The sequence below is a fragment of the Agathobaculum sp. Marseille-P7918 genome, assembly GCF_900625105.1.
In the GTDB taxonomy this organism is placed as follows: Bacteria; Bacillota; Clostridia; order Oscillospirales; family Butyricicoccaceae; genus Agathobaculum.
This window is the reverse complement of record NZ_UYYD01000002.1, coordinates 397,383-455,053: the sequence shown is the minus strand read 5'-3', so window position 1 is coordinate 455,053 and position 57,671 is coordinate 397,383. Positions and strand designations below refer to the sequence as shown.

The 57,671-nt window shown below is 61.4% G+C and carries 51 protein-coding genes and 3 tRNA genes (2 of these 54 cut by a window edge); 22 read left to right on the top strand and 32 right to left on the bottom strand.

The genetic code is table 11. The features are described from left to right. Window positions 1–871, bottom strand: partial view of a ribonuclease R gene (gene rnr, locus EJL02_RS05695; protein ID WP_125115439.1) — the 5' end (the start) only. It extends 1,382 nt beyond the left edge of the window; 871 of the gene's 2,253 nt are visible here — the first part of the coding sequence; its start codon is at window positions 869–871; its stop codon lies beyond the left edge, outside the window. A 143-nt stretch (window positions 872–1,014) separates the two neighbouring features. Between rnr and EJL02_RS05690 the strand changes: the two genes are divergently transcribed. Together EJL02_RS05690 and EJL02_RS05685 are read left to right on the top strand one after the other, a co-directional pair. Beyond that, window positions 1,015–1,770, top strand: a complete 756-nt coding sequence (locus EJL02_RS05690; RefSeq protein ID WP_125115438.1) for an SDR family NAD(P)-dependent oxidoreductase — start codon at window positions 1,015–1,017, stop codon at window positions 1,768–1,770. Continuing rightward, window positions 1,767–2,570 carry a tRNA lysidine(34) synthetase gene (locus EJL02_RS05685; RefSeq protein WP_125115437.1) on the top strand — a complete coding sequence of 268 codons (804 nt, stop codon included), beginning with the start codon at window positions 1,767–1,769 and terminating at the stop codon, window positions 2,568–2,570. Before EJL02_RS05690 ends, EJL02_RS05685 begins: the two co-directional genes overlap by 4 nt. Before the next feature lie 42 nt (window positions 2,571–2,612). On the opposite strand, the gene EJL02_RS05680 is transcribed toward EJL02_RS05685, so the two are convergent. From EJL02_RS05680 to EJL02_RS05655, 6 genes are all read right to left on the bottom strand, one after another. After that, complete coding sequence (locus tag EJL02_RS05680; protein WP_125115436.1) at window positions 2,613–5,102, bottom strand: heavy metal translocating P-type ATPase; 2,490 nt, start codon at window positions 5,100–5,102, stop codon at window positions 2,613–2,615. 120 nt (window positions 5,103–5,222) lie between these two features. Next, the gene (locus tag EJL02_RS05675) at window positions 5,223–6,167 is read right to left on the bottom strand and encodes a DMT family transporter (RefSeq protein ID WP_125115435.1); all 945 of its coding nucleotides are present in this window, start codon (window positions 6,165–6,167) and stop codon (window positions 5,223–5,225) included. Window positions 6,168–6,203: 36 nt separating this feature from the next. After that, a tRNA-Thr gene (locus EJL02_RS05670) sits at window positions 6,204–6,279 on the bottom strand. A 4-nt stretch (window positions 6,280–6,283) separates the two neighbouring features. Then, a tRNA-Trp gene (locus EJL02_RS05665) sits at window positions 6,284–6,359 on the bottom strand. A 3-nt stretch (window positions 6,360–6,362) separates the two neighbouring features. Continuing rightward, window positions 6,363–6,438, bottom strand: a tRNA-Asn gene (locus EJL02_RS05660). Window positions 6,439–6,617: 179 nt separating this feature from the next. Beyond that, window positions 6,618–7,796: an iron-containing alcohol dehydrogenase gene (locus EJL02_RS05655; protein WP_125115434.1), complete on the bottom strand. Its 1,179-nt coding sequence runs from the start codon at window positions 7,794–7,796 to the stop codon at window positions 6,618–6,620. 141 nt (window positions 7,797–7,937) lie between these two features. On the opposite strand from EJL02_RS05655, the gene EJL02_RS05650 reads away from it, so the two are divergent. The 5 genes from EJL02_RS05650 (at window position 7,938) to cysS (ending at window position 16,353) form a co-directional block, all read left to right on the top strand. Further along, window positions 7,938–8,867, top strand: a complete 930-nt coding sequence (locus EJL02_RS05650; RefSeq protein ID WP_164510304.1) for a putative ABC transporter permease — start codon at window positions 7,938–7,940, stop codon at window positions 8,865–8,867. Window positions 8,868–9,049: 182 nt separating this feature from the next. Beyond that, window positions 9,050–10,288, top strand: coding sequence for a cysteine desulfurase family protein (locus tag EJL02_RS05645; protein WP_125115432.1), 1,239 nt, complete (start codon window positions 9,050–9,052; stop codon window positions 10,286–10,288). A gap of 216 nt (window positions 10,289–10,504) precedes the next feature. After that, window positions 10,505–10,957: a Fe-S cluster assembly scaffold protein NifU gene (nifU, locus tag EJL02_RS05640; RefSeq protein ID WP_125115431.1), complete on the top strand. Its 453-nt coding sequence runs from the start codon at window positions 10,505–10,507 to the stop codon at window positions 10,955–10,957. A gap of 224 nt (window positions 10,958–11,181) precedes the next feature. Then, entirely contained in the window at window positions 11,182–14,643 is a 3,462-nt protein-coding gene (gene mfd, locus EJL02_RS05635; protein WP_125115430.1) for a transcription-repair coupling factor, read from the top strand. 294 nt (window positions 14,644–14,937) lie between these two features. Continuing rightward, window positions 14,938–16,353: a cysteine--tRNA ligase gene (cysS, locus tag EJL02_RS05630; protein WP_125115429.1), complete on the top strand. Its 1,416-nt coding sequence runs from the start codon at window positions 14,938–14,940 to the stop codon at window positions 16,351–16,353. Window positions 16,354–16,484: 131 nt separating this feature from the next. Here the strand turns inward: cysS and EJL02_RS05625 are convergent, their stop codons facing one another. From EJL02_RS05625 to yfmF, 11 genes are all read right to left on the bottom strand, one after another. Continuing rightward, entirely contained in the window at window positions 16,485–18,008 is a 1,524-nt protein-coding gene (locus tag EJL02_RS05625; RefSeq protein ID WP_125115428.1) for a 4Fe-4S dicluster domain-containing protein, read from the bottom strand. A gap of 201 nt (window positions 18,009–18,209) precedes the next feature. Continuing rightward, the gene (obgE, locus tag EJL02_RS05620) at window positions 18,210–19,484 is read right to left on the bottom strand and encodes a GTPase ObgE (RefSeq protein ID WP_125115427.1); all 1,275 of its coding nucleotides are present in this window, start codon (window positions 19,482–19,484) and stop codon (window positions 18,210–18,212) included. 77 nt (window positions 19,485–19,561) lie between these two features. Next, window positions 19,562–19,840 carry a 50S ribosomal protein L27 gene (gene rpmA, locus EJL02_RS05615; RefSeq protein WP_031476960.1) on the bottom strand — a complete coding sequence of 93 codons (279 nt, stop codon included), beginning with the start codon at window positions 19,838–19,840 and terminating at the stop codon, window positions 19,562–19,564. Continuing rightward, window positions 19,827–20,162, bottom strand: a complete 336-nt coding sequence (locus tag EJL02_RS05610) for a ribosomal-processing cysteine protease Prp (protein ID WP_125115426.1) — start codon at window positions 20,160–20,162, stop codon at window positions 19,827–19,829. Before EJL02_RS05610 ends, rpmA begins: the two co-directional genes overlap by 14 nt. A 4-nt stretch (window positions 20,163–20,166) precedes the next feature. Continuing rightward, window positions 20,167–20,478 (bottom strand): 50S ribosomal protein L21, encoded by a 312-nt coding sequence (rplU, locus tag EJL02_RS05605; protein ID WP_125115425.1) that lies wholly within the window; start codon window positions 20,476–20,478, stop codon window positions 20,167–20,169. Window positions 20,479–20,635: 157 nt separating this feature from the next. Continuing rightward, complete coding sequence (locus EJL02_RS05600; RefSeq protein ID WP_125115424.1) at window positions 20,636–21,238, bottom strand: hypothetical protein; 603 nt, start codon at window positions 21,236–21,238, stop codon at window positions 20,636–20,638. A 44-nt stretch (window positions 21,239–21,282) separates the two neighbouring features. Next, complete coding sequence (rpiA, locus tag EJL02_RS05595; RefSeq protein WP_125115423.1) at window positions 21,283–21,960, bottom strand: ribose-5-phosphate isomerase RpiA; 678 nt, start codon at window positions 21,958–21,960, stop codon at window positions 21,283–21,285. A 110-nt stretch (window positions 21,961–22,070) separates the two neighbouring features. Continuing rightward, window positions 22,071–22,922 carry a bifunctional methylenetetrahydrofolate dehydrogenase/methenyltetrahydrofolate cyclohydrolase FolD gene (gene folD, locus EJL02_RS05590; protein ID WP_125115422.1) on the bottom strand — a complete coding sequence of 284 codons (852 nt, stop codon included), beginning with the start codon at window positions 22,920–22,922 and terminating at the stop codon, window positions 22,071–22,073. 14 nt (window positions 22,923–22,936) lie between these two features. Further along, window positions 22,937–23,887 carry a prolipoprotein diacylglyceryl transferase gene (lgt, locus tag EJL02_RS05585; RefSeq protein ID WP_125115421.1) on the bottom strand — a complete coding sequence of 317 codons (951 nt, stop codon included), beginning with the start codon at window positions 23,885–23,887 and terminating at the stop codon, window positions 22,937–22,939. Between the two features lie 30 nt (window positions 23,888–23,917). After that, entirely contained in the window at window positions 23,918–25,180 is a 1,263-nt protein-coding gene (yfmH, locus tag EJL02_RS05580; protein WP_125115420.1) for an EF-P 5-aminopentanol modification-associated protein YfmH, read from the bottom strand. Further along, the gene (yfmF, locus tag EJL02_RS05575) at window positions 25,177–26,460 is read right to left on the bottom strand and encodes an EF-P 5-aminopentanol modification-associated protein YfmF (RefSeq protein ID WP_125115419.1); all 1,284 of its coding nucleotides are present in this window, start codon (window positions 26,458–26,460) and stop codon (window positions 25,177–25,179) included. Before yfmF ends, yfmH begins: the two co-directional genes overlap by 4 nt. A gap of 196 nt (window positions 26,461–26,656) precedes the next feature. Here yfmF and ylxM point away from each other — a divergent pair, with 196 nt between their 5' ends. The 6 genes from ylxM to trmD all read left to right on the top strand — a co-directional run bounded on the left by ylxM (window position 26,657) and on the right by trmD (window position 30,306). Continuing rightward, on the top strand, window positions 26,657–27,028 hold the full coding sequence (ylxM, locus tag EJL02_RS05570) for a YlxM family DNA-binding protein (protein ID WP_125115418.1): 372 nt from the start codon (window positions 26,657–26,659) through the stop codon (window positions 27,026–27,028). A 1-nt stretch (window position 27,029) separates the two neighbouring features. Further along, the gene (gene ffh / locus EJL02_RS05565) at window positions 27,030–28,391 is read left to right on the top strand and encodes a signal recognition particle protein (RefSeq protein WP_125115417.1); all 1,362 of its coding nucleotides are present in this window, start codon (window positions 27,030–27,032) and stop codon (window positions 28,389–28,391) included. 68 nt (window positions 28,392–28,459) lie between these two features. After that, window positions 28,460–28,702 (top strand): 30S ribosomal protein S16, encoded by a 243-nt coding sequence (rpsP, locus tag EJL02_RS05560; protein ID WP_054327417.1) that lies wholly within the window; start codon window positions 28,460–28,462, stop codon window positions 28,700–28,702. Between the two features lie 14 nt (window positions 28,703–28,716). Further along, window positions 28,717–28,947 carry a KH domain-containing protein gene (locus tag EJL02_RS05555; protein ID WP_031476974.1) on the top strand — a complete coding sequence of 77 codons (231 nt, stop codon included), beginning with the start codon at window positions 28,717–28,719 and terminating at the stop codon, window positions 28,945–28,947. Between the two features lie 121 nt (window positions 28,948–29,068). Further along, window positions 29,069–29,575, top strand: a complete 507-nt coding sequence (rimM, locus tag EJL02_RS05550) for a ribosome maturation factor RimM (protein WP_125115416.1) — start codon at window positions 29,069–29,071, stop codon at window positions 29,573–29,575. Beyond that, entirely contained in the window at window positions 29,572–30,306 is a 735-nt protein-coding gene (trmD, locus tag EJL02_RS05545; RefSeq protein ID WP_125115415.1) for a tRNA (guanosine(37)-N1)-methyltransferase TrmD, read from the top strand. The genes rimM and trmD overlap by 4 nt, the downstream gene beginning before the upstream one ends. 28 nt (window positions 30,307–30,334) lie before the next feature. Here the strand turns inward: trmD and EJL02_RS05540 are convergent, their stop codons facing one another. The 11 genes from EJL02_RS05540 to EJL02_RS05490 all read right to left on the bottom strand — a co-directional run bounded on the left by EJL02_RS05540 (window position 30,335) and on the right by EJL02_RS05490 (window position 42,170). Continuing rightward, on the bottom strand, window positions 30,335–31,276 hold the full coding sequence (locus EJL02_RS05540) for a 1-phosphofructokinase family hexose kinase (protein WP_125115414.1): 942 nt from the start codon (window positions 31,274–31,276) through the stop codon (window positions 30,335–30,337). Between the two features lie 111 nt (window positions 31,277–31,387). Further along, window positions 31,388–32,179, bottom strand: a complete 792-nt coding sequence (locus EJL02_RS05535; protein ID WP_125115413.1) for an esterase/lipase family protein — start codon at window positions 32,177–32,179, stop codon at window positions 31,388–31,390. Next, window positions 32,176–32,658 carry a 23S rRNA (pseudouridine(1915)-N(3))-methyltransferase RlmH gene (gene rlmH / locus EJL02_RS05530; RefSeq protein WP_125115412.1) on the bottom strand — a complete coding sequence of 161 codons (483 nt, stop codon included), beginning with the start codon at window positions 32,656–32,658 and terminating at the stop codon, window positions 32,176–32,178. The genes EJL02_RS05535 and rlmH overlap by 4 nt, the downstream gene beginning before the upstream one ends. Continuing rightward, window positions 32,640–33,449 (bottom strand): MBL fold metallo-hydrolase, encoded by an 810-nt coding sequence (locus EJL02_RS05525; RefSeq protein ID WP_164510303.1) that lies wholly within the window; start codon window positions 33,447–33,449, stop codon window positions 32,640–32,642. Before EJL02_RS05525 ends, rlmH begins: the two co-directional genes overlap by 19 nt. Window positions 33,450–33,518: 69 nt before the next feature. Further along, complete coding sequence (locus EJL02_RS05520; RefSeq protein WP_125115410.1) at window positions 33,519–34,814, bottom strand: UDP-N-acetylglucosamine 1-carboxyvinyltransferase; 1,296 nt, start codon at window positions 34,812–34,814, stop codon at window positions 33,519–33,521. 151 nt (window positions 34,815–34,965) lie between these two features. Then, on the bottom strand, window positions 34,966–35,790 hold the full coding sequence (locus tag EJL02_RS05515) for a hypothetical protein (protein WP_125115409.1): 825 nt from the start codon (window positions 35,788–35,790) through the stop codon (window positions 34,966–34,968). A gap of 16 nt (window positions 35,791–35,806) precedes the next feature. Further along, complete coding sequence (locus EJL02_RS05510) at window positions 35,807–37,123, bottom strand: hypothetical protein (RefSeq protein ID WP_125115408.1); 1,317 nt, start codon at window positions 37,121–37,123, stop codon at window positions 35,807–35,809. Beyond that, on the bottom strand, window positions 37,120–38,898 hold the full coding sequence (locus EJL02_RS05505) for an ATP-binding protein (protein ID WP_125115407.1): 1,779 nt from the start codon (window positions 38,896–38,898) through the stop codon (window positions 37,120–37,122). Before EJL02_RS05505 ends, EJL02_RS05510 begins: the two co-directional genes overlap by 4 nt. Window positions 38,899–38,967: 69 nt before the next feature. After that, window positions 38,968–39,660, bottom strand: a complete 693-nt coding sequence (locus EJL02_RS05500; protein WP_125115406.1) for a response regulator — start codon at window positions 39,658–39,660, stop codon at window positions 38,968–38,970. Window positions 39,661–39,704: 44 nt separating this feature from the next. Continuing rightward, window positions 39,705–40,247 carry an NUDIX hydrolase gene (locus tag EJL02_RS05495; RefSeq protein WP_125115405.1) on the bottom strand — a complete coding sequence of 181 codons (543 nt, stop codon included), beginning with the start codon at window positions 40,245–40,247 and terminating at the stop codon, window positions 39,705–39,707. An 18-nt stretch (window positions 40,248–40,265) separates the two neighbouring features. Next, window positions 40,266–42,170 carry a glycoside hydrolase family 13 protein gene (locus EJL02_RS05490; RefSeq protein ID WP_164510302.1) on the bottom strand — a complete coding sequence of 635 codons (1,905 nt, stop codon included), beginning with the start codon at window positions 42,168–42,170 and terminating at the stop codon, window positions 40,266–40,268. Window positions 42,171–42,407: 237 nt separating this feature from the next. Here EJL02_RS05490 and EJL02_RS05485 point away from each other — a divergent pair, with 237 nt between their 5' ends. Beyond that, window positions 42,408–42,677 (top strand): phage holin, encoded by a 270-nt coding sequence (locus EJL02_RS05485; RefSeq protein WP_125115403.1) that lies wholly within the window; start codon window positions 42,408–42,410, stop codon window positions 42,675–42,677. A 58-nt stretch (window positions 42,678–42,735) separates the two neighbouring features. Here the strand turns inward: EJL02_RS05485 and EJL02_RS05480 are convergent, their stop codons facing one another. The 3 genes from EJL02_RS05480 to EJL02_RS05470 all read right to left on the bottom strand — a co-directional run bounded on the left by EJL02_RS05480 (window position 42,736) and on the right by EJL02_RS05470 (window position 45,268). After that, window positions 42,736–43,248 (bottom strand): CarD family transcriptional regulator, encoded by a 513-nt coding sequence (locus tag EJL02_RS05480; protein WP_125115402.1) that lies wholly within the window; start codon window positions 43,246–43,248, stop codon window positions 42,736–42,738. A 115-nt stretch (window positions 43,249–43,363) separates the two neighbouring features. Then, entirely contained in the window at window positions 43,364–43,915 is a 552-nt protein-coding gene (locus EJL02_RS05475) for a GNAT family N-acetyltransferase (protein WP_125115401.1), read from the bottom strand. A 69-nt stretch (window positions 43,916–43,984) separates the two neighbouring features. Next, entirely contained in the window at window positions 43,985–45,268 is a 1,284-nt protein-coding gene (locus EJL02_RS05470; protein WP_125115400.1) for an adenylosuccinate synthase, read from the bottom strand. A gap of 167 nt (window positions 45,269–45,435) precedes the next feature. Between EJL02_RS05470 and EJL02_RS05465 the strand changes: the two genes are divergently transcribed. From EJL02_RS05465 to EJL02_RS05430, 8 genes are all read left to right on the top strand, one after another. Beyond that, on the top strand, window positions 45,436–46,563 hold the full coding sequence (locus tag EJL02_RS05465; RefSeq protein ID WP_125115399.1) for a cysteine desulfurase family protein: 1,128 nt from the start codon (window positions 45,436–45,438) through the stop codon (window positions 46,561–46,563). 21 nt (window positions 46,564–46,584) lie between these two features. Then, window positions 46,585–47,754 (top strand): tRNA uracil 4-sulfurtransferase ThiI, encoded by a 1,170-nt coding sequence (gene thiI / locus EJL02_RS05460; RefSeq protein ID WP_125115398.1) that lies wholly within the window; start codon window positions 46,585–46,587, stop codon window positions 47,752–47,754. Between the two features lie 307 nt (window positions 47,755–48,061). Next, a complete protein-coding gene (locus EJL02_RS05455) occupies window positions 48,062–49,291 on the top strand; it encodes a competence/damage-inducible protein A (RefSeq protein ID WP_125115397.1) in 1,230 nt (409 codons plus the stop codon). A 256-nt stretch (window positions 49,292–49,547) separates the two neighbouring features. Then, entirely contained in the window at window positions 49,548–51,713 is a 2,166-nt protein-coding gene (glgB, locus tag EJL02_RS05450; RefSeq protein ID WP_125115396.1) for a 1,4-alpha-glucan branching protein GlgB, read from the top strand. 60 nt (window positions 51,714–51,773) lie between these two features. Further along, the gene (locus EJL02_RS05445) at window positions 51,774–52,985 is read left to right on the top strand and encodes a glucose-1-phosphate adenylyltransferase (protein ID WP_125115395.1); all 1,212 of its coding nucleotides are present in this window, start codon (window positions 51,774–51,776) and stop codon (window positions 52,983–52,985) included. Window positions 52,986–52,998: 13 nt separating this feature from the next. Then, window positions 52,999–54,126, top strand: a complete 1,128-nt coding sequence (gene glgD, locus EJL02_RS05440; protein WP_164510300.1) for a glucose-1-phosphate adenylyltransferase subunit GlgD — start codon at window positions 52,999–53,001, stop codon at window positions 54,124–54,126. Between the two features lie 179 nt (window positions 54,127–54,305). Further along, entirely contained in the window at window positions 54,306–55,742 is a 1,437-nt protein-coding gene (glgA, locus tag EJL02_RS05435; RefSeq protein WP_125115393.1) for a glycogen synthase GlgA, read from the top strand. A gap of 39 nt (window positions 55,743–55,781) precedes the next feature. Further along, window positions 55,782–57,671: the 5' portion of a glycogen/starch/alpha-glucan phosphorylase gene (locus tag EJL02_RS05430; RefSeq protein WP_125115392.1), read on the top strand. The gene runs 558 nt beyond the window's last position; the window shows 1,890 of its 2,448 coding nt (coding positions 1–1,890); its start codon is at window positions 55,782–55,784; its stop codon lies off the right edge, out of view.

Sequence of the window (57,671 nt, the reverse complement as noted above, 5' to 3'; positions counted from 1 at the left end):
CATAGTGCGACACATCCGCGATGTGCACGCCGAGCAGCAAATGGCCGTTTTCGAGCGGCTCGAGCGAGACCGCGTCGTCAAAGTCCTTCGCGTCGTCGCCGTCGATCGTGAAAATCAGCTTGTCCCGCAGGTCAAGACGGCCGGTCAGCGCCGCAGGATCGATCTCCTGCCCGATCGCGTCCGCTGCTTGCAGCACTTCGTCGGGAAAGACGTCGTACACGCCGTTTTCGTGCAGAATGCCCGCGATGGCGGCTTCCATCGTGCCGTCCTCGCCCAGATCGGCCTCGACCACGCCCTGCGGCGGCAGCGTTTCGTCGCCGTAGCACGAGATGGACACCGCCACGCGGTCGCCGGGCTGGGCGTCGCCCAGATGGTGGCGGTCGATCGCGACTTCGGGGTACTTTTTCGAGGCCGGCTGCACGAAATAGGCGTTGCCGCGCTGCACGAGCGCGCCGGTCACCTCGCGGTCCGCGCGGCGCAGCACGCGGATGACCGTGCCTTCGCGCCGGCCGCGGCCATTCTTGCGTTCGCTCATCTTGACCAGCACGCGGTCGCCGTGCCATGCGCCGCCGTTTGCGCCGGGCGGGATGAACAGATCGTCCGGCTTGGGGCCGTCCTCGGGCGCGTCAGGGGCGACGAAGGCAAAGGCGCGTTCGGTGGCGAGGAACGTGCCCGCCACGCAGCCATAATGCGTCGAGACCGCAAAGCGGTTTTTCTTGTTTTTCATCACCTGACCGTCGGCGATCAGGCGGTCAAGCGCGCCCTTGAGCTCGTTTTTTCCGGTTTCCGGCAGGGCGCGGCGCATTTCATCCATGCGCATGGGCTGTGTCAGCAGGGAAAGCAGTTTGTTTTCCAGCTCGGTTTGTTGCATGCAAAGCCCTCCTTTATGTTCTCAGTATACCATCATCGGGCGCGGATTAAAAGGAAAAATGGCGTAAGCTCCGGTTTGACGGCGCGCGGACGGCATGGTACACTAAAGGTATTCCAACACCCTCCGGAAAGGGGAGAATCCAAATGAAAGCATTGATCACCGGCGCGTCCTCGGGCATCGGGCGCGAGATCGCCCGGCTGCTGTCGGCGCGCGGTTATGACCTGATTTTGTGTGCGCGGCGCGAGGACCGGCTGCGGCAGCTCGCGGCCGAGCTGCCGACCATGTGCCACATCATCGCGGCGGACGTATCGGACGAAAAGGAATGCCGCCTGCTGTACGAGGCGGCGCGCGGGGACGACCTGGAGGTCGTCGTCAACAACGCGGGGTTCGGCCTGTTCGGCACGTTTGCCGAGACCGATCTGGACGACGAGCTGCGCATGATCGACCTGAACATCCGCGCGGTGCACATTCTGACCAAGCTGGCCGTGCAGGATTTTGCAAAGCGCGGGCACGGCTATGTGCTCAACGTCGCGTCCAGCGCGGGCTTTCTGCCGGGGCCGCTCATGGCGACCTATTACGCGACCAAAAACTACGTCCTGCGGCTGACCGAGGCCATCCGCGAGGAGCTGCGGCGCGCGGGCAGCGGGGTCAAGGTGTGCGCGCTGTGTCCTGGGCCGGTGGATACCGAGTTCAACAAAGTCGCGGGCGTAAGTTTTGCGCTCGGTGGCCTGACCGCGCAGCGCGTGGCGCGTGCGGCGGTGGACGGCCTGTTCGCGGGCAAGGGGATTGTTGTGCCGGGCGCTGCGATGAAAGCGATGACGCTGGCGCGGCATTTTGCGCCGGACAGCCTGCTCGCGCGCGTGACCTATCACTTCCAGCATAAGAAGGGCGGCGCATGACCGGGCAGGAGATCCGGCGTACGCTGCAGCGCGAGTTCGTGCGCACGCTGCGTAAACCGTTTGTGGACGCGGTAAAGCAATACCGGCTGGTGCAGCCGGGGGATACCGTCGCGGTTTGCATTTCGGGCGGCAAGGACTCCATGCTGCTGGCGTTGCTGATGCAGGATTTGCAGCGGACGGTGGGTTTTTCGCTCCGCTTTCTGGCGATGGACCCGGGCTATACGCCGGAAGGCCGCGCGCGGCTGGAGGATAACGCCGCGAAGCTTGGTCTGCCGCTCGAAATCTTTGACACCAATGTGCTGCGCGTTGCAGGCAATCACGCGGCCGGGCATCCGTGTTTTCTGTGCGCCAAGATGCGGCGCGGGCATCTGTATACCGAAGCGCAAAAGCGCGGCTGCAACAAGATTGCGCTCGGCCATCACTACGACGACGCGGTTGAGACCGTGCTGATGGGGCTGATTTACGGCGGGCAGGTGCAGGCTATGCTGCCGCGCCTTGCCGCCAAAAACTATGCGGGAATGGAGCTGATCCGTCCGCTCTACCATGTGCGCGAGCGCAATGTGCAGGCGTGGGCGGATTTCTGCGGGCTGGACTTTGCCTCCTGCGACTGCCCGGCAAAGCAGCTCGAGGGCGACACCAAGCGCGCGGCGGTCAAGGCGCTGATCGCGTCGCTTGCGGCGGAAAACCCGCAGATCGAGGCGAATATCTTAAACGCCGTCAAAAATGTGGATACTGGGAAGCTGCTCGGCTGGCGGGATGAAAACGGACGCCACAGCTTCCTCGACCGGCTGGAGAAATAAGAAAAAAGCGGAAAACCCATCGGGTTTTTCGCTTTTTTTGCGTTATTCGGTTTTGATATACAGCATGCGGATCGAGTTGAGCACGCACAGCATCGCGACGCCCGAGTCCGCGAACACCGCCAGCCACATGGACGCAATGCCGGCAAGACCGAGCACCATAACAAGCAGCTTGATGCCCAGCGCGAACGCGATGTTCTGATGCGAGATGCGCCGCGCGCCGCGCGCGATCTGCACGGAAGCCGGGATGGAGGACAGGTCGGCGTTCATGAACACCACGTCGGCGGCTTCGATCGCCGCGTCTGCGCCGCTGCCCATCGCCGCGCCCACATCCGCGCCCGCCAGTACGGGGGCGTCGTTGATGCCGTCGCCGACGAACATCACCGCGCCATGCTTTTCGCGCAGCTCGGTGAGCGCGGTCAGTTTGTCCTCAGGCAGCAGCCGCGCGCGCACTTCGTGGATGCCCAGCTCGTGCGCGACCGCGTCCGCGGTCTCCTGCGCGTCGCCGGTCAGCATGGCGGTGGTCAGACCCTGCGCCTGCATGCGGTCCATGGCCTGTTTGGCGTCCGCCTTGACCGTGTCCGCGATCACGATATGGCCGAGCAGCTGTCCGTCCCGCGCGAGCAGCACTTCGGTGCTGCCGGGCGTGCCGGCAAAGCCTGCCAGGTCGATGCCGTGCCGCTCGAGCAGCTTGCGGTTGCCGCACAGCACGGTTTTGCCGTCGATGACGGCTTCGACGCCCTCGCCCGCCTGTTCGCGGATGCTGTCCGCCGCTGGATAGTCGGTCTGGCAGGCGGCGAGGATGGATTTCGCGATCGGATGGGTGGACGCGGATTCACAGGCTGCCGCAAGCCGCAGCAGCTCGACCGCTTCCAGATTGGCGCCCGCCGCGGGCACGACCTGCTGCACCGCGAAATTGCCGCGGGTGATCGTGCCGGTCTTGTCCATGACGATGGTTTTCACGTCGCTGAGCGCTTCGAGCGACACGCCGCCCTTGAACAGGATGCCGCGCTTGGAACCGGCGCCGATGCCCGCAAAATAGGTCAGCGGCACGCTCAAAACCAGCGCACACGGGCAGGAAATGACAAGAAAGGTCAGCGCGGTGTACACCCAATGGCCCCAGTTGCCCGTGATGATGCCGGGGACGAGCGCGGTCAGCGCCGCGATCGCGACGACAGCGGGGGTGTACACGCGCGAAAAGCGCGTGATGAAGCGGTCGATCTTGGGCTTGCGCGCGGCAGCGTTCTCCACGCTGTCCAGAATGCGCTGCACCATGCTCTCGGCCAGCACATGGGTGACGCGCAGCCGAAGCACGCCGTCCGTGTTGACGCAGCCGGACAGCGCGCGGTCGCCGGGCGCGACGCGCACCGGCACGGGTTCGCCCGTGATGGCGGCGGTGTCCAGACGGCTGACGCCTTCGATGACCACGCCGTCGAGCGGGATGCGGTCGCCCGGGCGGACGAGCAGAACGTCATCGATCTGCGCATCGCCCGCGGGAATGGTCTGGGTGCTGCCGTCCGGCAGGACGAGGCTGACCGTTTCCGGCCGCAGATCGACCGCCTGCATGATCTGGCGGCGCGAGCGCTCGACCGCGCGGTCCTCAAAGTATTCGCCGATGCGGTAGAACAGCATGACGCCGACCGCTTCGTCGGCCGCGCCGATCGCCCATGCGCCGATGGTTGCCAGCGACATCAGGAAGTTTTCGTCGAACACGCGGCCTTTGCCGATGTTGCGCACGGCGATCAGCAGCACGCGCCAGCCGAGCAGCAGATACGCCGCCAGCATGGCGACGATCTGCGGCACGCCGTCCAGCACCAGCTCGCCGAGCAGGAACAGTGCCGCGCCGACCAGCAGCTCGGCCAGCGTGTGGCCGCCGGCCTCTTCCTCGTCCTCCTCGGGCGCGATGACCTTGGTCGCGCTCTCGATCGAGGTGCAGATCTCGCGGATGCGGGGCAGCAGCGCGTCCGGATCGTCGCCGGTCACGCGCAGCTGACGGGTTTCAAACACCAGCGTGCAGTCGTGCACGCCGTCCAGACGGCTGATCTGGTACTGCATTTCGGCGGCGCAGTGCGCGCAGCCCAGATTTTGCAGCGTGTAAACGCGCTGTTTGCCGTGCTTGTGGGACGCGTGCGCGTGCGCCTCGTGGGCGTGTTCATGGTGTTCGTGGTGGTGCTCATGGCCGCAGCCGCAGGCATCCTCGTGGTGATGCTTATGGTGGTGCTCGTGGCCACAGCCGCAGTCGTCCTCATGGTGATGCTCGTGGTGATGCTCGTGACCGCAGCCGCAGGCATCTTCGTGATGGTGCTCGTGGTGATGATCGTGGCCGCAGGTACAAGCCTCGTCGTGGTGGTGTTCATGACCACAGCCACAGTCATCTGCATGATGATGCTCGTGGGGATGATGATGCTCATGTTCACAGCCGCAAGACGCGGAGTGGGAATGTTCTGCGTGATTTTCAGTATTTTCCGCATGTATATGGGGATGCGGTGTGTTTTCGGCCGCAGCCGCAGCCGCGCCGGATCGCTCGAATGCCATAGAGACGGCCTCCTGCTCTATATATGAATGATTGCTCATATGTTCATACATTCATATTATGACGCAGGAGGGGTTTTGTCAATACGCAAATCGGGAAAAGATGCACAAAAGAAAAAGCCGTCAATTGACGGCTTTTTGACTGGTTTTGTCCGGCAGCTGCGCCAGAATGATGGCGGCAAACATCAGCACGCAGCCCAGGATCTCGCGGCTGGACAGCGTCTGATGCAGGATGATCCAACCCGCCAGCACGGAAATCACGGATTCCAGGCTCATGATGAGCGACGCGACGGTCGGGTTCATGCCGCGCTGGCCGATGATTTGCAGCGTATAGGCCGCGCCCGAGGACAGCGCGCCTGCGTACAGAATCGGCTTCCACGCGGCGAGCAGTGCGCTCAGGCTGGGGTGTTCGAACAGCAGCATGCCCGCGCCCGCGATGATCGCGCACACGAAAAACTGGATGCAGGACATCTTGACGCCGTCGGTCAGCGGCGAAAAATGGTCGATCACCAGAATATGGACCGAAAACAGGATCGCGCAGATGAAGGTGAGCAGATCGCCGAGGTTGATGCTCAGCCCGTCGGTTAGGCACAGGAAATACAGGCCGACGACCGCGAGCGCCACGCCGCACCAGACCAGCTTGCCGCACCGGCGGCCAAGCAGCAGGCCGAGCAGCGGGACGATCAGGATGTAGCAGGCGGTGAGAAAGCCGGATTTGCCGACCGTGGTGTACAGCAGGCCGATTTGCTGGAGAATGCTTGCAAAGCAGAGCGCCGCGCCGCAGCACACGCCGCCGAGCAGCAGCGTTTTGCGGGCCTGCCGCTTCTTTTCCGCGTTTTCGGGCGCGGGCAAGGGGGCGTTTTTGTGCAGCACCGCCACGACAGGCAGCAGCACGATGCCGCCGATGACGCTGCGCGCGAACAGGAAGGTGAACGGGCCGACATAGTCCATGCCGACGCTTTGCGCCACGAACGCCACGCCCCAGATGGTGGCGGTGAGCAGCAGGATCAGGGAGTTTCGGATTTTCAAGGCGGAAACGCTCCTTTGCGGGGAATTTGCAGCACGCATAAAAAAACGAACCGCTTGCAGGCGGTTCGCTTTTTGTGGAGCTGCTGACCGGATTTGAACCGGTGACCTCATCCTTACCAAGGATGCACTCTACCTACTGAGCTACAGCAGCAAAATGGCAGGGGCAGTAGGGATCGAACCCACGGCACTCGGTTTTGGAGACCGATGCTCTACCAGCTGAGCTATACCCCTGTATGGCTCCTCAAGTTGGACTCGAACCAACGACCCTGCGGTTAACAGCCGCATGCTCTACCAACTGAGCTATTGAGGAATGTACAATGTTTGCTGGTATCAAACTGTAAACATCTATTGCAGTTAGCCTAACTATTATAGCGCGCAAATCAAAAAGTTGTCAAGAGAAAAAACAAAGAAAATTCGGAAAATTTCGTAAAAAACCGCTGGCCCGTCTGCGGCGGACAGGGGGCGTCCGCCGCAGACGACCGGGGGAGGTCATTCCGCCAGACGGTAAATGGCGAGGATTGCGTCCTTGTCAAGCGGCGTATAGCTCTTGACCGGACCTTTCACGGTGCGCATGGTGTTTTCCGCGAGGGTGTCGTAATCGGCGGGCTTGATGCCGAGCTGCGACAGATGCACCGGCATGCCGATCTCCTCGAAAAAGCGCTTCATGGTCAGCAGACCCTCGCGCGCGGTGCGCTCGGGGCAGGCAAAATCCATCTCCACGCCGAACACGCGGTTTGCCAGCTGGGCGAAACGCGGGATGTCGTTCTTCATTTCATACATGGCCCACGCCGGGAACAGCACGGACAGGCCCGCGCCGTGCGCGATCTCGTCGCGGAAGGCGCTCAGCTCATGCTCGAGCTTGTGCACCGGGAACAGGCGCTTGCGGCCGCAGCCGGTGTAATCGTTGTGGGACACGCTGCCCGCCCACATGAGCGTGGCGCGCGCTTCGTAGTCGTTGGGGTTGGCGATGGCGCGGCGGCCGGCGTCGCGCGTTGCGATCAGCAGGCCTTCGGCGATGCGGTCGGTGATGTCGCTTTCGCCGCCCTCCGGGGTCAGATAGCGCTCCAGCGTGTGCATCATGATATCCACGATGCCGCAGCCGGTCTGGAACTTGGACACGGTGAACGTGTTTTCCGGATCGAGGAAGCTGATGCGCGGGCGGTTGGTCTGGCTGGTGATGCCGCGCTTTTCCTTGGTCTCTTCGTTGGTCAGCACGCACGAGTTGCTGGTTTCCGAACCGGAAGCCGCGAGCGTCAGCACCGTGCCGACGGGCAGGGTCTGGTCGGGCGCCGTACCGGTCGAGGCGAATTCCCACGGATCGCGTCCCGTGGCAACGCCCATGCCGATGCCCTTGGCCGAGTCGATGACCGAGCCGCCGCCGACGGCGAGGATAAAGTCGATCCCCTCGCGCTGGCACAGCGCAATGCCCTTGCGCACCATGGACACCTTGGGGTTGGGCTCGACGCCGCCCAGTTCAATAAAGGATAGGCCGGCATGGAACAGGCTTTGTTCCACGCGGTCGAGCAGGCCGGATGAGCGCGCGCTTGCGCCCCCGAAATGCACCAGCACGCGGTGCGCGCCGATCTCCTTGAGTTTCGGGCCGATTTGCTCTTCGATCCCGCGGCCAAAGACGACCTCAGTGGTGGTATGGATGGTAAAATTCAGCATAGCGGCGACATCCTGCCCTTCTTTTTGGAATGAGTTAACTCTATTATACCTGTACCCTTGCAAAAAGTCAAAAAATTAGATAGAATATTAAAACAGGCATCAAGGAATAAATTGCATCTTTTGGAAAGAGGTTTTGTCCTTTTGTTTTATGATTATTCCGCCCTGCAGTGGCTGTTGATTTTTTACCTGTACTGCGTGCTGGGCTGGTGTTTTGAATCCGCGGTCGTGTCCGTGCAGCAGCGGCATTTTGTCAACCGCGGCTTTCTGCGCGGGCCGATGCTGCCGATCTACGGCTTCGGGGCGACGATTCTGCTGCATGTTTCACTGCCGCTGTATGACCGGCCGATCGAATTGTTCCTCGCGAGCATGGTCGCGGCGACGGTATTTGAGTATGTCGTCGGGGTCGTGATGGAAAAGCTGTTCAAGGTCAAATACTGGGACTATTCCACCCATCGGTTTCAGTTTCAGGGACGGATCTGCCTGCAATCCTCGCTGTGCTGGGGCTTCCTCGGGCTGATCCTCGCTCGGGCGATCCACCCGCCGGTCGAGGCCATTGTGGTGTGGATGCCCTTCCCGCTGCTGGTTGTGGTGGATATCCTGTGGTCGGCTGCGTTCATTGGCGACGTTGCGGTGTCCGTGCGCACGGCACTCGATCTCGCCCGTATGCTGGAGGAACTCGACAAGCTGCGCGAGCAGAGCGCGGAGCTGCGGCAGCAGCTGTCCGAGACCGCTTTGGTGCATCTGACCCGGCTGTCCTACCGCGTGGACGAAGCGCGCGGCGAGTGGTCGGAAAAGATGGACGACGCGCGCGAGCAGTTTACCGAGCGTGTGGATGACGCCCGCGAACAGTTCACCGAGCGCGTGGGCGACGCGCGCGAGCAGCTGGCCGACGCGAAGGAGCAGATCCTTGTGCGGCTGGACGAACTGCAAAACCGCTTCGACGAGCAGGCGGCGAACCTCGGCCGCATCCGCAAGAGCATGCTGCGCGGCAACCCGACAGCCCGGTCGGCACGGTATGACGCCGTGCTCCAGCGCCTGAAAAAGCGCATTGACACGCGCCGTCATGGTTAAAACTACACAAAATGCACAAAATGATGCAAAAAGGCAGCGTTCTCTGCGCGCGTTTCGTCAGTTTTTCGCTTGCTAAAATGCGCGTTTCAGGTGTATATTAATAGTACCCGGAGAACCTATCGTTTTAGTGGTGTATCCGTAACTCGTATATCCCCTTTTTGGAGAGAAAGGCTTGATATAAAATGAAAAGATTTGTTTACGCGGACAATGCGGCGACGACCCCGCTGTCCGAAACCGCATTTAACGCAATGAAGCCGTGGCTGACCGAATACTACGGCAACCCGTCCTCGCTGTACCGCATCGGCCGCGAGGCCAAGATGGCGCTCAACGAGGCGCGCACGACGGTCGGCAAGTGCCTGAACGCGGCCATGCCGGTCAATGAGGCGAACGACTACGCCCCGGGCGAGATCATCTTCACCGGCGGCGGTTCGCAGGCGGACAACCTCGCCATCCGCGGCTTTATGCACGGCCCGACGGCGAAGGGACGCAAGCACCTGATCACGTCCAAGATCGAGCACCACGCGGTGCTGTACACCTGCGAAGCGCTCGAAAAAGAGGGCTACCGCGTGACCTATCTGGACGTGGACAAGCAGGGCCATGTCGATCTGGAGCAGCTGAAGAACGCCCTCTCTGAGGATACCGCGCTGGTTTCCGTCATGGCGGCCAACAACGAGATCGGCACCATCCAGCCGCTGAAGGAGATCGCAGCGCTCGCCCATTCGGTTGGCGCGAAGTTCCACACGGACGCGGTGCAGGCGGTCGGCCACATGCACATCGACGTGCAGGAAATGGGCATTGATATGCTGTCGCTGTCTGCGCACAAGTTCCGCGGCCCGCGCGGCGTCGGCGTGCTGTATGTCAAGAAGGGCATCGCACTTGAGCCGCTGGTGTACGGCGGCGGTCAGGAGCGCGGCCTGTGCTCGGGCACCGAGAACACCGCGGGCTGCATCGGTCTTGCGGCGGCCATGAAGGAAGCCGTCGAGGGCTTGGATGAAAAGATGGGCTATGTGGGGCGCCTGACCGACAAGCTGGTCAAGGGCGTGATGGAAAAGGTGCCGTATACGCACTACACCGGCGACCCGGTGAACCGTCTGCCGGGCACGGCGTCGTTCGTGTTCGAGGCGATTGAGGGCGAGGGCCTGATCCTGATGCTGGACAACATGGGCATCTGCGGTTCGACCGGTTCGGCCTGCTCGACCGGCTCGCTCGACCCGTCCCACGTTCTGATGGCGATCGGCCTGCCACACGAGATCGCGCACGGTTCGCTGCGCCTGACGCTCGGCGAGCAGAACACCGAGGAAGAAGTCGATTACATCATCGACACCGTCGCGCAGGTGGTTTCCACCCTGCGTTCGATGAGCCCGGTGTGGGAGAACGGCAAGCCCAATCTGACGGCAGCAAGTGAGCTGCACGCGCACTGAGTCTAAGGGGGATTCCATCCCCCTTAGATACGAAAAAAGTTCCGGGAGAAACTTTTTTCGATAACCCCCTCGCCTTTGCACGGCAAAGGCGGCCGCGCTACGAAGGCGCGGGCAGTGGTGTCAAAATCCGGCAAAGCCGGACTTTGACAGGGAATTGGATGCAGACGCTGCGGCGTCTGCACATGACTGAGATTTTTGTTAAGGGAGAAATCTACTATGCAATACAGCGAAAAGGTACTCGACCACTTCACCCATCCCCGCAATGTGGGCGAGATTGAGGACGCCAACGGCGTCGGCGAGGTCGGCAACGCCAAGTGCGGCGATATCATGAAGATTTACCTCAAGGTGTCGGACGACGGCATCATCGAGGATGTCAAGTTCAAGACCTTCGGCTGCGGCGCGGCGATCGCGACCAGCTCGATGGCGACCGAGATGGTCAAGGGCAAGAGCCTGGAAGAGGCGCTCAAGCTGACCAACAAGGCGGTTGCGGAAGCGCTGGACGGTCTGCCGCCGGTCAAGATGCACTGCTCGGTGCTCGCGGAAGAAGCGCTGCGCTCGGCCATCGCGGATTACTACAAGCGCATGGGCAAGGACCCGACCGAGATCCTCGGCTGCGACATGGACTGCGCCGCTTGCCACCACGAGCATGATGCCGAGCACGCGCAGTAAAATGGGTGCGAAGCACCCGCGCGTGCGAGTTCGCGCGGCGGCGAGCGATTTTCGAGCGAGCCGTAAAAACGTGCCAGTGGCACGTTTTTAGCGTGCGGGGTGCATGAACTGAAAAGAAATAACTAACGCAAATTCGTGCATTGTGTTTTAATAATGCGCATACAATGAGGGCAGATTGCAAAATCTGCCCTTTTGGCGTCTCCGGAGGAGGGTGACAGCCTGGCATGACGGAAATTACAAAAAGTATAACTTACCTAAATGAATACAAATCGTTAAAGGAAGCGGTGCGGCAGGGCAAAACGCCCGTGCTGGCGGTCGGCCTGTCCGCCATCCACAAGGCGCACCTCGCGGCGGCGCTTGGGCTGGATACCGGCCGCCCGGTGTGCGTGCTGACCGACGACGACACCGCGGCGGCGCGGTTTGCACTCGATCTGCACGGCTTTGCCGAGCGCGATGTGCTCACCTTGCCCGCGCGCGAGCTGGTGATGGCAGATGTGGTCGGTGTGTCGCGCGGCTACGAGCAAAAGCGCCTTGCCGTATTGGACGCATTGCCGGATGCCGCCTTTTCGGTCGCGTCCGTGCAGGCGGCCGTGCAGCGCACGCTGCCGCCCGACGCGCTGCAAAGCGCGGTGGTGCAGCTCGCCGTCGGACAAACCGTGCCGCTGGACACGCTTACCCAGCAGCTGACCCGCGCGGGCTATGAGCGCTGTGTGCAGGTCGAGGGCATGGGACAGTTCTCGGTGCGCGGCGGCATTCTGGACGTGTTCCCGCCGCAGGCGGCGAACCCGTATCGTGTGGAGTTCTGGGACGATGAGATCGACTCGATCGCGACCTTTGACGTCGGCAGCCAGCGGCGGCTGGAAAACGCCGACACGCTGCGCTGCCTGCCTTGCATGGAAACCCTGCCGCATCTTGCGCCGGGCGGCGCGAAGGGGCTGGCCAAGGCCGTACGCGGCCTGCTGAGCACCCGCAAAAAGAAGCATGCCGACCTCGCTTCGCACATCGAGCGCGACGCCGAGCGGCTGGAAGAGACCGGAACGCTGCCCGCGGCGGACAAATACCTGCCGCTGGTGTATCCGGAGATGGCGACCGCGCTCGATTACCTGCCGGAAAACGCGATCGTGCTCATCGAGGATACGCCGCGCCTGCGCGACGCCGCGCGCGACTTTGTCTCGCGCATCGCGGACGACGTGACCGCGCTGCTCGAGCGCGGCGAGATCGCGCCCGGGCTGGACGGCTATGCGCTCGACTTTGCCGCGCTCTGCGGGACAAAGCGCACGATTGTGCGGCTGGACAGTTTCCTCAACAACGTTCCCGAGCTGGCGCCGCAGCATTTGGAGAATTTCGTCGCCAACCAGATGAACGCCTACGGCGGCAATCTGGATATGGCGGCGGCCGATATCCGCGGCTATACGCAGCAGGGACGCGCGGTGGCCGTGCTGTGCGGCAGTGAATTGCGCTGCCGCAACATGTGCGATGCGCTGACCGAGGCCGGGCTGACCGCGACGGTCAGCGACCTGCTGCCCAAAGGCGGGCAGGTCTGCGTCATGGAGGGCACGCTGTCCGCGGGCTTCGAGTACCCCGACCTCGGTCTGGTGGTTATCACCGAGGGACAGGTGCTGGCGCGGCGCAAAAAGACGCAGGTCAAGAAGTCCAATCGCGACCGCGTCAAGTCCTACACCGACCTGACGCCGGGCGACCTCGTCGTGCACGAGCACCACGGCATCGGCCGCTTTGTCGGCATGGAGCGCATGACCGTGGACGGCGCGGAGCGCGATTTCATCAAGATCGCGTTTGCGGGCACGGATTTTCTGTATGTCCCCGCGACCAGTCTGGACCTCATCAGCAAATATATCGGCGGCGGCGAACCGGAAAAGGTGCGCCTGAACAAGCTTGGCGGCGCAGACTGGTCGCGCTCCAAGGCACGCGCCAAGGCGGCGGCCAAGGAGCTGGCCGAAGGCCTCATCAAGCTGTATGCTGAGCGCGCGAAAGTGAAGGGTTTTGCCTTCCCGCCAGACGACGCATGGCAGCGCGAGTTTGAGGAAGCCTTCCCCTATGAGGAGACCGACGACCAGCTGCGCTGCATCGCGGAGATCAAGATGGACATGGAATCCGACCGGCCGATGGACCGTCTGTTGTGCGGCGACGTCGGCTTCGGCAAAACCGAGGTCGCGCTGCGCGCGGTGATGAAGTGCGTGCTCGCGGGCAAACAGGCGGCCATCCTCGTGCCGACCACCGTGCTGGCACGTCAGCATTATCTGACCGCCTTGCAGCGCTTTCAGGGGCATCCGGTTACGATCGAGCTGCTCACGCGCTACAAAACCGGCTCGGAACAGACCCAGCTGCTCAAAAAGCTGGAAGCCGGCTCGATCGATATTGTGATCGGTACGCACAAGCTGTTTAACAAAAAGATCAAGTTCAAGGATTTGGGACTGCTCGTCGTGGACGAGGAGCAGCGCTTCGGCGTCAGCCACAAGGAGACGCTCAAGGAGCTTTCCAAGACGGTGGACGTGCTGACGCTGTCCGCGACCCCGATTCCGCGCACACTCAACATGGCGCTGTCCGGCATCCGGGACATGTCCTCGATCGAGGAACCGCCGCTCGACCGCCATCCGGTGCAGACCTTTGTGCTCGAGCAGAACGACGGCGTGCTGCTCGACGCCATTCGGCGCGAACTGGCGCGTGGCGGGCAGGTGTATTACCTGCACAACCGCGTGGAATCCATCGAGCGGTGCGCAAATCTGTTGCAGCAGCGGCTGCCGGACGCGCGCATCGGCATCGTGCACGGCAAGATGACGCAGAAGGAGATCGCCGCCGCGATGAACGCGATGGCGGACGGCGAGACCGATATTCTGGTCTGCACGACCATCATCGAGACCGGCATCGACATCCCGAACGCGAACACGCTCATCATCGAGAACGCAGACAACATGGGCCTTGCGCAGCTGCACCAGATCCGCGGGCGTGTCGGCCGGTCGAGCCGCCACGCCTACGCCTACCTGTGTTATCGGCGCGGCAAGGCGCTTTCCGAGATCGCGCAAAAGCGCCTGTCGGCCATCCGCGAGTTCGCGGCCTTCGGCTCGGGCTTCAAGATCGCGATGCGCGACCTCGAGATCCGCGGCGCGGGCAACGTCCTCGGCCCGGAGCAGTCCGGCCACATGATGAGCGTCGGCTACGACCTGTACCTCAAGCTGCTCGAAGAGGCCGTGCAGGAGGAAAAGGGCGAGACTCCCAAGCCGCGCGTGGACTGCGCGGCCGAGCTGCTGCTTTCGGCCAACCTGCCGTCCGATTATGTGCCGGACGCGGGCCAGCGCGTCGATCTCTATCGCCGCATCGCGCTCATCCGCACCGAGGAGCAGAAGAGCGACATGCTCGACGAGCTGATCGACCGCTTCGGCGAGCCACCGAAGGAAGCAATCGCGCTGCTGGATATCGCGCTGCTGCGCAGCCGCGCGAGCGAGCAGGGCATCTCGGAGATCAAGGAGCAGGACGGCCGCCTGCTGCTTACCTTTGCGGAAACCGACTTTGCGCGCCTGTCCGCCCTGTGCGGCGACGCGGAGTTCCGCGGACGGCTGCTGCTCAACGCGGGCTCGACGCCCTATCTGTCGCTGCGGCTCAATAAGGGCGAAGCGCCGCTTTCGATGGCGGAAACGCTGGTTGCCAAGTACGCCGGCACCGCCGCTTGACTTTTATCGGAAAGATTGCTATACTGGCACTGTAATAATGAAACGTATGCAAAGACGCGGGAAAAGTAACCGTTTTTCAGGCGCGCCCAAGAGAGAAGCCCCTCGGCTGCAAGGGCTTTGCGCGCTGCGCGGCGAAGTGCGCCCGTCGAGCATCGGGGTCAAACGCCCCGCGGGACGCACCCGTTACCCTGCATCCGAGTGACAAACAGGAGTGGAACCGCGACGAAACGCCGCCTCTTTGACCAAAGAGGCGGCTGTATTTTTGTAAAATCATCCCGATAAGGAGAGTGTCATATGAAACTGTACAACACCCTGACCCGCCAGAAGGAGGAGTTCGTTCCGATCACCCCGGGCGAGGTCAAAATGTATTCCTGCGGCCCGACCGTGTATAACTATTTCCACGTCGGCAACGCGCGCCCGTTCATCGTGTTCGACCTGCTGCGCCGCTACTTTGAGTACCGCGGCTACAAGGTGAAATTCGTCCAGAACTTCACCGATATCGACGATAAGGTCATCAACAAAGCCAATGAAGAGGGCGTGGACTTCAACGTCATCGCCGACCGCTATATCAAGGAGTATTACACGGACGCCGAGGGCCTCGGCATTGGCAAGGCGACCGTGCATCCCCGCGCGACCGAGACCATGGACGCGATCATCGACATCGTGCAGAAGCTGCTCGACAATGGCCATGCCTATCTCGCACCCAACGGTGACGTATACTTCCGCACCAAGTCCGACCCGGATTACGGCAAGCTGTGCCACCAGCCGATGGAGGAATTGCAGGCGGGCGCGCGCATCAGCGTGGGCGAGCAGAAAGAGGACCCGATGGACTTCGCGGTTTGGAAGGCAGCAAAGCCGGGCGAACCCGCGTGGGATACGCCGTGGGGCTCGAAGGGCCGTCCGGGCTGGCACATCGAGTGCTCCGCGATGGTCAACAAGTACCTCGGCCCGACCATCGACATCCACTCCGGCGGTTTGGACCTCATTTTCCCGCACCACGAGAACGAAATCGCCCAGTCCGAGTGCGCCAACGGCTGCGCCTTCGCGCATTACTGGCTGCACAACGGCTTTTTGACCATCGACAACGAGAAAATGTCCAAATCCAAGGGCAATTTCTTCATGGTGCGCGACGCGGCAAAGCAGTTCGGCTATGAGACCATCCGCATGTTCATGCTGTCCGCGCATTACCGCACGCCGCTCAACTATTCGGCGGAGAGCCTTGAGATGAACAAGGCGTCGCTCGCGCGCCTGTACGAAGCGCGGAACAACATGGAGTTCCGCATCGACAAGGCCGAAGGCGACGCGATGACCGCGGAAGAGGCAGCCAAGATGGAAGCGCTGGCGGCGTACAAGCAGAAGTTCATCGACGCGATGGACGACGATCTGAACACCGCGGACGCACTGTCCGCGATCTTCGAGCTGACGCGCGAGATCAACGCGTGGATGGGCGCGCATCAGGACGCGACAAAGGCATTCCTGACCGCGGCGCACGACCTGTTTATGGAGCTGACCGGCGTTCTCAACCTCGTGCAGAAGCGCGACGATGCGGTTGACCCGGATGCCGAGAAGATCGAAGCGCTGATCGCGCAGCGCGCGGCGGCCAAGAAGGAGAAGAACTTCGCGGAAGCCGACCGCATCCGCGACGAGCTGGCCGCGATGGGCGTCACGATCAAGGACACCCGTCAGGGCACCCAGTGGAGCCGCGCTTAACCCGAAAAGCAAAAAAACGGACGCATTTGCGTCCGTTTTTTTGGCTTTTGCGAGGCGGATGGCGCGCCGATGCGGCGCAAGGCGCAAAAAAAGAACCGCCCAAAGGCGGTTCTTTTTGATTTGCGTTCGGATCAATCGACCAGCTTGTCCAGCTCCTTGACGTATTCGGTGCCGGTTGCGGTCTTGTGCTCGGCCTGCTTGGCGTACAAGCCGACCACGGCTGCCGACTTCTTGATCGCCTGCATTGTGCCCGCGCCGGCGACACAGCCGCCCGGGCAGGCCATGCCTTCGAGCAGATAGCCGTTGTACTTGCCGGCCTTGGCCGCCTGCAGCATCTTGCGGCACTCGCGCAGACCCTCGGCGTTGACCACGTTGATTTCGCGGTCGGGGTATTTCTCCTTGATGACATTGACGACCGCCTGCGCCACGCCGCCGGACACCGCAAAGTTACGGCCGTCGGTGGACGCGTCGTTGACGCCGTGCGGATCTTCGGGCAGGGACTCGAGATCGACATGGCGTGCGTCGAAAATACCGGTCATCTCTTCAAACGTCAGCACGAAGTCCACTTCACTGCGGACGTCCTTGCGCATGGCTTCCAGCTTCTTGGCCGCGCAGGGGCCGATGAAGGCGACCTTGGCGTCCGGATGATGGTGCTTGATCAGGCGCGCGGTCAGCGTCATCGGGGTCAGCGCCATCGAGATGCAGTCCGCCTGATCGGGGAACATCTTCTTGGCCATCACGGACCATGCCGGGCAGCACGAAGTGCCCATATACGGCAGCTTTTCCGGGACTTCCTTGACAAAGTCCTCGGCTTCCTGTGCCGCGCACAGGTCCGCGCCGATCGCGACTTCCAGAATATCGGCAAAGCCCAGCTGCTTCATCGCAGCACGCAGCTTGCCCGGGGTGACCTTGGGGCCGAACTGACCGACAAATGCGGGCGCCACGGCGGCGTATACGCGCTCGCCTGCCTGGATCGCGCGGATCACCTGGAAGATCTGGGACTTGTCCGCGATCGCGCCGAACGGGCAGTTGACCAGGCACATGCCGCAGGAGACGCACTTTTCATAGTCGATATCGGCCTTGCCGTTCTTGTCGCTGTGGATCGCGTCCACGCCGCAGGCCGCGGCGCACGGGCGCACCTGATGGATGATCGCCTTGTACGAGCAGACATCCACGCAGCGGCCGCACTTGATGCACTTTTCCTGATCGATGTGCGAACGGCCGTTATAGCGGTCGAGCGTGATGGCGCCCTTGGGGCAGACCTCGACGCACGGATGCGCCAGACAGCCCTGGCAGCCGTCGGTGACCATAATTTCGTTTTCCTTGCACGCGTTGCAGGCGAACTTGATGATGTTGACCAGCGGCGGCGTGTAGTAGGTTTCTTCACGGGTAGCTGCCTCGATGTTGTCCGACACCGGCGAATGCTGCGCTGCGTTGCGGCAGGGCAGGCCCATTGCCAGACGCAGGCGCTCGCCGACGATGGCGCGCTCGAGGAAGATGTCGTTGCGGAAATTGCCGACTTCGCCCGGAATGATCTCATACGGGAGCGCTTCGATTCGCCGATCGGTCGGCCACTCCGTATGGTAAGCCATGCGGGCTACCTCGCGGAAAATACGACGCCGGATCTCCTGAATGCGGGTCTCTACGCCTCTCATGATTATAAAAATCCCCCTTGTATTCAAGTCGTTTTATTTGGATGCAGGGCGGTACTCTGCCCTGAAACAGGACATATCCATACCTATTATCAGGATACCGCAAAGTGGGAATCTTGTAAAGACATAAATTGTAGAAAATTTAACAATTTTCCGCTGCCGGTTTTTGCACAACCTGTTGCAACCCGTGCAGCAGGCGCAAGATCAATAAACGTATTCGAATTCGAGGTCGCCGATGACGACGAAGTCGCCTTCCTGCACGCCCATCTGCTCGAGCTTGTCGTATACGCCCGCGCTCTTGAGCATGCGGTCCATATACTGGCGGGACTCGTAGTCGTCCACGTTGACCGAGCCCATGATCTTGTCCACCCATGCGCCCGAAACAACATAGTAATCGTCCACCTTTTCGACCGTCCAGTCGCGCTCGCCCGTGGTGTCCTCGGGCGTTTCGACGAACTCCGGCTCATAGGTGAACACGGGCGGCAGCTGCTGCAGCTCGTGCCAGGTCAGCTTCATCAGCTCGGCCACGCCCTGGTTGGTGGCGGCGGACAGCTCGGCGAACAAAAAGCCGTGCTCTTCCGCGTATTTTTTGAGCTTTTCGACCGGCTCGCGGTCGTCGCCCAGCAGATCGACCTTGTTGGCGACGATGATCTGCGGACGCGCCGCCAGAAACTCGCTGTAACCGGCAAGCTCGGCGTTGATTTTCTCGATGTCGTCGAGCGGGTCGCGGCCTTCGCTGCCCGCTGCATCCACCAGATGCAGCAGCAGGCGGCAGCGGTCGATGTGGCGCAAAAAGTCGTGCCCCAGACCCGCGCCTTCGGCCGCGCCCTCGATGATGCCGGGAATGTCGGCCATGACGAAACTCTGCTCCTCGCCGACCGACACCACGCCCAGATTGGGCACGAGGGTGGTGAAATGGTAGTTGGCGATCTTGGGCCGCGCCGCGGATACCATGCTCAAAAGCGTCGATTTGCCGACGTTCGGGAAGCCGACCAGACCGACGTCCGCGAGCAGTTTGAGCTCGAGGATGATGTCGCGCTCGACGCCCGGCTGGCCGGGCTTGGCAAAGCGCGGCGCCTGACGGGTCGGGGTGGCGAAATGCGTGTTGCCCCAGCCGCCGTTGCCGCCCTTGGCCGCGACGAACGGCTCGTCGTCCGACAGGTCCTTGATGACCTGTCCGGTCTTTTGGTCGCGGATGATCGTGCCGCGCGGCACGCGGATGATCAGGTCCGCGCCGTCCTTGCCCTTGCAGCGCTTGCTGCCGCCGTTCTCGCCCGCGCCGGCGACGTATTTCTTCTTGTAGCGGAAATCCAGCAGGGTGGACAGATTGTCGTCCACCTTGAAGATGACCGAGCCGCCGCGGCCGCCGTCGCCGCCGTCCGGGCCGCCGGAAGCGATATACTTCTCGCGGTGGAAACCGACCTTGCCGTCGCCGCCCTTACCGGAAACGATCTTGATCTTGGCAATATCAATAAACAAGGGGAAAGCCCTCCTTTCGTATGCGTGTTAAAACAAAATCCCAGACAACCGTCTGGGATTTTGTCATACTTATTGGTTTACTGCGGGTAAACGGAAACCTGCTTGCGGTCCTTGCCCAGGCGCTCGAAACGAACAACGCCCTCAACCTTTGCAAACAGAGTGTCGTCCTTGCCGCGGCCTACGTTCAGACCCGGATGGATCTTCGTGCCGCGCTGACGGACGAGGATGTTGCCCGCCGGAACGGTCTGGCCGTCCGCGCGCTTAACGCCAAGGCGCTTTGCCTCGGAGTCACGGCCGTTCTTGGTCGAACCTACGCCCTTTTTATGAGCGAAAAACTGTAAGCTAATCTTCAGCATCTGTGTGCACCTCCATTACGCTCAAAAATTCCGAATAATTCTGTTCCAGTACGGAAAGATACAGCTTCAACGCACGCAACGCATCTTGTCCGCGCTCCACACCGCTTTCTTGCAATGTGATACGAATGCGAGTATCTTCATCCTGCGAAATAGTATCGGCTGGGACATGTTGGATGTCGTCAAGCAATACTGTCGTCAGCATGACCGCGCTGGAAATCGCCGCGCAAACGATGTCTTCGCCCTCGTCCGCGTATCCCGCGTGACCGAGGATGTCCACCGAAAGGAGCTTGCCTCCCCGCGACGAAAAAGTGACTTTGGTCACTGCCTTACGCCTTGATGGACGCGATGGTCACCTTGGTGTACGGCTGGCGATGACCCTGACGCTTGCGGTAACCCTTCTTGGGCTTCATCTTGAAGATGTTGATCTTCTTGCCCTTGCCGGTCTTTTCAACCGTGCCGGTTACAGCGGCGCCGGAAACATACGGAGCGCCAACGGTGAGCGCGTCGCCCTCGCCTACGGCCAGAACCTCGTCAAACGTAACGGTCGCGCCGTCCTCCACGCCGAGCTTCTCAACGTAGATCACGTCGCCCTCAGATACCTTGTACTGCTTGCCGCCAGTTTTCAAAATGGCATACATGTGGTTTTCCCTCTCTTTCGTTGTAGAGTCACGCTTGGCACGGCGGCGACCGGGAATCGGGCGCACTTAACAAGAGCCAATGCACAATGCGGCTTTTAGTAGCATAACACAAGCGGCAGGACTCTGTCAAGCCCTGCCGCGCGTTTTTTTGAATTTGTCAGGCAAAAAAGCTTGCCACAAAGGCATACATGCCGCTCGGCACGGTCGTTGCGCTGCCGGTGGCGGCGCGGTCCATGCTGACAAAGCCCTGATCGCCCTCGGCCAGGCCGATCACCCGGTCGGAGAACAGCACCCAATAGGTGCAGGTGGGCGCGTCGCCCTCGACTACGGTGTAGCCTGCGGCGTCGTCGCGGTACGCGGCGAGCTTATCCTGCAAATACCCTGCCGGGATGCTGAGGTACTGGTACTGCGAACCCGTGCTGTGCACAACGTACACACCCTCGGTCAGCTGCGGGATCAGGTCGGGCAGGCTGTCGGTCTGCGCGGTAGTCGGATCGGGCAGCGCATCGGTCAGCCCGGACAGCAGGGTCTGGTTTTCCTGCGTCAGGGAGTTGACCTGATCGGAAAGGGTGGTCTTTTCGCCGTTCAGCGTTTCGATCTGCTTGTTCAGGTCGCTGATCTTGCCGCCGCGCGACAAAAACAGGATGAAAAACAGCAGCGCCAGCAGGAAAAACACCAGCACCGCGATGCACAGCATCATGCGGTAGTTGAGTTTCACGGGCTTTTTGGATGGCCGTCGGCGTGTCGTGGTTCGTTCCATGGTCTTTCCTCCAGTCCCGTTTTCCGAAGTGCGTCTTTCCCCCATCACTTTGCGGGGTTCTCGATGACCTTGACTTCGCCCGAAGCGCAGCCGACGATCATGCGTTTGCACATGTTGAGGAACAGGCCGTGCTCCAGCACGCCCACGATGCCGCTGATCTTCTGGCGGACGTCCTCGATATCGAAGCCCGCGCCCAGATGCAGGTCGGCGATGAAGTTGCCGTTATCGGTGACAAAGGTCTTGCCGTCTTTGACGCGCAGCACCGGATGGAAACCGTATTCCTCCATCTTGGCCATGGCCTGCTTGGAGCCGTACTGGGCGATCTCAACCGGCAGGTGGAACGCGCCGATCTTGTCCACGAGCTTGCTCTCGTCCATGATCCAGATGACTTCCTTGGCGAGCGTCGCCACGACCTTTTCGCGGTACAGCGCGCCGCCGCCGCCCTTGATGGCGTTGAACTGCGGGTCGATCTCGTCGACGCCGTCGATGTCCAGATCGACATGATCGACCTGATCGATCGTCAGCAGCGGGATGCCCAGCTCGCGCGCCTGCGCCTCGGTGGCCTTGGAGGTCGGGATCGCCTGGATCTTCAGACCGTTCTTGACCATCTCGCCCACCGCGTTGACCATATGATAGGCGGTCGAACCGGTGCCCAGACCGACGACCATGCCGTCCTTGACGTATGTAGCGGCCTTATCGCCGGCCAGCTTTTTCATATCCATAGTTATTTCCTCCCTGCCGTCCGCGCCGGATGATCCCGGCAGCATTATTACTTTTATTATAAAGTGATTGGCAAAAAAGGTCAATCATTTCCGCACAAAAGCGCTAGGGATTATGCTTGGTGCTGAAGCTTTGCCGCCTTGAGCGTGTTTTTCATCAGCATGGTGATGGTCATGGGGCCTGCGCCGCCCGGCACGGGCGTCATAAAGGACGCCTTTTCGGCCACCGCCGGATCGACGTCGCCGCAGACCTTGCCCGCCGCGTTGCGGTTGATGCCCACGTCGATGACGACCGCGCCGTCCTTTACCATATCGGGCGTGATGAAGCCAGCCTTGCCGACCGCTGCAACCAGAATGTCCGCGCGGCGGCAGACCTCGTCCAGATGCTGCGTGCGGCTGTGGCACATGGTCACCGTGCCGTGGCGGTGCAGCAGCAGCATGCTCATCGGCTTGCCGACAATGTTCGAGCGGCCGACGACGACGCATTCCTTGCCCTTGGGGTCGATGCCGTATTCGTCGAGCAGCTCCATAACGCCCGCGGGCGTGCAGGGGACAAAGTCGAAGTTACCGGTCATAATCTTGCCGACGTTGACCGGATGGAACGCATCAACGTCCTTTTTCGGGTCGATGGCGTCGATGACCGCCTGCTCGGAGATGTGCCCCGGCACAGGCATCTGGCACAGGATGCCCGAGATCTTGGGGCTAACGTTCAGCTGCGCGATCAGGCCGAGCAGCTCCTCCTGCGTGGTCTCTTCGGGCAGGGCGTACTTTTCGCTGTAAATGCCGCACTCCGCGCACGCCTTTTCCTTGTTGCGGACGTAGATTTCGCTCGCCGGGTCGTTGCCCACGATGATGACCGCGAGGCCGGGTGTGATGCCCTGCTTTTTCAACTCCGCGGTTTCCGCCAGAATGCTGCCGCGCACCTTGGCCGACAGCGCCTTACCGTCCATTCTTACTGCACTCATTCAAAAGATCCCCCTTAGTTTTCTGTCTGTTTTGGTTCCGCCGGCGGCGTTTGTCCGTCCGCGTCGCCGGTTTTTTCGTCGTCTGCTGCGGCGGGCGCGGGCTGCGCAGCGCCGTCTGCCGGCTGTTCGGCCGGTGCGTCCGCGGCCGGCACGGGCTCGGCCTTGGGCGGCACATAGAACGCCTTGGCGACCTTCAGGCGGTTATACTTGCGCACCAGCAGCACGATGGCCACGATGCAGCTGACCGCTGCAAGCACCTGCGAAACGCGCAGCGAGCCGATATACAGGCTGTCCGTGCGCAGGCCCTCGATCCATGCGCGGCCGAGGCCGTACCACGCGACATACAAAAGCGCCAGCTCGCCCCGGAATTTGCGCTTTTTGGAATAGAAATGCAGCGCAATAAAGCCCACCAGGTTCCAGACCGATTCGTACAGGAAGGTGGGGTGCACGGCATCCGCGCCGTCGATCGACATGCCCCAGGGCAGGTCGGTCGGGCCGCCGTGCGCCTCGCCGTTGACGAAATTGCCCCAGCGGCCGATGCACTGGCCGATCAGCAGGCCGAGGGCCGCCAGATCGCACAGGCTGGCAAACGGAACCTTTTTGACCCGGCTGTAAATATACAGCGCGATCACCACGCCGATCACCGCGCCATAGATCGCAATGCCGCCGTTCCAGACCGCGATGATTTCGCTCGGATGCTGGCTGTAATAGCCCCATTCAAAGATGACATAATAAATGCGCGCGCAGATGATGCCCACCGGCACGCAGATGATCAGGCAGTCCATCAGGTTGTCCGACGTACAGCCGAATTCCTTGACGTGTGCGTTGACATACAGCGCTGCCAGCACAAAGCCGACGCAGATGATGATGCCGTACCAGTAGATATCCTTACCGAATACGTTCGCGGCAACGCGGCTGATCTGGAAATCCAGTCCGAGCGCCGGGAAAGAGATTGCATGTTCCATGATGTTTGCTTCCTTTGCTGTCGAAATCTTTTATTTGGGCAGAACAACCGACATGGAAGATCGGTCGCGCTGTGCCCAGCGTGCAAATACCGCCTGCACGTCCTGCGGGGAGATGGTGTCGAACAGGGCGGCAAAGTCGGCGTAATGTTCGCCCGCGAACAGGGCGGTCGCCTCCTGCCGCGCATATGCCTCCGGCACGTCCAGCACCCGCAGATACAGGCCGTAAAGCGCCTTTTTCATGCGGTCAAACAGCGCTTTTTCCACGCCTTCGCGCGCAAGGCGCGCGGTTTCCCGCTCAATGGCCGCGCGTGCGGCCTCCGGATCGCGGCTCTCGCCGCCGAGGATCGCCGCCGCGCCCTCGGGGATGAGCATATAATCCGTATCGAAATCGCGGCCGATCAGCCGCTTTTCGTACAGCTCCGCATACAGCGGCGCAGTGTCGCCGCACAGGATGCGCACCGCCAGCTCGCCCAGCAACGTGCGCCGCAGGCGGCTTTCGCCCTGTTCCAGCGGCGTATCCTTAAAGCCCAGCATAAACTGCGGCCGCGACACCGGCATGTGGCGCGTGACCGTCAGCTCATTGACCGCGTCCCGGCGCGCGCCGTAGTGCCGCTCGCCGATCTCGGGCGCGTCGGCGGGCGAAAGCCGCGCCGCCATGCGGCAGACTTCGTCGAAATCCGCCGTGCCGCACACGATCAGCGCCATGTTCTTCGGGCTGTAAAACGCGCGGTGGCAGGTGTACAGCACCTCGGGCGTGATGCGCGCGATGCTTTCCACGCTGCCCGCGATTGGCACGCGCACCGGATGGCTGCGGTACAGCCCCTCGAGCACGCCGCAGAATAGCTGCCAGCCGGGCGTGTCGTCCATCATGCCGATCTCCTGACCGATGATGCCGCGTTCCTTGGCGACGTTTTCCTCGGTGAAATACGGCGTAAACACGAATTTCAGCAGGATTTCCAGATTTTCCGCAAACCGCTCGGTGCAGGCAAAGTGGTATGCCGTCATCGTGTGGCTGGTGAAGGCGTTGGGGCTTGCCCCCGTGCGCGCAAACTTTTGCAGCGCGTTGCCGTCCTCATCCTCAAACATCTTGTGCTCGAGGAAGTGCGCCACGCCCGCGGGCGTGTCATAGCGCGTCCCTTCAAACGTGAAGGACGCATCCACCGAACCGAAGTCGGTCGCGAGGATCGCGAACGTCTTGCCGAAGCCCTCCTTGGGCAGATAGCACACGCGCAGGCCGTTGTCCAGCGTGCGCTCCTCCGCGCGCTCGCGCAGGGCGGTCCAAACCTTGCTCATTCCCCCGCCCCCTTCATAAAGTATACCGTGTCGAGTGCGGTCGTCTGCGCCGCCGCAACGATGCGCGCGCGGTCCACGGCCGTCACCTGTGCGATGCGCTCTTCGGGCGAGATCAGCGTGCCCGCGGCGGCCTGACCGAGCCAGTACCGCTCGAGCGTTAGCGGGTCGTCCAGCATGGCGCCCCAGTTGGTGATGAGCGTGCGGCGCGCGCCGTCAATCTCCGCGTCCGTGATGTCGCCCGCGCGGCAGGCGTCCAGCTGGCGCAGGATCTCGTCCCGCGCGACCGCGAATTTGTCGTTTTCGATGCCGGAGTTCACCATCATGATGCCCTTGGAGGCGATAAACTGCGCGCTCGCGTAGTAGCAGAGCGACTGTTTTTCGCGCACGTTGAGAAACAGCTTGGAGCTGGTCGAGCCGCCGTACAGCGTCTGGAACATCCAGTAGGCTGCGGCGTCCCCGCCGGTTAGGCTGGCCCCGCCCGTGCGGAAGCCGAGCGACAGCTTGCCCTGTGTGACCGCCTCTTCCTCAATGATCTCGCGCGCGTCGCCCTTCGGCTGCGCGAGCACCACGGTGGGCGGCAGCGTGCCCGCGTTCGTGCGCGGCTGGGTCAGCGGCGTGCCGGCAAACAGCCCTTCGACCGCCTCGGCCGCGAGCGGGCCGCAGTAAAACAGCTCGATCTGCGCCTGTTCCAGCGCGCGGCGGTAGGCCGCGTACAGTTTGTTTTCCGTGATCTTCTCGGCCTGTTCTTTGGTGCCGTACACCGGCTGGCCGTATGCCTCGTCCGCGCACATCAGCTGCGTCAGACGCAGCGGCGCCCACGAACGCGGGTCGTTTTTCTGCGCCGCGATGCGGTCGATCAGGTTTTCGCGCTCGCCCGCCGTGTAATCCGGGCAGAACACGCCGTCCTGCGTGTACGGGTCGCACAGCAGCTCGGCCAGCAGGCGGATGACGCCCGCGGTCAGGCCGTCCGCGCCCGGCGCGCAGCTTTCGTCAATGCAGTCGGACAGAAAGCCGACCGCCACATGCTCGCCCTCGCGGCGCACGACCGCTTCGATGCGCGCGCCGTACAGCTCGTCCAGCTCTGCGCCGATCGCGCGCAGGTCGGGCAGGCGACGGGTGCCGCGCCGCAGCACATGCGGCAGGCAGGCGCGCAGCGCTGCGTCCGGTCCGCCCAGCGGCAGCAGCAGCACTGCCCGGATGACCGCACGTTTGAATTTCGGCGTGGTCACACAGGTGAGATTCACCCCGGCGGCCAGCTTTTTCCGCGTCACTTGTTGCATGATTTCCCTCATTTCCGGAAAGATTTTTCCACGGGCAATATTATAGCATTATTCAAGGTGTGAAGCAAACGTAGATTATGTGAACAAAATCCGGCTTCTCCGCTATTTTTCCCTTGACACGGCGGCAAATATACGGTAGAATAGTCACGTTCGATGTAAAGGCGAAACACTTTACACTATTCAGGGAGGCCCGCCGATGAAAGGCAAACCGCTCGAGATGAGCCTGCTGTTCGACTTTTACGGCGAGACGCTCACGGAAAAACAGCGCGAGCTGTTCGACCTGTATTATAATGAAGACCTTTCGCTGGCCGAGATTGCCGAGCACGCGGGCATCACCCGTCAGGGGGTGCGCGACAGCATCAAGCGCGCGGAACACGCGCTGCGCGAGATGGAGGAAAAGCTCGGTCTGGTCGCCCGCTACGGCGGCACCGAACGGTGTGCGGAGGAACTTTCGCAGCAGGTCACAGCGCTCTTAGCGCTCAACGCCGACAAACTGCACAGCCGCGAGGCGGAGGATATCCTCTCCCGCATGGCGGCGCTGCTCGAACAGCTCAGGCAGGAGGCTTAACATGGCATTTGAAGGCCTTACCGAAAAAATTTCATCCGCATTCAAGCACCTGCGCAGCAAAGGACGGCTGACCGAGGCCGATATCAAGGAAGCGATGCGCGAAATCCGCATGGCGCTGCTGGAGGCCGACGTCAACTTCAAGGTGGCCAAGGACTTCATCAAGGCGGTCACCGAAAAGGCGACCGACGCGGAGATCCTCGAAAGCCTGTCCCCGACCCAGCAGGTCATCAAAATCGTAAACGAAGAGCTGGTCGCGCTGCTCGGCGGCCAGACCACGAGACTGACCATCTCGCCCAACCCGCCCACCATCGTCATGATGGCAGGCCTTCAGGGCGCGGGCAAGACCACCAACTGCGCCAAGCTCGCGGCGCTCCTGCGCAAGCAGCAGCAGCGGCGCCCGCTGCTCGTCGCGTGCGACGTTTACCGCCCCGCGGCGATCGATCAGTTGAAGGTGGTCGGTAAGCAGCTGGACATCCCGGTCTTTGACGAAGGGCAGGGCGATCCGGTCGAGATTGCAAAGCACGGCGTGGACTACGCCCGCAAAAACGGCTTCGATCTGGTGTTCCTGGACACCGCAGGCCGTCTGCACATCGACGAAAAGCTGATGGACGAGCTGAAAAACATCAAGGCGGCGGTCAAGCCCACCGAGATCATCCTGGTCGTCGATGCGATGACCGGTCAGGACGCGGTCACGGTCGCGCAGACCTTTGACGAGGCGCTCGGCATCGACGGCGTACTGATGAGCAAGATGGACGGCGACGCCCGCGGCGGCGCAGCGCTCTCGGTCAAGGCGGTCACCGGCAAGCCGATCAAGTTTATCGGCACGGGCGAAAAGCTTGGCGATATCGAGCCGTTCCACCCCGACCGCATGGCAAGCCGTATCCTCGGCATGGGCGACGTGCTGACGCTGATCGAAAAGGCGCAGGAGTCCTTCGACCAGAAGCAGGCCGCCGAAACCGCAAAGAAAATGATGGCCGGCAAGCTGACGCTGACCGACTTTTACGACCAATTACAGCAGATGAAAAACATGGGCTCGATGGAGGAAATGCTCGGCATGCTGCCGGGCGTGGACGCAAAAGCCCTCGCCGGTGCAAAAATCGACGAAAAGCAGATGGCGCACACCGAAGCCATCATCCAGTCCATGACACCCAAGGAGCGGGATAACCCCTCCATCATCAATTTCTCGCGCAAAAAGCGCATCGCGGCGGGCTGCGGCCTGTCGGTCGAGCAGGTCAACCGGCTGCTCAAGCAGTTTGAGGCCATGCAGAAGATGACAAAACAGCTTTCCGGCCTTGCCCGCGGCGGCAAAGGCAAAAAGCGCCGCGGTTTCCCGGGCTTCGGCGGCATGAAGCTGCCGTTCTGACCCGTAACTTTTGTTTGTAAAGAAATTTACAATAGATCAATTTCTATTTCAGAGGAGGTGAATCATCCATGGTAAAGATCAGACTGCGCCGTCTGGGCGCGAAGAAGGCTCCGTTCTACCGCATCGTTGTCGCTGATTCCCGTTACCCGCGTGACGGCCGTTTCATCGAAGAGATCGGCACCTACAACCCGCTGACCGACCCGGCTACCGTCAATGTTGACGCTGACCGTGCTCAGGAGTGGATCAAGAAGGGCGCTCAGCCGACCGACACGGTTCGCGGCATCCTGAAGAAGGCCGGTGTGCTGAATTGAGTGAGGCTATCGAAATGAAAGAGTTATTGACCTATATTGTCAAAAATCTGGTTTCCGAGCCGGATGCGATTGCCATCACCGAGGAGATCGACGGCGATAATGTCACCTTTTCCCTGCGCGTGGCGCCTGGGGACATGGGCCGCGTCATCGGTCGTCACGGCCGCATCGCAAAGGAAATCCGCACACTCATGAAAGCGGCAGGCAATCGCGAAAACAAGCGTGTAACAGTCGATATCCTCGACTGAATCGACGGGAACCCGGTTTCCGGCGACAAACGCCGTATAAAAATCGCCGCAGCGCGGCGATTTTTTGTTATCCGCGCGCGTTTTTACGCGCGTCATTCCCCCAAGAGACGGAGGAGGCAACATGCCCAAACAATTTTTAGAGGCCGGCAAGATCGTCGGCACGCACGGCGTGCGCGGCGACCTCAAGGTGCAGAGCTGGTGCGACAGCCCCGAGGTGCTGTGCGACTTTGACACGCTGTATCTGGACGAAAGCACGCCTGTTTCGGTGGAAAAGGCGCAGGTGCACAAAAATATGGTGCTCATGCACCTGAAAGGCGTCGATACGGTCGAGCAGGCCGAGGCGCTGCGCGGCCGCGTGCTGCATCTCGACCGGGACGACGTGGAACTGCCGGAGGATCTGGTGTTCATCCAGGATATCCTCGGCTTTGTCGTGTTCGACCGACGCACCGACAGCGAGGTCGGCCGTCTGCGCGACGTGATCACCAGCAACCCGGCGCACGATATGTACGAGATCAAGACTACCGACGGCCGTCTGGTCTATGTCCCGGCCGCCAAGCCCTTTTTGCAGGAGATCGACATGCAGGCGGGCATGATCTATATTGAGAGCATCGAGGGGCTGCTGGAATGAAAATCGACATCATGACGCTGTTTCCCGAGATGATCGACGCGGTCATGCGGGAAAGCATCATCGGCCGCGCGCAGCAAAAGGGTCTGGTCGAGGTGCGCGCGACCAACATCCGCGACTACGCGCTCGACAAGCACCATAAGGCGGACGACGCGCCCTATGGCGGCGGCCGCGGGCAGGTCATGCTGGCCGAGCCGCTTTACCTGTGCCACGAGGCGCTGTGCGCGGGCGAACACGTCCATACGGTGTTCCTGTCCGCGCAGGGGCGGCCGTTTGACCAGGCCAAAGCCCGCGAGCTGCTCGCGCGCGAGCATTTCATTCTGGTCTGCGGGCATTACGAGGGCATCGACCAGCGCTTCATCGACGCGTGCGTGGATGAGGAAATCTCGATCGGCGACTTTGTGCTGACCGGCGGCGAGATCCCGGCCATGGCGGTCGCGGACGCGGTGTGCCGCATGGTGCCGGGCGTGCTGCCCGACGAGCAGGCGTTCACCGCCGAAAGCCACTGGGACGGGCTTTTGGAACATCCGCAGTACACCCGCCCGGAAAACTGGCGCGGCCGCGCCGTGCCTGAGGTGCTGCTTTCCGGCCATCACGCCAATATCGAAGCATGGCGGCGCGAGATGAGCCTGCGCCGCACCAAGGCGGACCGCCCCGACCTGTACGCGCAGTTTGTCCCGCGTGACAAGCAGGATAAAAAGATCCTCGAGAAAATCGAAAAGCCGGACGGCTGAACCGTCCGGCTTTTTTGTATTTTCGTCGTTACAGTATGTAGACCTGCGTGGTTTCGTACACCTCGTAGACCTTTTTGAGCGAGGCCATCTCGGTGCCCGCCAGACGGCTGCACGCGCGCGCGGTCGCGACCGCATAGCGCGCCATCTCGTCGAACTTGAGCTTGTTGTTCATCGAGTTGGCGATCGCACCGACCATCGCGTCGCCCGTGCCGACTGCGCCTTCGTCGTAGATCTTGGGGTTGGTGTTGACATAGAGCGCCTCGGATTCATCCTTGGAGACCAGCACCGCGCCCTCCTGGCTCATCGAGACACAGACCGCACGCGCGCCCATGTCGAGCATCTTGCGCGCGGAAACCACGACCACTTCGGGGTCGGCGGAGGGCTTGTCGCCCACGGCCTCGGCCAGCTCGAAGATGTTGGGCTTGACGAAGTCCGGCTCGCATTTCAGCGCTTCGAGCAGCAGGTCGCCCTGTGCGTCGATGATCAGCTTGCAGCCGCGCTTTTTGATCAGCTTGCACAGCTTGCGGTAGTTTTTCAGCGGGAATTCGGGCGGCGTGGAACCGGCCAGAACGAAAATGTTCCCCTCGTGCAGGTACATTTCCATGCGGTCGAGCAGACGCAGGAAATCCGCGTCCTCGATCTTGCTGCCCGGCTCGTTGACCTCGGTATGCCCGCCCTGCGCGTCGATGATCTGGGTGTTGACACGCATCTGACCCGAGATATCGACAAAGTCATGGTGGATATCGGCAGACGTCAGCATATCCTTGAGGATACGGCCGTTGGTTCCTCCGCAAAAGCCGAGCGCAACGCTGTTGCCGCCCAGTGCCTTGATCGCACGGGAGACATTGATGCCCTTGCCGCCGGGTTCCAGATGGCTGGATACCGCGCGGTTGAGCTTGCCGACCACGAGCGGATGCTCGATCCGCTGGGTGCGGTCCAGCGCAGCGTTGAGCGTTATCGTGATAATCATGGGGCGCCCCTCCTGTTGCGTATTTTTCTCTTACTTTTTATTTTACCCAATCGCGCGCGTAATGTAAATGCTTTTTGTAAAGATTCGTGCAAAACGTACGGACGCGTCGGGTCAGAATCCCATCTGCACCAGTTCCTGCACCAGCCGGACATAGAACCCGCGCACGTCGAAGCCGCCGCTGTCCACGCCCTGCGCATCGACCAGCTGCTGGTGGCTGACGCCCGTGAGCGTGCCGCGGTAGCGGCCCCAGCGGGCGGACTGCGGCGTCACCAGACCGTCGCTGTCGCCGTGCGCGGGATAAAACAGCCCGTGCGTCAGCCGCATGGCGGCGTCGGTGTTGTGTTTGCCCAGCCGTGCGCCCCAGCTCTGGTAATAGACGCAACACGCGTCCGGGTGGGTGCGGTTGAAGATTTCCAGATAAGCAGGCGTCAGCTGTTCGCCCGCGCGCAGCGCGTCCGGGTGTTTGTCTCCGCCCTGCCGCCACCAGGCGTCGTTGCCGCGCGCCCAGACCGCAACGCCCGGCCGGGCATGCAGCAGCAGCTCGGCTACGCGCGAGCCGCGGTTGGGGGTGGACAGCATGGTGAGCGAGGCGACGTATTTGCCGTATCCCATCGCGGAGATCAGGTGGCGCGCTTCCAGCCCGCCCTTGGAGTGGGCGATGATGTTGACGCGCTCGCAGCCGTACAGATGCCGGATTTTGCGCACCGCCTCGGCCAGCTGCGCCGCGCCGGTTTCGATGCTGCCCCATGCGTCCTGTCCGCCGAAGCAGACTTCCGCGCCGTGCGCGCGCAGCACGTCGGGCACGCGCCCCCACGGCACATACAGCCCGCCGTGTTCGGTCACACCCAGACCGTGCGCCAGCAGCAGGGGATAGCGGGTTTTGCAGTCCTGCTTCCCGCTCATTTGTGATATTTGCCGCCCGCGGCGATGTTGAGCGCGCGGTACAGCTGCTCGAGCACCATCACGCGCGCGAGATGGTGCGGGAAGGTCATGGGCGACATGGACAGCCGCAGCGCGGCCCGCGCCTTGATCTTGTCCGACAGGCCGCACGACCCGCCGATCACGAGGCAAAGGCGGCTCGTACCGGTCACGGTCAGGCGGCCGAGGTAGTCGGCCAGCTGCTCGGAGGAGAGCTCCTTGCCCTCGACGCACAGCGCGATCACGGTCGCGCCCTGTGGGATCTTCGCGTCGATCAGCGCCGCCTCTTTGTCCAGCGCCTGCGCGATTTCGCCCGCCGAGGGCGTCTGCGGCAGCCGCTGCTCGGGCAGCTCGATGATTTCCAGTTTACAATATGCGCCAAGGCGCTTTTCATATTCGCGCACGGCCTCGGCCCAGAACTTTTCGCCGAGTTTGCCCACGCAGATCAGCCGGACAGCGAGCATAGCGCTTCCTCCCCAAACAAAACCGGTGCGTCCATGCGCTCGCGCGGCGCGACCTGCACCGCGCAGTCCGGCAGGCCGTGCAGCGCGCTGACCGTCTGCTGCAAGGCGAGCGCGGGCATGTTGTTCTTTTCACTCAGGTGCGCGAGCACCAGATTACGCGTGCCGTGCCGCACCAGATCGGCCGCGAACACCGCGCAGTCCGGGTTGGACAGGTGTCCCGCCGGGCCAGCCACGCGCATCTTGAGCGGGTACGGATACGGCCCGGCCTGCAGCATGTGCGGGTCGTGGTTGCTCTCCAAAACGACCGTCTCGCAGCCGCGCAGCAGCTCGGCCGCCTCGCGCGGCACAAAGCCGAGGTCGGTGGCAAAACCGAAGCGGTGGCTGCCGTGCTCGAGTATGTAACCGACGCTGTCTGCCGCGTCGTGCGGCGTGGCGAAGGTCGTAATGTCAATATCGCGCACCCAGAAAGCGTCGCCGCTGTCAAACTCGTTTAAGCGGTCCATGCAGGACGGGTCTTTGGCCGCCAGCGCCTCGGCCGTGCCGCGCGAGGCGAACACGGGCGCCTTCGCCTTTTTCAGGAACATCGGCAGGCCCTTGACATGGTCGATGTGCTCATGCGTGAGCAGCACGGCGGAAATGTCCGTGAGCCCGAGCCCCAGCCTGGCCAGCGCCGTGGTGATCTTGCGCAGGGACACGCCCAAGTCGATCAGGATCGCCGCACCGTCCGTTCGGTACAGCCCGCAGTTGCCCGTCGAGCCGCTTGCAATGCTGTAATAATACCGCTCCGCCAATGATGAAACTCCTTTGCTTTCCAAAACAGCGGAGAGGTTGCCCCCTCCGCTGTATCTGTTCGTTTTGTGTTATGCGCGCTCAGCCGCGCCCATGGAATCCGGGATCTCGGAGCGGTACATATCCGCGCCCAGCGCCACAAATTTCTCCACCAGCGTCTCATAGCCGCGCTCGATGTTCTGCACCTGCTCGACCTCGGTCACGCCCTTGGCCGCAAGGCCCGCGATGACCATGGCCGCGCCCGCGCGCAGGTCGTGCGCGCGCACCGGTGCGCCCTTGAATTCTTTTACGCCCTCGACAACCGCGATCTTGCCGTCCACATGGATGTTCGCACCCATGCGCGCCAGCTCTTCGGTGTAGCGGTAACGGCTGTCCCATACGCCCTCGGTGACGATGCTCGTGCCTTCGGCAAGGCACAGCGCGGTCGTCATCTGCGGCTGCATATCGGTCGGGAAGCCCGGATAGGGCATGGTTTTGATGTTGGTTTTGGTAAGCTTGCCCTCGCGGCGCACGAGCACCGCGTCGTCAAACTCGGTGACCTCGACGTTCATCTCCTTGAGTTTTGCGGTGATGCATTCGAGGTGCTTGGGGATGACGTTCTTGACCAGCACCGAGCCGCCGCAGGCCGCGACCGCCGCCATAAACGTGCCGGCCTCGATCTGGTCGGGGATGATGGAATAGCTGCCGCCGTGCAGGCGCTCGACGCCGCGGATCTTGATGACGTCCGTGCCCGCGCCCTTGACGTTTGCGCCCATGGCGTTCAAAAAGTTCGCCAGATCGACGATATGCGGCTCCTTGGCGCAGTTTTCCATGATGGTCTGGCCCTTGGCCAGCACGGCCGCGAGCATGATGTTCATGGTTGCGCCGACCGAGACCACGTCGAAATAGATATGTGCGCCGTGCAGGCCGTCCTCGGGGGCCTCGGCGCGGATGTATCCGCCCTTGGGCAGCGTCACCTTGGCGCCCAGCGCTTCAAAGCCCTTGATGTGCTGGTCGATCGGGCGCACGCCGCCGAAGTTGCAGCCGCCCGGCATGGCGACTTCGGCATAACCGTATTTGCCCAGCAGCACGCCGAGCAGATAATAGGAAGCGCGCAGCTTGCGCTCCAGCTCATGCGGCTTGAGGCTGGGGTGTTCGGTATTCTGGATCTCCACCGTGGTGGAGTTGATCAGACGGATCTGTGCGCCAAGCTCGCGCATGATCTCCATCTGCAGCGTCACATCGATGATCTTGGGCACGTTCTCGATCCGGACCGGACCGTCCGCCAGCAGAGCTGCCGGGACGATCGCTACCGCCGCGTTCTTCGCGCCGGAGATCGTGACCTCTCCGTTGAGCGTTTTACCGCCGTTGATGACATATTTGGTCAAACCTACCTACTCCTCACTGTTGCAGTACGCGTAACCGTCGCGTGAACTTTCTTGCTACTGTATTCTATGACTGCGCGCTTTGACAGGTGCGCGCGTAAAATTTCTCATCCAATCTATTGTACCACAATTTTTGATAAAGGAAAGTTTTTTTTCAATTTTCCTGGTCTACAATCGTTTTTTTGGCACAATCCACCAAATATTCGCCCGAATCGGTCTCGATCTTCCAAGTCGGCGTAAGCTGCAGGCGGCGGTTGCTGTCCACCTCCATGCGGTAGCCCGCGGTCATGGAATCGATCTCTGTGGTATCCTGCACGCGGGCGGCAAATTCAAGCAGCGCGTCGGCCGCGTTGCAGGAAACGCCGCTGCCGCGCACGGTGGTGTACGGCGTGCCGAAGCTCCACAGGCCGGTCAGGGAAACGCTGCCGTCTTTCTCAAAGGACAGCGTCAGCATGCGGTTGTGCACCGGCTGGCCTGCGACCGTGCCGGTCAGGGTGACGGTCAGGCCGTCCGAAGTGAACGACGCGTCCTCCGCCTGCAATCCCCAGTCGGAAAACAGCTGTTTTGCCTGCCGCAGCGCCGCCGACGCATCGGCGGGCGCGTCCTGTCCGGTCGTGCACTCCGCCCGCATCGTGCCGTCCGCGCGCCATTCGGCCTTGCCGCGGTCGCTCGTGAACTGCACCGTACCGTCCTCCTGCTCGGTGCGCTCGGCGTCCTCGCCCAGCATGGCCAGTGCCACCGCCTCCTCGTCCGCGCGGCTGCGGTCAATGGACAGCGTGGGCAGCACCTTGTCCTGCGGCAGGTGGAACGCACCGTTCAGCTGGATGCCGTAGGCCTGCGTCAGCGTGCGCAGATTGGCTTCCAGTTCCTCCGCGCGCTGCCGGTTCTGCCACAGCTTGGCGCCGAAGTTGCCGATCAGAAACAGGTTGACCGCCAGCAGAATGACGATCAGCACATTTTTTACCTTATCCCATTGCAAGCGGCCTCACCTCCCGTCATGCGGCGCTTTTCAGATAGAAGCGTGCGGGGACGTAGGTTCCGTCCTCCTGCGCGCGGTAGGCAACCATCAGGCTGCATGCTTCGCCCATTGCGCCCGCAGCCGCCTGCCGGGCGGGCAGGATGATGCGGCTGGTGTCCTGCGCGGAAAACCGCTGCAGGCGGATGGTCGCGGAGACCAGCGCGCCGCCTTCAAAGGTGAAGGTCGCAAAGTCGTTTTCGCCCAGCACAGGCACGCCGCCGTACATCTGCAAAAAGACCAGCGTGGTCTGTCCGTTCTCCTGGTTGGCTGCGTAGAGCGAGGCGTGCGTGTCGGTTTCGCCCGCGCGCAGCGCCGCGTCCAGAATCAGGCGGGCGCAGTCCATCTGCGCGTCGAGCGCGGACTGGCCGCTGACCTCGCCTTCGTCATAGGCGCGCACCGTGGTGTTTTCCGCGGCGGCGGCATATTGCAACAGGCCCGCGGCGTGCACGCGCAGCGTGCTGACGTTGTCGATGAACACGCGCACCTGATCGTTTTGTTCCGCGTAAAAGTCCGCATAGGCGGTAAACCCGAAGGCTTCCAGCAGGTCTTCCAGTCCGGTGCCGCTGCGCGTGGAGAACAGGTTGATCGCCTCGGTGTTCAGCAGCGGCAGGGACAGGGTTTCGTTGTCAAACAGCAGCGTTTCCGGATAGACCGCGTAGGCCTCGCCCGAAAACTTGCAGGGCTGCCCGCGGAAGGCGTCCTGCGCGCTTTGCAGCGTGCTCTTGTCCGCCTTGGCCGCAGCGGCGTACAGCGCGCCGTCCGAGGTGCGCACGAACAGGCGCTCCACCCCTGCGGCATAGACCAGTGCTTCGACATTGGTGTCGCCGCCGTCCTTCCAGCTGCCGCCCATCCAGCCTGCGATCGCGCCCAGCGGGATCGCGCCGTGGTAGCGCAGCTCGGCACAGTCGCCCGCGCGCAGTGCTGCGTTCAGTTCGTCCTCGGTGGCGGTGGTCAGGTCGCCGCCGGCCAGCACCTGCGCCCACAGGCTCTGCACGGCCGAAACGGCGGCGTCCAGTTCGGTTACATCGTACTGCACGCCGGACAGCTGACCGTTCACGGTCAGTGCGATCTGGGCCGGGTCGGCCGCGGCCACGCCGGACGAGCGCAGCTCATAGCCCACCGCGCCGCCGAACAGATGGTCGTGCGCGCGCCGCAGCCAGTTGTCCGCCGGCATCTGGGCAATGTTGAGCCCGGTCAGCCAGTTGGCGGCGCAAAGTGACAGCAGCAGCACCACCAGCACGATCAGCGACACATTTTTCGCCGTGTTTTTCACCGACCGCTGCGCGCCTCTCATACCGGACCCTCCTCGCTGTTCGGGGTCAGGTCGGTCGGCAGGGTGATGGTGACGGTCGTGCCCTTGCCGTATTCACTGGCCAGCGCGATCTTGCCCTCGTGCTGCTCGACGATCTCCTTGGCGATCGCAAGGCCGAGGCCCGTGCCGCCCGCGGCACGGCTGCGCGCCTTGTCCACACGGTAAAAGCGCTCAAACAGGCGCGGCACATCGGCCGCCGGGATGCCGACGCCGTCGTCCTCGACCGTGATGCGCACGCGGTTTTTCGCCGGCACGCAGGCCGACAGGCGGATATGCCCGCCCGACGGGGTGTACTTGACCGCGTTGGACAGGATGTTGACGACCACCTGCTCGATGCGCTCGCGGTCGCCCACGATCTGCGGCAGGTCGTCCGGCGCGTCCACGATCATCTCGTGGCCGTTGTCCTGTACGGTCAGGCGCATGGCGTTGGCCACCTTTTTCAGCAGGTCGGACAGCGAAAAGCGCGTCATGCGCAGTTCCATCCGGCCGTAATCCAGCTTGGACAGGGTCAGCAGGTCGGTTACGATGCGCGCCATGCGCTCGGATTCGCTCGAAATGACGCCCAAAAACTGCTTTTCGGTGTCGATCGGGATGTCGCCCGCGGCGTCGAGCAGGGTTTCGGTATACGAGCGGATGTTGGTCAGCGGGGTGCGCAGCTCGTGCGAGACGTTGGCGACAAATTCGCGCCGCGCGTCGTCCAGACGGCGCTGCTCGGTGATGTCGTGGATGACCGCGATCACACCGCCCTCGCCGTCGAGCGCGCCGTAGGGCGCGAGCGTGACCGACAGCACGCGGTCGTGGCGCGTGATCTCGCTGGTCAGGAAGCTGCGCATGGCGGTTTCATCCGAGTTGGGCATGTCCAGATCGGCGAACATCTCGTCGAAGGACAGGTTGTCCTCCATGCGCACGCCCAGCAGGTTCTCGGTGGCGGGGTTCATGTGGATCAGGCGGCCGTCGGTCGTGAACGCGGCCACGCCGTCGGTCATGTGCAGGAACAGGGTGCTCAGCTTGTCGCGTTCGCCCTGCACCTCGCCCACCGTGCTTTTGAGCCGCCGGGCCATGTAGTTGAACGAGCGGGTCAGCTCGCCGATCTCGTCGGACGACTGCACGCCCAGATCCTGATCGAAATTGCCCTCCGCGACCGAGCGCGCGCCTTCGGTGATGCGTTCGATCGGGGTGGTGATGGTCTTGCTGAGCAGGAAGGACAGCAAAATCGCCGCGAGCAGGCCGAACATCATCGCCTGCATGACGATCTGGAAAAAGCGCCACGACAGGTCGGAGATCTCGCTTTTGTCGTCCGTGATATACACAATGTAGTCCACGCTGCCGTTACTATCCTTATCGATGGGCACGGCAATATCCATCATGCTGTCCGAGACGGAAGAGCGGTCACCGATCTCGCCGGCCATGGCGGCGACGATGTTGCTGGTCCGGGTCAGCGTGATGTTGGGGTTGGAGCCTTCCAGATACCGGCCTTCGGCATCCAGAATATAGTAGTTGCGGTAATCGTCGATGCCCAGCGCGCTTTCGCGTGCCGCGATGACGGTCTGCAATCCGGGCGCGCCCTGTTCGGCGGCCGCTTCGCGCAGGGAATCCATCGTGCTCGACTGGTTGAACACGTTCTGCATCTGCTCATAGAAGCTGTCCAGATAAAACGTGCTGACGCTGTTGATGAGGAAAGTGCCCACCACCGCCATGACCGAAACGATCATCAGCACCAGGATCAGCACCAGCTTCATGTGTAAGGAACGAAACAAACAAACACCTCCGGCGTGCGCAGCGCCGCCGCGCCGACTTTCTTTTTCTCCCGTGCCGGGGGCACGGGGTCATTCGCCGTTGAAATAATAGCCCATGCCGCGCTTGGTCATGATATAGCGCGGGCTGGCGGGCTGGTCCTCGACCTTTTCGCGCAGGCGGCGGATCGCCACATCGACCGCGCGCAGGTCGCCGTAGTAGTCATAGCCCCAGACCTGTTCCATCAGCTCCTCGCGCGAAAACACGCGGCCGGGCGCCGAGGACAGGAAGCACAGGATGTCAAACTCGCGTGCGGACAGCTCGAGCGCCCGCCCGTTTTTGTACACCATGCCGTTGTCGCGCGAAATGCGCAGGCCGCCGCCGGACGGCATCGCGGGTTTTTCGCGCTCCTCGCCGGACAGCGTGCGCCGCATGTTGGCCTTGACGCGGGCCATCAGCTCGCGCATGGAAAAGGGCTTGGTGATATAGTCGTCCGCGCCCAGTTCGAGGCCGAGCACCTTGTCGGTCTCCTCCTCGCGGGCGGTCAGCATGATGATCGGGGTGTCCTGCTTTTCGCGGATGTGCCGCAGCACTTCAAAGCCGTCCATCTCGGGCAGCATCACGTCCAACAGCACCAGATCGGGCGCGTCCTCGAGCGCTGCGCGCAGGCCTTCCGCGCCGTCATAGGCGACGAGCGTGTCGTACCCCTCGCGCTGCAGGTTGAATACCAGAATGTCCGCGATCGCCTTTTCATCCTCGACGACCAGAATTTTTTTCTTATCCATCTTTGCCTCCTTTGACAGAAGGGAAACGGGCTGCTACGAAAAAATCAGTACAGCCCCTTGAGTTTTGCACGGTACAGCGCGGCCAGCGTCTTGGCGTCGCGGATCGCGTCGCGCGAAACCATGGCTTCGACCTCGGCAATCGGCAGCCGCACCACTTCGACAAATTCGTCCTCATCCGGCTGCATTTCGCCGTCGGTTAGGTCGAGCGCCGCAAACAGGTGCACGACCTCGGTCAGAAAGCCGGGGGAGGGGTACACGCAGCCGAGCGGCACGATGCGCCCCGCCGTGCAGCCGGTTTCCTCCTTTAGCTCGCGCGCGCCGCAGTCGGCCGCGCTTTCGGCTTCGCCGTGGTCGAGTTTGCCCGCGGGGATCTCGAGAATCTCCGCGTCATACGGATAGCGGAACTGCCGCACCAGAATGATGTTGCCGTTCCGGTCGATCGGCAGGATGCCCACGCCGCCGACGTGCTCGCACACCTCGCGCGGGGCGGTTTTGCCGTTTGGCAGCTCGACCTCGTCGAGCCGCGCCTTCATGATCTTTCCCTCAAAAAAATACCGATGGGAAAGCTGTTTTTCCCTCATATCCATGCTGTTTTCCCCCTTGTTTTACGGCGTGCCGAAGCAGCGCAGCACATAGGCGGTCTCGGGCGGCACGGAAATGTGCACGCCGTGGCTGTCGGCATCCTCGAAACTCTCCCCGCTCAGCATATCCACCGCGTAGACAGCCTGCGCGCAGGTGCGGATGGTCTGATGGCCGCGGTTGACGAGCACCATCAGGCGGGACGTATCGCTCACGCGCTCATATTGCAGCAGCGCGCCGTGGCAATGCAGGAAGTGCAGTTCGCCGTCGGCCAGCGTGTGGCTGTCCGCGCGCAGGGCGCACAGGCGGCGGTAGAACGCGAGCAGCTCGCGGTCCTCCTGTCCCCACGGGTAGGTGCGGCGGTTGAACGGGTCTTCAAAGCCCTGTCGGCCGGCCTCGTCGCCGTAGTAGATGGTGGGCGAGCCGGGCATGGTGAACTGGATGATTGCCGCCAGCCGCAGCTTGCGCAGCGCACCCGCCAGCCGGTCGGGCGGCAGCTCGTAATGCGCGCGCCCGTCGCGGTCCATTTTCCATTCCTCGTCCGAGACGCCCAGCAGGGTCAGTGCGCGCGCGGTATCGTGCGTGCCGATGACGTTCATCAGGTTGTAAAAGATAGCGCGCGGGTAGTTCTCGCGGATGCATTCCATGGTTTCGGCGAAGTGTTCGGCCGTGCCGCCGCCCAGAAACGCGAGGATCGCGTCGCGCAGCGGATAGTTCATCACGCTGTCTAGCTCGCCGCCCTGAAAATACTTGCGGCGCTCGGAATAGGCGATCTTGTTGGAGGCGTCCTCCCAGACCTCGCCGATGATGAGCGCATCCGGCTTTTCGCGCTTGGCAGCGGCGTTTAACCGCTGGATAAAGGCGTCGGGCAGCTCGTCTGCCACGTCCAGCCGCCAGCCGGACGCGCCCAGCCGCAGCCAGCGGCGCACGACGCTGTCCTCATTCTCGATGATGAAGTCGAGATAGCTTTCGTCCATCTCGCGCACCTGCGGCAGGGTGTAGATGCCCCACCACGAGCCGTATTTGTCCGGCCACTCCTGAAAATCGTACCAGCGGTAATAGGGGGAGTCCTTGGATTGGTGCGCGCCCAGGCTGTTGTAGCGGCCGCGGGCATTGAAATAGCGGCTGTCATAGCCAGTGTGGTTGAACACGCCGTCCAGCACCACGCGCATGCCGCGCTTTTCCGCCTCGCTGCACAGCGTGCGGAAGTCCTCCTCGCAGCCGAACAGCGGGTCGATGCGCTTGTAGTCGCCCGTGTCGTACCGGTGGTTGGAATACGCCTGAAACATCGGGTTGAAATAGATGGTGGTCACATGCAGGCTTTCCAGATAGTCCAGCTTGCTGATGACCCCGCGCAGCGTGCCGCCGAAAAAGTCGTTGTTGAGGATCTCGCCGTGCTCATCCGGCTTGTAAACCGGGATATCGTCCCAGTTTTCGTGCAGAACGCGCGGCGCGATGCCCTCGCCTTCGGGCTGGACGGGCATTTTGTCCCGGCAGAAGCGGTCGGGGAAGATGTTGTAGGTGATGCCGCGGCCAAACCAGCGCGGCGGCTGATAGGCGGGATCGTACACGGTCAGCTGATATTTGTCGCCCAGTGCGTCGATGATCTCAGCGCGGCCGGCGTAGCCGCGCGCGCAGTAGCGCGGGCCGTCCGCCGTGTCCAGCGTGAAGTAATACCAGTACAGGCCCGGATGCGACGGCGTGAAGCTGGTGGTGTAGTGGTCGCGCGCACCGGCAAGGCCGCACCAGCGCATCGGGAAGGCTTCGGGCTCCTTGCCGTCCTCCTCCACCCAGAGGGTGATGTGCTCGGTGCCGCGTTCCCGCTTGGGATAGGTGGAAAACTCAACCGTCTGCCCGGCGGGCACGGCGCCGTACGGCGCTTTGCAGGCAAGGCTGCGGGAGTGAAAAATACAACTGGGAATGGTGTTCAAGAAATTTCCCCCAAACATAAAATCTCTTTATATAGTATAGCACGAACCATGCGCAAGGTAAACAAAAAACGGCTGCTGCAAGCCGTTTCCCGTGTGCGCATCCGCACCTTCATGTTCATAGAATGATACCGGCCGCCGGTGCGCGGTTTGCCCGTTTGCGGTCAATCAAACGGGTTCTCGGCGGTTGGGATGAGAGGCCGCGCCGGCGGCCCGACAAACCGAAAGGAGGTTTTGCCTTTGAACCTGCGTGTCCGCATTAAAAACCCGGTGTTCTGGGTGCAGCTGCTGCTGGGCGTGTTCGCTACCTTGCTGGCCTATGCCGGCCTGACCGCGGCGGATATGACCAGCTGGGGCGCGGTGTGGGACGTCGCCCGGCAGGCGCTGACCAATCCGTATTGCCTGTTTCTGGTCGCGTCCAACGTCTGGAATGCGCTCAACGACCCGACCACCAGCGGCCTGACCGACTCCGATCGCGCGCGGCAGTATGAAAAGCCGCTGGAAAAGTAGCCAAAACCGCCCGAAACGCAGATCAGGGGCGCGGCCGTATGGCCGCGCCCCTGACTCGTTATGACTTTGCGGTTTCTTTTTTGTGCTGCGCGATCGCGTGTGAGATATAAGAATGGACTTCGCCCACCGGGATGCCCAGCGCCACCGCCAGCTCCCCGTGCAGCAGGTCCTCGGCCCGCTTGCGGTACCGCTGATCGACCTGGCTGATGCGGCGTCCGCTGCGGCGGGATTTGGCGTACACCGTCTTGATCAGCTGCACCAGATCGCGGCAGTCGTGGCTTTGCAGCACCGCCTGATAGTGCTCGCTCGACATGCGCATGCTGTGCGAGGTGAAGCCGTCCTCCTCGATGGTCGGGATGGTCTGGATCAGCTCTTCGGCCTGCGCGCGCGAGATCACCGGGCGCGTGAACACCGATGAATCGACCGGGACATAAATGGTTTCCGTACCGGCGACGGGCGCAAGCGTGTAATACGGCTTGTCCTCCTCCGTATCAAAGGGTGGTTTACCGATCGCCTCCACCCGGCATACGCCGCTGGTTCCGTAAACGATATATTCCCCCGTCTGATACATGGTACTCCTCCTTACTGTGCCGAAACGCGACGGCGGGCAGCGTGAAAACGCTGCCGCCGACTGTTTGTTCTTGTTATTATTATAGCACATTTCATAGGAAAATGTAAGAAAAAATTTATTTTTCTGCATACCAGTCCAGGTTTTGGGCTGCTTCGTGCGGCAGATAGAAGCACAGGTGATCCTTCACCTCGCCGTTGTAGAGCAGCTCTGCGCGGTGCAGCATGCCCTCGTACCGGAAGCCGCATTTTTCCAGCACGCGGCGCGAGGCGGGGTTGTCCGGATAACAGGTCGCGCTGATGAGGTCCAGCCCCATCTGCGCAAACCCGAAGCGCACGGTTTCCCGCGCGGCTTCGGTCATGTAGCCCTGTCCCCAGTAGTCCACGCCCAGCGCGTAGCCCAGCGAGCGCGACGAGCCGTACTGCCGCGCCGAGTCGGTGATCAGCCCGATCGAGCCCATCAGGCGGCGGTCGGCCGTCCGCTCGACTGCCCAGACGGTCGGCTGGTCGAGGAACACCAGATGCAGGATGTCGCTCGACTCCAAAAGGCTCTCATGCGGTTTCCAGCCCGCGCCCAGGCCGACCGCCTCGTCTTTGGAATATGCATACAGCGCCTCGACGTCGTCCTCGCGGAACGGGCGCAGGGTCAGTCGTTTGGTCGTCAGCGTCATGGGGGCGCCTCCTTTCTGTAAAAAGAGAGAAAAAGGGCGCAAAGCATGTCGCTTTGCGCCCCGTTGCGTTTACTTGATGGTCATAACCTGATCGCGCGCCGGACCGACGCCCAGCATGGTGATCGGACACTCGATGATGCGCTCCAGCTCGCGGATGTAATCCTGCACGGTCTTGGGCAGTTCGCCAAACGAGCGGCAGTTCGTGATGTCCTCGTCAAAGCCATCGAACTCTTCATAAACCGGCTCGCAGTCCACCAGATCCATGAAGTTTGCCGGGAACTCGGTGACGGTTTCGCCGTTCTTCAGCTTGTAGGCCACGCAGACCTTGAGCTTGGGCAGGCCGCGCAGCGGGTCGATCTTGTTGATGACGACCTCGGTCAGGCCGTTGACGCGCACGGCATAGCGTGCGACGACTGCGTCGAACCAGCCGGTGCGGCGCGGGCGGCCGGTGACCGTGCCGAACTCGCCGCCGGCGTTGCGGATGTAGTCGCCGGTCTCGTCAAACAGCTCGGTCGGGAACGGGCCTTCGCCCACGCGGGTGGTGTAGGACTTGAAAATGCCCATGATGCTGTCGATGGCCGTCGGGCCGACGCCCGAGCCGATGCAGCAGCCGCCCGCGACCGGGTGCGAGGAGGTGACGAACGGGTAAGTACCCATATCGAGGTCGAGCAGCGTGCCCTGCGCGCCTTCGAACAGCACTTCCTTGCCCTCCTTGACCGCGTTCCAGGTCAGGATGGAGGTGTCGCACACATAGGGGCGCAGACGCTCGGCGTATTCGCGGTACTCCGCGATGACCGCGTCCGCGTCGATGGCCTCGCCGCCGTATACGCCGGTGATGACGCGGTTTTTGTGCGCGCATGCCTCGCGCAGCACGGTCTCGAACCGGTCGGGATCGACAAAGTCGTGCATGCGCACGCCGCTGCGCTCGGATTTATCCATGTAAGTCGGGCCGATGCCCTTTTTGGTCGTGCCGATCGCGGTGCCGTCCTTGGCCTTTTCCGCCTCGCTCAAAGCGTCCAGCTCGAGGTGCCACGGCAGGATGCAGTGGCAGCGCGCATCGATGTGCAGCTTGTCGGTTGAAACGCCCTTTTCGTGCAGGCCGTCGATCTCGCCCAGCACGGCCTTGGGGTTGACCACCACGCCCGGACCGATCACGTTGGTGCAGTCTGGATACAAAATGCCCGAGGGGATGAGCTGCAGCTTGTATTTGACGCCGTTTGCCACGACCGTGTGGCCGGCGTTGTTGCCGCCCTGACTGCGGACGACCAGATCGGCCTTGCCCGCAAAAATATCGATAAACTTGCCCTTGCCTTCGTCGCCCCACTGGGCGCCGAGAATTACCTTACCTGGCATAGGTTTTCCTTCCTTTCTGCTCTCGGACATGCTTTCATCATGTCATACAGCTAAAGTATAGCATAGCATGCCGGGCTTTTCAATCCTGTTTTGCACCTTTTGACTTGTAAAAGCCCATACGCCGTTGTAAAATATCCGTGTAAAGCATGGAAGGAGAAGAAAAAGACATGCACTATCTGGACAATGCGGCGACGACGGCGGTGCTGCCCGAAGCGGCGGAGGCGGCCATGCACGCCATGCGCACCTGCTTCGGCAACCCGTCGAGCCTGCATAAAATGGGAATAGACGCTTCGCATTTGCTCGAGGACAGCCGGAAAACGGTGGCCTCGGCGCTCGGCTGCCTGCCGGAGGAGACCTATTTCACCTCCTGCGGCACGGAGAGCACGAACATCAGCCTGCGCGGGGTGGCGCACTTAAACCGCCATCAGAAGGGGCGCATCATCACGACCGAGATCGAGCACGCGGCGACGCTCAACACCTGCAAGCAGCTCGCGGCCGAAGGGTTTGACGTGGTCTATCTCGCGCCGGACGCGACCGGGCACGTTACGCCGGACGCGCTCGAAAAAGCGCTGACCGAGGACACCGTGCTGCTGTCCTGCCAGCTGGTCAACAACGAGATTGGCACGGTGCAGCCGGTGGCCGAACTCGGCGCGATGCTCAAGGCGAAAGCGCCGCGTGCGCTGTTTCATATCGACGCGGTGCAGGGACTCGCGCGCGTGAAGCTGACTCCGAAAAAATGGCACTGCGACCTGATGAGCGTGTCCGGCCACAAGATCGGCGCGCCCAAGGGCATCGGCGCACTATATGTCAAAAAAGGGCTGCGCCTGCCGCCGCTGATGTTCGGCGGCGGACAGGAAAAAGGCATGCGCCCGGGCACCGAGCCGCTGCCGAACATCGCGGCTTTCGCCAAGGCGTGCGAGATCCGCATGGCGCATTTTGACGAGGATTATCAGCATGTGCAGGCGCTTGCCGATTATCTGCACCAGCAGGTGGCGGCGCTTTTGCGGGACGCGGCGTTCAACGGCGTGGGCGATATCCCGCATGTGGTCAACCTGTCGCTGCCCGGCTGCAAGAGCGAGGTCATGCTGCGTGTGCTCGAGAGCGACGAGGTCTATGTCTCGAGCGGGTCGGCCTGCTCCAAGGGCAAGCAGAGCGGGGTGCTCAAGGCGCTCGGTCTGCCCAAAACGCGCACGGACAGCGCGCTGCGCGTATCCTTCTGCCCGTCGAACACGACGGACGACGTGGATGCATTGCTTGCGGCCGCGCAGAAGGGCCGGAAAATGTTGGTTCGATAACCTTATTATAAAGGAGACGTTATGAAAGAAGTATTGCTGCTCAAGTGCGGGGAGATCGTCCTGAAAGGCCTCAACCGCAAAACCTTTGAAGACCGCCTGCTGAAAAACCTGTCGCGCCGCATGAAGCATGTGGCGGACTGCGAGATTTCCATGCGTCAGTCGGTCGTGTATGTCGAAGTGCCCGAGGAGGCGGACGCCGACGCCGTGATGGACTGCGCGCGCCATGTGTTCGGCTTTGCGACCATCTCGCGCGCGGCGGTCTGCCCGGAAAAGACGCTCGAGAGCGTCATCGACACCGCGCAAAGCTATCTGGCCGACCGCTTTGCGCAGGCAAAGACCTTCAAGGTCGAAACCAAGCGCGGCGACAAGAAGTTCCCGATGACCTCGACCGAGATCAGCCAGCACGTCGGCGGCGAGCTGGCCGACCGGTTCCCGAACGTGCGTCCGTACATGCACGGCCCGGATCTGACCGTACACGTCGAGATCCGCGAAAAGTACGCCTTTGTGCACGCGGGCCCCGAGCCGGGCGCGGGCGGCATGCCGGTCGGCACGAACGGCCGTGCGGCGCTGCTGCTCTCGGGCGGTATCGACAGCCCGGTCGCGGGCTGGATGATGGCCAAGCGCGGTCTGGAGCTGGTCGGCGTGCACTTCTTCAGCTATCCCTACACCTCGGAGCGCGCCAAGGAGAAGGTGCTCGAGCTGGGCCGCAAGCTGACCGTGTGGTGCGGCCGCATGAGCGTTATGGTCGTGCCGTTCACCAAGATTCAGGAGGAAATCCGCGAAAAGTGCCACGAAGAGCTGTTCACGCTCATCATGCGGCGCTTTATGATGCGCATTGCCGAAAAAGTCGCCATCCAGTACGGCTGCGGCGCGCTGATCACGGGCGAGTCGCTCGGTCAGGTCGCGAGCCAGACCATGCCCGCCATGGGCGTGACCGGCGCCGTGTGCGAGCTGCCCATCTTCCGTCCGTGCATCGGCATGGACAAGGAAGAGATCGTGCGCATTGCGCGGCATATCGACACGTTTGAGACCTCCATCCTGCCCTATGAGGACTGCTGCACGGTGTTCACCCCCAAACACCCGAACACCAAGCCCAAGATGCCCAAGATCCTCGAGGCGGAAAGCCATCTGGATGTGGAAAGTCTCGTCAACGAAGCGGTTGAAGGCGTGGAAATCATCCATCTGCCGTAAGCACGAGATAACGCCGCCTGCGGGCGGCGGGAACGGCGCCGCTGCGCGCGGCAGGCGCACAAGAAGGAGACAACCTGCGGTTTTCCCCTTCTTGCGAATCTTCCCCTTTCCTGCGGGACAGTTGCTGCCGCTTTGCAGGTGAACCAAAACGCCCAATTTGCTGCCGCAAATAAGGGCGCGCTGCGCGCGCAAAGGTCGGTGACGCTTTCTGCGAGCCGCCCGGCTGCGGCAGCGAACAAGCAAAAATGACTGCCACCCCAAGGGGGCAAAGGCAGCCGAACCATGATACCATTGGGAGGAACGCAAAATGAATGCAGAACTGATCGCCGTCGGCACGGAAATCCTGCTGGGCGACATTGTCAACACGGACGCGCAGGTCATCTCGCAGGGCCTGAGCGAGCTTGGCATCAACGTATTTTACCAGACGGTCGTGGGCGACAACCCGGCGCGTCTGCGCCACGTCATCGAGACCGCGCGTGACCGCGCAGACATCATCATCACGACCGGCGGCCTCGGGCCCACGCTCGACGACCTGACCAAGGAGACGCTTGCGACCGTGTTCGGCCGCAAGATGGCGCTGCACCAGCCCTCGCTCGACCGCATCAAGGGCTTTTTCCAGACCATCGGCCGCGAAATGACCCCGAACAACGAAAAGCAGGCGTGGCTGCCCGAGGGCTGCACGGTGTTCGTCAACGAATGGGGCACCGCGCCCGGCTGCGCGTTTGAAGCCTACGGCAAGCATGTGCTCATGCTGCCCGGTCCGCCGCGCGAGTGCAATCCCATGTGGAAGGAATGCGCGATGCCGTACCTCTACAAGCTCGCGGGCGGCTGCATCGTGTCGCGCAACGTGCGCGTGTTCGGTCTGGGCGAGAGCAACATGGAGACCATTCTGCACGACATGATGGAGACCAGCACTAACCCGACCATCGCGCCGTACGCCAAGACCTCGGAGTGCTTCGCGCGTGTGACCGCCAAGGCGGACACCCCGGAAGCATGCGAAAAGCTGCTCGAGCCGGTGGTTGAGAAGATCTGCGACCTGCTGGGCGACGATGTGTACGGTGTGGACGTGGATTCGCTCGAACAGGTCGTGGGCGACGGGCTGCGCGAGCGCGGCATGACGCTTGCGGTCGCGGAAAGCTGCACGGGCGGTCTGCTTTCCAAGCGCATCACCGATGTGCCCGGCTGTTCGGATTACTACCTCGGCGGCGTGTGCTCGTATGCCAACGAGGTGAAGATGAAGGTGCTCGGCGTCAAAAAGGAGACGCTCGACACGGTCGGCGCGGTATCGCCCGAGGTGGCCGAGCAGATGGCCGAGGGCGTGGCCAAAGCGCTCGGCGCGGACGTCGGCGTGGGCATCACGGGCGTTGCAGGACCGGGCGGCGGCACGGATGACAAGCCGGTCGGACTGGTGTACATCAGCATCTGGTGCAAGGGAAAACACTACACCCGCAAGATGAAGTCCACCAACGGACGCGACCGCGTGCGCATGCAGGCAGCGTCCACCGCACTGGATTTAATTCGCCGCAACATTTTCTGAACAAAACAGCGTATTTTTGTGTGTTTTCTCGACATTTCCAGTCATTGCCTGTGGAAACCAAACAAAATTTTTAGTAAAATAGTCCAGCAATTGTGTAAAATTGCTGGACTTTTATTTTGCCTTGATGTATACTATACCTAACTAAAGTGAGAGGTGTCTGCCTGAATCAGGGCGAATTGTACAAATTGTATGGAAAAAATTCGCAAAGACGCTGGATTTTGGCAGGATGAGAAGTATAAAGAGGGAGAGATGCGATATGAAGAAAACACCCGCAGCACCGGCCTGCGAGAAGCGAAGCCAGCTTTTCTACTCAGGCAGGGACTGCCGCGCCTTTGACTACATGGGCGCCCATCCCTTTGAACAGGATGGCGAGAGCGGTTATCTGTTCCGCGTTTACGCCCCCGAAGCGGAAAAAGTTTCGGTCATGGGTGAGTTCAACGGCTGGAACCGCGACGTGGATTACATGATACGCGACGAACAGGGCATCTGGGAAAAATTCATTCCGCATGTTTCCGAATACGCGGCATATAAGTATAGCGTATGGGCAAAATCGGGCGATGTGTTCGACAAGTCCGACCCGTACGGCTTCCATTCCGAGACCCGCCCGGGCAACGCCTCCAAGGTGTACGATATCGAGGGCTACGAATGGAACGACGCGTCCTGGATCGAATGGCGCAAGAACAACCTGCCCTATTCCAGCCCGGTCAACATCTACGAGTGCCACCTCGGCTCGTGGAAGGTACATGAGGACGGCAATTTCTACTCCTATCGCCAGCTCGCGGAAGAGCTTGTCCCCTATGTCAAGGAAATGGGCTACACCCACATCGAAGTCATGCCGCTGACCGAGTATCCGTTCGACGGCTCGTGGGGCTATCAGGTCATCGGTTACTTCGCCGCGACCAGCCGCTACGGCACGCCCAAGGATCTGATGTACTTCATCGACAAGGCGCATCAGGCCGGCCTCGGCGTCATCATGGACTGGGTGCCCGCGCACTTCCCCAAGGACGGCTGCGGCCTGGTCGAGTTCGACGGCTCTTACCTCTATGAATACGCCGACCCGCTCAAGATGGAGCACAAGGAATGGGGCACGCGCGTATTTGACTACGGCAAGACCTCGACCCGCAACCTGCTGTTCTCGTCGGCGATGTTCTGGATCGAAAAGTTCCACATGGACGGCCTGCGCGTGGACGCGGTCGCTTCCATGCTCTACCTCGACTATAACCGCCAGAACGAGTGGCGGCCCAATATCCACGGCGGACGCGAGAACCTCGAGGCAATCGACTTTTTGCGCCTGCTCAATGAGTTCATCCTGACCGACCATCCGGACGTCATGATGATCGCGGAGGAATCCACCGCGTGGCCGATGGTGACCAAGCCCGGCTATGACGGCGGCCTCGGCTTCAACTTCAAGTGGAACATGGGCTGGATGAACGATATGCTGTGCTACTGCTCGGCCGACCCGTTCTTCCGCAAGGACATGCATGACAAGATCACCTTCTCGTTCATGTATGCATTCTCGGAAAATTACATTCTGCCGCTTTCGCACGACGAGGTCGTGCACGGCAAGTGCTCGCTGATCGCCAAGATGCCGCCTCCGTACGAAAACCAGTTCGGCGGCCTGCGCGCCCTGTACGGCTACATGACCGCCCATCCGGGCAAAAAGATGCTGTTTATGGGCGGCGAGTTCGCGCAGTTCTCCGAATGGGCGTACCAGCGCGGACTGGACTGGATGCTGCTCGACTATCCGGCCCACAAGCAGATGCAGACCTACGTCAAGGCGCTCAACCACTTCTATCTGGAAACCCCGCAGCTGTGGGAGCAGGATACCGACTGGCGCGGCTTTGAGTGGATCAGCCACGAGGATAACCGCAACAACATCATCGCTTTCCGCCGTATCGCCAAGGACGGCAGCGATATCGTCATCGTGGTCAACTTCTCGCCGGAGATTCAGGAAAATTACCGCATCGGCGTGCCGATTGCCGGCACATACGAGGAGATCTTCACCTCGGACAAGACCGAGTTCGGCGGCAGCGGTATCTCCAACGGCAAGGTAAAGACCGACAGCAAAAAGCCCATGCACGGGCAGGAACAGTCCATCAGCATCCATATTCCGCGCTTCGGCGTGTTGTTCTTCAAGGGTAAGCCGCGAGCCAAGCGCCGCACCAAGGCCGAAATCGAAGCAGCCAAAAAGGCTGCGGCCGCAAAAGCCGCCAAGGGCGCCCACGCTTCCACCAAGTCCGTTGCCAAGACGGGGACGCGCGCGGTAGCCAAGACCGGCTCCAAAGCGGTGGCCAAAACCGGAGAAAAAGCGGTAGCAAAAACCGGGGAGAAAGCGGTCGCGAAAACCGGCACAAAAGCAGTCACCAAGACCGGAGAAAAGGCGGTGGTGCAGGCAAACGATGCCGGCAAGCAGGATTCTTAAAAGGGGACGCGCCGAAACCGGCGTGAAATAAACGTAAACCGCAAAAAGGAGAGTTCATCAATGTATCGGAAAAAAGAATGCGTAGCCATGCTGCTCGCAGGCGGTCAGGGCAGCCGCCTCTACGTACTGACCAAAAAGGTCGCCAAACCCGCGGTGCCGTTCGGCGGCAAGTACCGCATCATCGACTTCCCGCTTTCCAACTGCGTCAACTCCGGCATTGACACGGTCGGCGTACTGACCCAGTATGAGCCGCACGTGCTCAACGCTTACATCGGCTCCGGCCAGACTTGGGACCTCGACCGCCTGCGCGGCGGCGTCTATGTCCTGCCGCCGTACCAGAAGGGCAAGACCTCTGAGTGGTACAAGGGCACGGCCAACGCCATTTATCAGAACATCCAGTTCATCGACGATTACGATCCCGAGTATGTCCTGATCCTGTCGGGCGACCATATCTACAAGATGAACTACAACAAGATGCTCCAGCAGCACAAGGAGACCGGCGCGGATGCGACCATCGCCGTGCTCGACGTGCCGCTGTCCGAGGCATCCCGTTTCGGCATCATGAACTGCAAGCCGGACGGCACGATTTACGAGTTCGAAGAGAAGCCCAAGCAGCCCAAGTCCACGCTCGCTTCCATGGGTATCTACATCTTCTCGTACAAGAAGCTGCGCCAGTATCTGGTGGACGATGAAAACAACCCGAAATCTTCCAACGACTTCGGCAAGGACATCATCCCGGCCATGCTCGCCAACGGCGAGAAGCTGGTCTCCTACCGCTTTGAAGGCTACTGGAAGGACGTCGGCACGATCGAAAGCCTGTGGGAGGCCAATATGGACCTGCTCAGCCCGAATTCCGGCCTGAACCTGTCGGATGACAGCTGGAAGATTTACGGCCGCACCACCGGTTCGCCCCCGCACTTCACCTACAAGAACGCGTCGGTCAAGCACACCCTGCTCTCCGAGGGCTGCGAGATCGCGGGCGATGTTTCCGAGTCCGTCCTGTTCTCGGACGTCAAGATCGGCAAGGGCGCCAAGGTGGAATACTCCATCCTGATGCCGGGCGCCGTCATCGAGGAAGGCGCAACCGTGCGCTACTCGATCATCGCGGAAAAGGCCGTCATTGCCAAGGACGCCGTTGTCGGCGGCAGCCCGTCGGACGGCGACGTGGATAAATGGGGCGTGGCCGTCGTTGCGGAAGGCGTGCGCATCGGCCGCGGCGCAACGCTGGCGGCGAAAGAAATGGCAGACGAAGATCTGCCGGACGTAAAGTAAGGGGGCGGAAATGATGAACAGTGTTTTAGGCATCATCATTGCATTTGATAACGATAACGATCTCCGTGAGATCACCGAGCACCGTACGGTCGGCGCGGTGCAGTGGGGCGGACGCTACCGCATCATCGACTTTATGCTGTCCAACATGGTAAACAGCGGCATTTACCGCGTCGGCGTGCTGATGAAGGACAAATACCAGTCCCTCATCGACCATATCGGCAACGCCAAGGACTGGGACCTGTCCCGTAAGAACTCGGGCGTGACCCTGCTGCCGCCGTACTCCTATTCCAAGAAGGCTTCGCCGCTCGTGACCGGCGAATACCGCGGCAAGATCGACGCGCTGGCCGGCGCGGTTGATTTCCTGCAGAAGAACAAGGCGGATTATGTGGTCGTGGCCGACGGCGATATCGTCGCCAACATCCCGCTCGACGACGTTATCGAGCGTCACATCAAGTCGGGCGCCGACCTGACCATGGTCTGCACCAAGAAGCAGAAGGACTCCCCGTTCACCACCTATGTAGAGCTCAACCGCAAGAAGGAAGCGGTTGATATCCGCGTGGGCGACTCCAACGAGGGCAAGTGCAAGCACATCGCGCTGGGCGTGTATGTCATGAGCCGTCAGTACCTCATCCATATGCTGTCGGACTGCGTCACCCATAACTGCATCCACTTCGAGCGTGAGTTCCTGACCCGTGCGCTGATCGACGGCACGGTAGCCGGCTACCTGTTCAACGAGTACGCGGTCAAGATCGAGGATACCTTCGATTACTTCCGCTCCAATATGGACCTGCTGGACAAGGACGTGCGCGACGAAGTGTTCCTGCGCAATCGTCCGATCCTGACCCGCATCAAGGACGAAGCGCCCGCGTACTACGGCGACAAGGCGCTGGTTGAGGACAGCCTGATCGCGGACGGCTGCCGCATCGAAGGCACGGTCAAGAACTGCGTGCTGTTCCGTGACGTGGTCGTCGAAAAGGGCGCGGAGATCTGCGACTGCATCATCATGGAGGGCGGCCGCATCCAGTCGGACGCCAGCCTGCGCCATGTCATCACCGACCGCAACGTCGTCATCCGCGACGGGCGCACCATGATGGGACACGAGAACTACCCCATTACGATCGCAAAGAACGCAACCGTCTGATAAAAACACGTTAAATTCGCTGCAAATGAGCGAAAAACACGGGCTGAAAGTGTGAAATGTTCGTGGAAATTCCCTATTTTGCAGGAAGGAAGAATCTAGTATAATAAAGATATGCAAGATAGCAGGTGCGGAAGCGGAGACTCTGTTTCCGCGCCTCCTATTGGGGAGGCTCGGTTCTTATGAAAATTATGTACGTTACCAGCGAATGTGCCCCGTTCGTCAAAACCGGCGGTCTGGGTGACGTTGCCGGCTCGCTGCCCAAGGCCCTTGCTGCAAAGGGACACGACGTGCGCGTATTCTGCCCGCTGTATTCCGCGATCGGACAGGACTGGCGCGAAAAGTTCTATTATCTGAAGAACGCTTATGTCCGTCTGGGCTGGCGCAACCAGTATTGCGGCATCTTCCGCTATGAAGCGGACGGCGTGACTTACTATTTCATCGACAATGAGTATTACTTTGCCCGCGGTCAGGTTTACGGCGAGTATGACGACGCGGAGCGCTTCGCCTACTACTCCAAGGCAGTGCTCGAAGTGCTGCCCGATCTGGACTGGCGTCCGGACGTCATCAACTGCAACGACTGGCAGACCGCGCTGGTTCCGGTGTATTACAACCTGATGTTCTCCTCCCGTCCGTTCTATGAGAACATCAAGACCGTTTTCACCATTCACAACATCCAGTATCAGGGCCGCTACGGCCGCGAGATCCTGGAATATGTGCTCGGTATCGACGACGCGCATTTCCGCTCGGGCTTTATGGCGATGGACGGCGACGTCAACCTGATGAAGGCCGCGATCGTGGCTTCCACCGCGGTGACCACAGTTTCGCCCACCTACGCAAATGAGATCCAGACCGAATACTACGGCTACCGTCTGGATTCCGTGCTGCGCATGAACAGCTATAAGCTGCACGGCATTTTGAACGGCATCGACATGGATGCGTTCAATCCGGAAACCGATCCCAAGATCTTCAAGAACTACGGCCCGAAGAACCCGGACGACAAAAAGGTCAACAAGCTCGAGCTTCTCAAGCTCTGCGGCATTGAAGGCGACGAGAACACGCCGGTCATCGGCATGGTCACCCGCTTTGTCGATCAGAAGGGCCTTGACCTGATCGAAGCCGTGCTGCACGATATCCTGTCCGACGACCTGCGCCTGATCGTTTTGGGCAAGGGCGACTGGAGATACGAGCAGATGTTCCTCGAGGCCAAGCGCCGCTATCCGAACAACATTTCGGCGTCCATCATGTTCTCGGGCGATCTGGCCAACCGCATTTATGCGGGCGCGGATATGTTCCTGATGCCGTCCAAGTTTGAGCCGTGCGGTCTGGCACAGATGATCGCACTGCGTTACGGCACGATCCCGATCGTACGCGAAACCGGCGGCCTGAAGGACACCGTTCAGGCGTTCGTCGATTACGCGGGCACGGGCAATGGCTTTACCTTCGCCAGCTACAATGCGCACGACATGCTGCACGTCATCCGTGAGGCTTGCGGCGTATTCCGCTATAACAAGCCCGCCTGGAAGAAACTGATGCTGCAAGGCATGCAGAGCGATTTCAGCTGGGATAGCTCGGCAGATAAATACATTGAGGTTTACCATTCTGCCCTGGGCTGGTAAGACCGATCAAGCAAACTAAGTGAGGAGACAAGAGAGACCATGTCAAAGAATCAGTACACAAAGACGGCTCTGAAGGAGGCCATTGCGGGCAAGCTGCAGCGCCACTTCGGCCGCGAGGTTGCAGATGCCTCGAAGGAACAGATTTACGAGGCCTGCGCGCTCGTCGTGCGCGACGCGCTCACCGAGCATATGATCGAGACCCAGAACGAGGTCGAAAAATACGGAGAGCGACAGGTGCACTATTTGTGCATGGAATTTCTTGTGGGCCGCAGCCTGCGCAACAACGCCTACAATCTGGGCATTCTGCCCGCGCTGACCGAGGCGCTCAAGGAAATGGGCTATGAAATGGCCGACATTTTCGAAGAAGAAGCCGACCCCGGTCTGGGCAACGGCGGTCTGGGCCGTCTGGCAGCCTGCTATATGGACGGCATGGCCACCATCGGCGTGCGCGGCACCGGCTACTCCATCCGTTATGAACACGGTATCTTCAAGCAGAAGATCGAGGACGGCCAGCAGGTCGAGCTGCCGGACTCCTGGCTCGCATCCGGCGACGTTTGGCACATCCCGGCGATGGACGACACCCGCGAGGTCAAGATCGGCGGCACGGTCAACACCTACTTCAACGATCAGGGCAAGCTGGTCGTCGAGTATCACGACTATACCCCGGTTCTGGCTGTTCCGTATGATATGCCGATCTCGGGTTATGACACCAACAACATCGCCTGCCTGCGCCTGTGGGAGGCCAAGAGCCCGATCGCGCTGGATATGAAGCTGTTCTCGTCCGGCGAATACCTCAAGGCGCTCGAGAAGCACGCGATGGCCGAGACCATTTCGATGGTGCTGTATCCGGAGGATAACCACCGCGAGGGCCAGTCCCTGCGCCTGAAGCAGCAGTACTTCCTCGTTTCTGCTACCCTGCAGGACATCTGCGCCAAGCACAAGGCCAAGTACGGCACGCTGGAAAACTTTGCGCACAAGCATGTGCTGCATATCAATGATACCCACCCGACGCTGGTCATTCCGGAACTCATGCGCATCCTGATGGACGAGAACGACATGTCCTGGGAGAACGCCTGGAACATCACCAGCCAGTCGGTCGCTTACACTAACCACACCGTTATGCCCGAGGCACTCGAGTGCTGGCCGGTATCGCTGGTGCAGGAGCTGATGCCCCGCATCATGCAGATCATCTATGAAATCAACGAGCGCTTCTGCAAGGAGCTGTGGGGTTACTTCCCGAACGACTTCCAGAAGATCTCCAAGCTGGCCATCGTCGCCGACAACACGGTCCGCATGGCGCATCTGGCGATCGCGGGTTCGTTCTCGATCAACGGCGTTTCCGCGCTGCACTCCGAGATCCTCAAGGACCGCGTGTTCAACGATTTCTACAAGATCTACTCTTCCAAGTTCTGCAACGTCACCAACGGCATTGCACACCGCCGCTGGCTGTGCGAGGCCAACCCGGAGCTGGCCGAACTGATCGAGAGCAAGATCGGCAAGGGCTACCGCAAGCACCCGTCCGAGCTGCAGGTTCTCGCCAACTACGGCAGCGACAAGGCGCTGCTCCAGCGTCTGGGCGAGATCAAGCGCGACAACAAGCAGATCCTCGCCAACTATATCAAGGAGCATAACGGCATCGAAGTCAATATGGACTCGATCTTTGACGTACAGGTCAAGCGTCTGCACGAGTACAAGCGTCAGATGCTGAACATCCTGCACATCATCTCGCTCTACCACAAGCTCAAGGACAATCCGGGCATGGATTTCGTCCCGCGTACCTTTATCTTCGGCTCCAAGGCCGCGCCGGGCTACGCTGTGGCGAAAAAGACCATCCGCCTGATTAACTCCATCGCGAACATGATCAATAACGATCCGGACATCGGCGATAAGCTCAAGGTCGTCTTTATCGAGGACTACAAGGTGTCGCTG

Coding starts and splice junctions, on each gene's coding strand:
- EJL02_RS05690 (WP_125115438.1), top strand. CDS start 1,015: ATGAAAGCATTGATCACCGGCGCGTCCTCGGGCATCGGGCGCGAGATC.
- EJL02_RS05685 (WP_125115437.1), top strand. CDS start 1,767: ATGACCGGGCAGGAGATCCGGCGTACGCTGCAGCGCGAGTTCGTGCGC.
- EJL02_RS05680 (WP_125115436.1), bottom strand. CDS start 5,102: ATGGCATTCGAGCGATCCGGCGCGGCTGCGGCTGCGGCCGAAAACACA.
- EJL02_RS05675 (WP_125115435.1), bottom strand. CDS start 6,167: ATGCGTGCTGCAAATTCCCCGCAAAGGAGCGTTTCCGCCTTGAAAATC.
- EJL02_RS05655 (WP_125115434.1), bottom strand. CDS start 7,796: ATGCTGAATTTTACCATCCATACCACCACTGAGGTCGTCTTTGGCCGC.
- EJL02_RS05645 (WP_125115432.1), top strand. CDS start 9,050: ATGAAAAGATTTGTTTACGCGGACAATGCGGCGACGACCCCGCTGTCC.
- nifU (WP_125115431.1), top strand. CDS start 10,505: ATGCAATACAGCGAAAAGGTACTCGACCACTTCACCCATCCCCGCAAT.
- mfd (WP_125115430.1), top strand. CDS start 11,182: ATGACGGAAATTACAAAAAGTATAACTTACCTAAATGAATACAAATCG.
- cysS (WP_125115429.1), top strand. CDS start 14,938: ATGAAACTGTACAACACCCTGACCCGCCAGAAGGAGGAGTTCGTTCCG.
- EJL02_RS05625 (WP_125115428.1), bottom strand. CDS start 18,008: ATGAGAGGCGTAGAGACCCGCATTCAGGAGATCCGGCGTCGTATTTTC.
- rpmA (WP_031476960.1), bottom strand. CDS start 19,840: ATGCTGAAGATTAGCTTACAGTTTTTCGCTCATAAAAAGGGCGTAGGT.
- rplU (WP_125115425.1), bottom strand. CDS start 20,478: ATGTATGCCATTTTGAAAACTGGCGGCAAGCAGTACAAGGTATCTGAG.
- EJL02_RS05600 (WP_125115424.1), bottom strand. CDS start 21,238: ATGGAACGAACCACGACACGCCGACGGCCATCCAAAAAGCCCGTGAAA.
- rpiA (WP_125115423.1), bottom strand. CDS start 21,960: ATGGATATGAAAAAGCTGGCCGGCGATAAGGCCGCTACATACGTCAAG.
- folD (WP_125115422.1), bottom strand. CDS start 22,922: ATGAGTGCAGTAAGAATGGACGGTAAGGCGCTGTCGGCCAAGGTGCGC.
- lgt (WP_125115421.1), bottom strand. CDS start 23,887: ATGGAACATGCAATCTCTTTCCCGGCGCTCGGACTGGATTTCCAGATC.
- yfmH (WP_125115420.1), bottom strand. CDS start 25,180: ATGAGCAAGGTTTGGACCGCCCTGCGCGAGCGCGCGGAGGAGCGCACG.
- yfmF (WP_125115419.1), bottom strand. CDS start 26,460: ATGCAACAAGTGACGCGGAAAAAGCTGGCCGCCGGGGTGAATCTCACC.
- ylxM (WP_125115418.1), top strand. CDS start 26,657: ATGAAAGGCAAACCGCTCGAGATGAGCCTGCTGTTCGACTTTTACGGC.
- ffh (WP_125115417.1), top strand. CDS start 27,030: ATGGCATTTGAAGGCCTTACCGAAAAAATTTCATCCGCATTCAAGCAC.
- rpsP (WP_054327417.1), top strand. CDS start 28,460: ATGGTAAAGATCAGACTGCGCCGTCTGGGCGCGAAGAAGGCTCCGTTC.
- EJL02_RS05555 (WP_031476974.1), top strand. CDS start 28,717: ATGAAAGAGTTATTGACCTATATTGTCAAAAATCTGGTTTCCGAGCCG.
- rimM (WP_125115416.1), top strand. CDS start 29,069: ATGCCCAAACAATTTTTAGAGGCCGGCAAGATCGTCGGCACGCACGGC.
- trmD (WP_125115415.1), top strand. CDS start 29,572: ATGAAAATCGACATCATGACGCTGTTTCCCGAGATGATCGACGCGGTC.
- EJL02_RS05540 (WP_125115414.1), bottom strand. CDS start 31,276: ATGATTATCACGATAACGCTCAACGCTGCGCTGGACCGCACCCAGCGG.
- EJL02_RS05535 (WP_125115413.1), bottom strand. CDS start 32,179: ATGAGCGGGAAGCAGGACTGCAAAACCCGCTATCCCCTGCTGCTGGCG.
- rlmH (WP_125115412.1), bottom strand. CDS start 32,658: ATGCTCGCTGTCCGGCTGATCTGCGTGGGCAAACTCGGCGAAAAGTTC.
- EJL02_RS05510 (WP_125115408.1), bottom strand. CDS start 37,123: ATGAGAGGCGCGCAGCGGTCGGTGAAAAACACGGCGAAAAATGTGTCG.
- EJL02_RS05500 (WP_125115406.1), bottom strand. CDS start 39,660: ATGGATAAGAAAAAAATTCTGGTCGTCGAGGATGAAAAGGCGATCGCG.
- EJL02_RS05495 (WP_125115405.1), bottom strand. CDS start 40,247: ATGGATATGAGGGAAAAACAGCTTTCCCATCGGTATTTTTTTGAGGGA.
- EJL02_RS05480 (WP_125115402.1), bottom strand. CDS start 43,248: ATGTATCAGACGGGGGAATATATCGTTTACGGAACCAGCGGCGTATGC.
- EJL02_RS05475 (WP_125115401.1), bottom strand. CDS start 43,915: ATGACGCTGACGACCAAACGACTGACCCTGCGCCCGTTCCGCGAGGAC.
- EJL02_RS05470 (WP_125115400.1), bottom strand. CDS start 45,268: ATGCCAGGTAAGGTAATTCTCGGCGCCCAGTGGGGCGACGAAGGCAAG.
- EJL02_RS05465 (WP_125115399.1), top strand. CDS start 45,436: ATGCACTATCTGGACAATGCGGCGACGACGGCGGTGCTGCCCGAAGCG.
- thiI (WP_125115398.1), top strand. CDS start 46,585: ATGAAAGAAGTATTGCTGCTCAAGTGCGGGGAGATCGTCCTGAAAGGC.
- EJL02_RS05455 (WP_125115397.1), top strand. CDS start 48,062: ATGAATGCAGAACTGATCGCCGTCGGCACGGAAATCCTGCTGGGCGAC.
- glgB (WP_125115396.1), top strand. CDS start 49,548: ATGAAGAAAACACCCGCAGCACCGGCCTGCGAGAAGCGAAGCCAGCTT.
- EJL02_RS05445 (WP_125115395.1), top strand. CDS start 51,774: ATGTATCGGAAAAAAGAATGCGTAGCCATGCTGCTCGCAGGCGGTCAG.
- glgD (WP_164510300.1), top strand. CDS start 52,999: ATGAACAGTGTTTTAGGCATCATCATTGCATTTGATAACGATAACGAT.
- glgA (WP_125115393.1), top strand. CDS start 54,306: ATGAAAATTATGTACGTTACCAGCGAATGTGCCCCGTTCGTCAAAACC.